This is a genomic window from Amycolatopsis sp. 505 (assembly GCF_031625235.1).
GTDB lineage: Bacteria > Actinomycetota > Actinomycetes > Mycobacteriales > Pseudonocardiaceae > Amycolatopsis.
Window position 1 is genome coordinate 171,557 of record NZ_JACKQP010000006.1, and the last position, 57,671, is coordinate 229,227.

Genomic DNA, 57,671 nt, shown 5'->3' on the forward strand with positions numbered 1-57,671 from the left:
GGAGCTGCGTGACGTGCTGGCGGACGCGGAGGCGTTGGGCCGGGTCGATGTCGTGCAGCCCGCGTTGTTCGCGGTGATGGTTTCGCTGGCCGAGCTCTGGCGCTCGTTCGGCGTGGTCCCGGACGCGGTGGTCGGCCATTCGCAGGGTGAGATCGCGGCCGCGGTGGTGTCGGGTGCGCTCTCCCTGGACGACGGCGCGCGGGTGGTGGCCCTGCGCAGCCGGGCGATCCTGGCGCTGGCCGGCCGCGGCGGGATGGTGTCGGTGGCCGCGCCGCTGTCCGCCGTCGAGGAGCGGCTGACCGAGGGGATCTCGATCGCGGCGGTGAACGGCCCGGCCGCGGTGGTCGTGTCCGGCGAGCCGGCCGCCCTCGACGAGCTGATCGCGGCGTGCACCGCCGACGGCATCCGGGCCAAGCGCGTGCCGGTCGACTACGCCTCGCACTCGGCGCAGGTCGAGCACCTGCACGAGGAACTCCTCGACGTACTTGCCCCGATCACGCCGCGAACGGGGGAGACGGCGTTCTTCTCGACGGTGACCGGCGAGTGGGCCGACGGTGCTCTCGACGCCGAGTACTGGTACCGGAACCTCCGCGGGACAGTGCGGCTGGACATCGCCGTCGAGCGGTTGAAGAACGACGGGTTCGGGACGTTCGTCGAGGCATCCCCGCATCCGGTGCTGACCATGGCCCTCGGGGACGACGTCCTCGCCGTGGGCTCGCTGCGAAGGGACGACGGCGGGCTCACCCGCTTCTACACCGCCTTGGCCGAAGCGCACGTCAACGGCGTCGACGTCGACTGGACCCCGGCGTTCCCCGGCGCCCGGTTCACCGACATCCCCACCTACCCGTTCCAGCAGGAGCGGTACTGGCCGCAGTGGACCGCGGTCACGGCGGGGGACGCCGGCGGGCTCGGCCTCACCGACGCCGGGCATCCGCTGCTCGGCGCGGCCGTGACCGTCGCGGGCACCGGCACCACCCTGCTCACCGGGCGGCTGTCCCTGAGCACCCAGCCGTGGCTCGCCGACCACGCGGTCGGTGACACCGTGCTGCTGCCGGGCACCGCGTTCGTCGAGCTGGCCGTGCAGGCGGGCGACCAGGCCGGCTGCGAGACCGTCGAAGAGCTGACCCTCCAGTCGCCCCTGGTGCTGCCCCGCCGTGGCGGCGTCGCCGTCCAGCTCCGGGTCGAGACCGCTGACGAAACCGGCCGTCGCGCGCTGACCGTCCATTCGCGACCCGGCGACGACCTCGAGTGGACCCAGCACGCCGAAGGCATCCTGGCCACCGGTGTCGAGCCGGGCACGGCGCTCACCGCGTGGCCGCCGCCGGGCGCGGAACCGCTGCCCGTCGACGGTCACTACGACACCCTGGCCGGCCACGGCTACCGCTACGGCCCGGCGTTCCAAGGTCTGCGTGCGGCCTGGCGGCACGGCGACGACCTCTACGCCGAGGTCGTCCTGCCCGACGAGCAGCGCGCCGAAGCGGCTCGGTACGGCCTGCACCCGGCCCTGCTCGACGCGGCCCTGCACCCGATCGGCCTGACCAGCGCCCAGGCCGGCGCCCGGCTGCCGTTCGCGTGGACCGGCGTCCGGCTGTACGCCACCGGCGCGACCACCCTGCGGGTCCGGCTCGGAGCACTCGGCGCGGACGGCGTCTCGGTCGCCGTCGCCGACGAAACCGGGGCACCGGTCGCCGAAGCGGAATCCCTGGTCATGCGGCCGATTTCGGCCGATCAGCTGGCCGCCGCCGCGGACCACGACGGGCTCTTCACGATGACGTGGCAGCGCCTGGACGCCGAGCCGGCCGCCCCGGCGGTGCCGCTGGGCGAGTCCGGGCCGGTCGTCTACACCGAGTGCCGGGGCGACGCGACGGCGGCCACGCTCGAGACCCTGCAGGACTTCCTGAGCGGAGACGGGCGGCTGGTCCTGGTCACCGAGTCGGCCGTCGGGGAGGCGCCCGCCGACCCCGCCGCCGCGGCCGTCTGGGGTCTCGTGCGTTCGGCGCAGTCGGAGCACCCGGACCGGTTCGTCCTCCTCGACGTCGACACGACCGAGAACCTCGCCACCTGGGCCGGGGTGGCCGCCGCGTCCGGCGAGCCGCAGCTGGCGGTGCGCGGCGGCGAACTCCACGTACCGCGCCTGGCTCGGGCGACTCCGCCGCCGCGGGAGCACGCCTGGAACCCGGACGGGACCGTCCTGATCACCGGCGCGAGCGGCGTGCTCGGCGGGCTGCTCGCGCGGCACCTGGTGACCGTCCACGGCGTCCGGCACCTGCTGCTGCTCAGCCGCAGCGCTCCCGACCTCGGCGGGCTGACCGACGCATCCGTCACCGTGGTCGCCTGCGACGTCGCCGACCGGACCGCCCTCGAAGACGCCTTGGCAACGATCCCCGCCGAGCACCCGCTGACCGCGGTGGTGCACGCCGCGGGGGCGCTCGACGACGGCGTCCTCGAAGCACTGACCCCGGAGCGGCTCGACGCGGTGCTGCGGCCCAAGGCGGTCGCCGCGCGGCACCTGCACGAACTGACCGAGCACCTGGACCTCGACGCCTTCGTCCTCTTCTCCTCCTTCGCGGCGACGATGGGCGGCGCGGGCCAGGCGGGCTACTCCGCGGCCAACGCCTACCTCGACGCGCTCGCCCAGCACCGCCACGGCCGCGGCCTGCCCGCGACCTCGCTCGCGTGGGGACTGTGGGAGGCGCGCAGCGGCCTGACCGCGCATCTCGGCGACGACGACGTGTCACGCCTCGGCCGGTCCGGCGTCCGCGCCCTGCCGACCGACCGCGCGCTGCGGCTGTTCGACCTCGCCCTCGGGTCGGGCGAGCCCCTGCTCATGCCGGTCGCCCTGGACCTCGCCGCCTGGCGCGCCCGCGCGGACGTCCCGCCGCTGCTGCGCGGGCTGATCAGGACATCCGGACGGCGGGCCGTGCGCGACGGCGTCCCGGCCGGACCCGGGCTGGCCGAACGGCTGGCCGGGCTGCCGGAAGCCGAGCAGCTCCGGGTCGTCGACGAGGTCGTGCGCGCCCAGGTGGCGGCGGTCCTCGGATATGCCTCGGGCCACGCCGTCGAGGCCGGGCGCGGCTTCCTCGACCTCGGGTTCGACTCGCTGACCGCGCTGGAACTGCGCAACCGCCTCAACGCGGTGACCGGGCTGCGGCTGCCCGCCACGCTGATCTTCGACTACCCGAACCCGGACGCGCTCACCAAGCACCTGTGCGCCGAGCTGCCCGCGGACGGCGCGAAAGCCGTCCTGCCGGTCCACGCCGAGCTGGACCGGCTGGCCGCGGTGCTCGCCGCGACCGAAACCGAGGCCGGCGAACGCGACCTGATCACCGAGCGCCTGCGCGGGCTGCTGGCCCGGTGGACCGCGACCGACGAGCGCCGGGCGGACTCCGGCACGGAACTGGCCGACGCCACCGCCGAGGAGATCTTCGACCTCCTGGACGACGAACTGGGGATGTCCTGAATGTCGAACGAACAGAAGCTCCTGGACTACCTCAAGCGCGCCACGGCCGACCTGCGCGAAGCCCGCCGCCGCCTGCAGGAGAACGAGGACCGCGCGCAGGAGCCGGTCGCGATCGTCGGCATGAGCTGCCGCTTCCCCGGCGGGGTCCGCACCCCCGAACAGCTGTGGGAACTCGTCGAAGCGGGGGAGGACGCGGTCGGGGCGTTCCCGGCCGACCGGGGCTGGGACCTCGACGCGCTGTACGACGCCGACCCCGGCAGCGCGGGCACCAGCTACACCCGGGAGGGCGCGTTCCTGCACGACGCGGCGGACTTCGACGCCGGCTTCTTCGGGATCTCCCCGCGGGAAGCCCTGGCGATGGACCCGCAGCAGCGGCTCCTGCTGGAGACGTCGTGGGAAGCCTTCGAGCGTGCCGGCATCGACCCGACGTCCGTACGCGGCTCGAAGGTGGGCGTCTACGCCGGTGTCATGTATTCCGACTACGCGGCCCGGCTGCTGCTCGCGCCCGAGGTGTTCGCGGAGTTCGAGGCCTTCCTCGGCAACGGCAGCGCGGGCAGTGTGGCCTCCGGCCGGATCGCCTACACCCTCGGCCTGGAAGGCCCCGCCGTCACGATCGACACGGCGTGTTCGTCGTCGCTCGTGGCGTTGCACCTGGCGTGCCAGGCCGTCCGGCTCGGCGACTGCTCGCTCGCGCTGGCCGGCGGGGTCACGGTGATGGCCACGCCGGGCACGTTCACCGCCTTCAGCCGTCAGCGCGGCCTGGCCGCCGACGGCCGCTGCAAGCCCTTCGCCGACGCGGCCGACGGCACCGGCTGGGGCGAGGGCGCCGGGATGCTGCTCGTCGAACGCCTTTCCGACGCGCGTCGCCACGGGCACCCGGTGCTCGCCGTCGTCCGCGGTTCCTCCGTCAACCAGGACGGCGCGAGCAGCGGCCTGACCGCGCCGAACGGGCCGGCGCAGCAGCGGGTCATCCGGGCCGCACTGGCGAACGCCGGTCTGTCCACTTCGGATGTCGACGCGGTGGAGGCTCACGGCACCGGAACGACGCTGGGCGACCCGATCGAGGCGCAGGCGCTGCTGGCCACCTACGGCCGCGGTCGTGCGGCGGACCGGCCGTTGCTGCTCGGTTCGGTCAAGTCGAACCTCGGGCACACGCAGGCCGCCGCCGGGGTGGCCGGGGTGATCAAGTCCGTCCAGGCCCTGCGGCGGGGCGTGCTCCCGCGGTCGCTGCACATCGACGCGCCTTCGTCCCAAGTGGACTGGGACGCCGGGGAAGTGCGGCTGCTGACCGAGGCGACGCCGTGGCCGGAGACCGGGCGGCCGCGGCGGATCGGCGTCTCGTCGTTCGGCGTCAGCGGGACGAACGCGCACGTGATCCTGGAGCAGGTTCCCGCCGGATCCGCTCCGCCGCCGCGCGTGGCTTCGGGGCCGGTGCCGTGGGTGTTGTCGGCGGACTCCCCGGAGGCGCTGCGCGGGCAGGCGGCTGCGCTGCTTGCGCACGACGGTGATCCGGTCGACGTCGGGTACTCGCTGGTGAAGGCGCGGGCGTTGCTGAGCCATCGGGCGGTGGTCGTCGGCTCCGGCGGGCTCGCTGCACTGGCTTCCGGGTCGCCGAGTTCCGATGTGGTCACCGGGGAGGCGTCGGCCTGCGGCAAGGTGGCCCTGGTTTTCCCGGGGCAAGGTTCGCAGTGGGCCGGGATGGCGCTGGAGCTGGCGGCGTCGTCGCCGGTGTTCGCTGCGCGTCTCGACGAATGCGCGGTGGCGCTGTCGTCCTTTGTAGACTGGGAGCTCCGTGAGGTGCTGGCTGACGCGGAGGCGTTGGGCCGGGTCGATGTGGTGCAGCCTGCGTTGTTCGCGGTGATGGTGTCGCTGGCGGAGCTGTGGCGGTCGTTCGGGGTGGTGCCGGACGCCGTCGTGGGGCACTCCCAGGGTGAGATCGCGGCCGCGGTCGTCTCGGGGGCATTGTCGCTTGAGGACGGCGCTCGCGTGGTGGCGTTGCGGAGCAGGGCGATTCTTGCGCTGGCCGGCCGCGGTGGCATGGTCTCGGTGGCGGCGCCCTGGGAGACGGTCGAAGCGCGGCTGACCGATGGGCTTTCGATCGCCGCGGTGAACGGTCCCGCCGCGGTGGTGGTTTCCGGTTCGCCCGCCGGGCTGGACGCTTTTGCCGCGGCCTGCGAGGCCGAGGGGATCCGGGCCAAGCGGGTGCCGGTGGACTACGCGTCCCACTCGGCGCAGGTCGAGCAGGTGCGCGACGAGATCCTTGACGTGCTCGCCCCCATCGCTCCGCGACGGCCCGAGACGGCGTTCATGTCCACCGTGACCGGCGAGTGGGCCGAAGCGCTGGACGCCGCGTACTGGTACACCAACCTGCGCAGCACCGTCCGCTTGGACATCGCCGTCGAGCGGTTGAAGAGCGAGGGCTTCGGGACGTTCATCGAAGCGTCGCCGCATCCGGTGCTGACGATGGCCCTCGGCGAGGACGTCGTCACGCTCGGCTCGCTACGCCGGGACGACGGTGGGCTGAGCCGTTTCCACACGTCGCTCGCCGCGGCGCACGTGGCCGGGGTGGCGGTCGACTGGACGCCGGCTTTCCCGGACGGCCGGATCGCCGACCTCCCGACCTATGCGTTCCAGCGCAAGCGCTACTGGCTCGACGCGCCTCGCCAGGAGGTGTCGGCGGACCCGGCGGACGCCCGCTTCTGGGCGGCGGTCGACGGCGGTGACCTGGGCGCGCTGGCGGAGCTGCTCGACGTCCCCGCGGAGACGTCGTTCGCCGAGCTGCTCCCCGCCATCGCCCGCTGGCGTCGGCTGCGCCAGGAGAGGTCCACTGTGGACTCCTGGCGGTACCGGGTGGAGTGGAAGCCGCTGCCCGAGCCGGAGGCGGGTGTGCTGTCGGGACGCTGGGTGGTGGTCGTCCCGCCCGGAGCGGACGCCGCGGAGGTGGCGAGCTGCCTCACGGCCGCCGGCGCGGAGCCGGTGGTGCTCGAATGGCCGGGTGATGGTTCCGCGAACAACGATTTCTCCGATGCCGCCGGCGTCATTTCGCTTCTCCCCGATGCCCCCGACACCCTCCTCCTCGCCCAGGCCCTCGACGGCACCACCGCGCCCCTCTGGCTCCTGACCCGCAACGCCGTCACCGCCCTCCCCGGCGACCGAGCCCCCGCCGCCGATCCCGCGCAGATCTGGGCCCTCGGCCGCGTCATCGGCCTCGAACACCCCGAACGCTGGGGCGGCCTCATCGACCTTCCCGCCACCCTCGAACCCCGGGCCAAGAGGCGCCTGGCGGCCGTCCTCGCCGGGCTCGACCACGAAGACCAGGTCGCCGTCCGGGCCTCCGGGCTCTTCGCGCGCCGGCTCGCGCACGCACCCTCGGCCGAACCCGTCCACCGCTGGCGGCCCGAAGGCACCGTCCTCGTCACCGGCGGGACCGGCGCGCTCGGTGGCCACGTCGCCCGGTGGCTGGCCCGGTCCGGCGCCGAGCACCTCGTCCTCGTCAGCCGCCGCGGCGCAGAAGCCCCCGGTGCCGCCGAGCTCGAAGCCGAGCTGGCCTGCCGGGTCACCTTCGCCGCTTGCGACCTCGCCGACCGGGACGCCGTCGCCGCGCTCGTCCGCGACCACCACGACATCCGCGCGGTCGTCCACACCGCCGGTCTGCCGCAAGCCGCAACCATCGCCGACACCAGCGTGGCGGACTTCGCCGAAGTCCTCGCGGCCAAGGCCGCCGGCGCCGGCCACCTCGACGAGCTCCTCGACGACGACCTCGACGCCTTCGTCCTCTTCTCCTCCAACGCCGGTGTCTGGGGCAGTGCCGGCCAAGGCGCCTACGCCGCCGCCAACGCGCACCTCGACGCCCTCGCCGCTCGGCGACGCGCCGCCGGGCGGAAAGCCACCTCCGTGGCCTGGGGGTCCTGGGCCGGCGACGGCATGGCGGGCAGCGCCGAAGCGAAGGACCACCTGCGCCGCCGCGGCCTGCGGGAGATGGCCCCGGACCGCGCCATCGCCGCCCTCCAGCACGCCTTGGACGCCGACGAGACCTTCGTGGCCGTCGCCGACATGGACTGGCCGCGGTTCGCCGCCGGGTTCACCGCCGCCCGACGGCGTCCGCTCATCGAGGACCTGCCGGAAGTCCGCGTCGAGGAGGTCGTCACCGAGGTCGGGACCGGCCTCGCCGAAGCCATCCGGACGCTCGGCCCGCGGGAGGCCGCGCACCACGTCCTCGACCTGGTCCGCGGCCAGGCCGCCGCCGTGCTGGGGCACGACTCCGGCGCGGCCGTCCCGGCCGACCGGGCCTTCCGCGAACTCGGCTTCGACTCGCTGACCGCCGTCGAACTCCGCAACCGGCTGACCGCCGCGACCGGCGTCCGCCTCCCCTCGACCGCCGTCTTCGACCACCCGCACCCGCGCGCCCTGGCCGGTCACCTCCTGCGCGAGGTGACCGGAACCGAACCGGCCGCCACGACCGCCACGGCCACCGCGTCCGACGAGCCGATCGCCATCGTCGCCATGGGCTGCCGCTACCCGGGGGACGTGGCCTCGCCCGAGGACCTGTGGCGCCTGCTGGCCGACGGCGCGGACGGCGTCGGCCCGTTCCCCGCCGACCGCGGCTGGGACCTGGCCGCGCTCTACGACCCGGACCCGGCCAACCTCGGCACCAGCTACACCCGCGAGGGCGGGTTCATGACCACGGCGGCGCAGTTCGACGCCGGGTTCTTCGGCATCTCCCCGCGTGAAGCCCTGGCCATGGACCCGCAGCAACGCGTCCTGCTGGAGACGTCGTGGGAGGTCTTCGAGCGCGCGGGCCTCGACCCGGAGTCGTTGCGCGGCAGCGGAACCGGTGTGTTCGTCGGCGCGACGTCCTCCGGCTACGGGGTCGGCGCGCGTGACGAGTCCGGCGGCTCCGAAGGCTACCTGCTGACCGGCAGCGCCCCGGCCGTCGTCTCCGGCAGGCTGTCCTACACGTTCGGCCTGGAGGGCCCGGCCGTCACCGTCGACACGGCGTGCTCGTCGTCGCTGGTCGCGCTGCACCTGGCGTGCCAGTCGCTGCGGCAGGGCGAGTGCTCGATGGCCCTCGCGGGCGGCGTCACCGTGATGGCGCACCCGGCGGCGTTCGTCGAATTCAGCCGCCAGCGCGGCCTCGCCGAGGACGGTCGCTGCAAGTCCTTCGCCGACGCCGCCGACGGCACCGGCTGGAGCGAAGGCGTCGGCCTGGTGCTGCTGGAGAAACTGTCGGACGCCCGGCGCCACGGCCACCCGATCCTCGCGGTGGTCCGCGGCTCGGCGGTGAACCAGGACGGGGCCTCCAACGGGCTCAGCGCCCCGAACGGCCCGTCACAGCAACGGGTGATCCGGGCGGCGCTGGCGAACGCCGGCCTGCGACCGTCCGATGTGGACGTCGTGGAGGCGCACGGCACCGGCACCCGGCTCGGCGACCCGATCGAGGCCCAGGCGCTGCTGGCGACGTACGGCCAGGACCGCGACCGGCCGCTGTGGCTGGGCTCGCTGAAGTCCAACATCGGACACACGCAGTCGGCCTCGGGCGTGGCCGGGGTGATCAAGATGGTGCTCGCCATGCGGCACGGCGTCCTGCCGCGCACACTGCACGTCGACACCCCGTCGTCGCAAGTGGACTGGTCGGCGGGTGCGGTGGAACTGCTCACCGAGGAACGCGAGTGGGCGTCCGACGGCCCGCGCCGCGCCGCGGTCTCGGCGTTCGGCGTGAGCGGGACCAACGCGCACGTGGTCCTCGAACAAGCCGAACCGGTCGCGGTCCCGCCGGCCGGCCCGGACGCGACGCCGCCGCTCGTCCCGCTGTCGGCCCGGAGTGCCCCGGCGTTGCGTGCCCAAGCCGACCGGCTCCGGGGAACCGGGCTGACGCCGCAGGACCTCGCTTACTCCCTGACGTTCACCCGCGCCACGCACGATCACCGCGCGGTCCTCGTCGCGAGCGGCGACGAGCTCGACCGGGCCCTGGAGGTGCTCGCCGACGGTGGCACCGACGCGGCCGTGGTCACCGGCACGGCCGACCGGGACGCCCTGCTGGCGGTGCTGTTCACCGGCCAGGGCGCCCAGCGGGTCGGGATGGGCCGAGGTCTCCATGACCGCTTTCCGGTGTATGCCGAAGCGTTCGACGCGGTGCTCGCGCACTTCGGTCCGGAGCTGCGGGAGGCCTTCGAGGATGCGTCGCTGCTGGATCGCACCGAGTTCACCCAGCCCGCGTTGTTCGCGGTCGAGGTGGCGTTGTTCCGGCTGGCCGAGTCGTTCGGTGTGCGGCCGGATTTCGTGGCCGGGCATTCGATCGGGGAGATTTCGGCCGCGCACGTGGCCGGTGTGCTGTCCCTGGAGGACGCTTGCCGCCTGGTTGCTGCCCGCGCGTCGCTGATGCAGGCGCTCCCGGCGGGCGGCGCGATGGTGTCGATCGCCGCGCCGGAGTCGGCCGTCACCTTGACCGAGGGCGTCTCCATCGCGGCGGTCAACGGCCCCGAGTCGGTGGTGATCTCCGGCGAGGAGGCCGCGGTCTTGGCCATCGCGGCGAAGTTCCCGAAGACCAAGCGGCTGACCGTGAGTCACGCGTTCCACTCGCCGCTGATGGACCCGATGCTCGACGAGTTCCGCGCGGTCGCCGAGACGCTGACGTATCACCCGGCGCGGATACCGGTGCTCTCGAATGTGAGCGGTGCTCTCGCTTCGTCGTTCACGGCGGACTACTGGGTGCGGCACGTGCGCGAGGCGGTCCGGTTCGCCGACGGAGTGTCCACTTTGGCGGCGGCCGGCGTCGGGGTGTTCCTGGAACTGGGGCCCGACGGGGTGCTCAGCTCGATGGTCCCGGGTACCGCGATCCCCGCCCTCCGCCGCGACCGCGACGAGGAACGCACCTTCTTCACCGCGCTCGCCCGGCTGCACGTCCACGGCGTCGACCTGGACTGGGAGAGCCTGTACGCCGGTTCGGCCGGGCGGGCCGTCGCGCTGCCGACGTACCCCTTCGAACACCGGCGGTACTGGCTCGAGCCCGCCCGTCCGGAGCCCGCCACCGACACTGCGGACGCCGAGTTCTGGGCTGCCGTCGAGCGCGGTGACCTGGCCCGCGACCTCGCCGTCGACGAAGACCTCGCCGACGCCATCCAGCCCGCGCTCCAGGCCTGGCGGACCCGCCACCGCGAAGCGAGCACCGTCGAATCGTGGCGCTATCGCGTCGCCTGGCGGCCGCACCCGATCGCGGCCGCACGGCTGTCCGGCACCTGGCTGCTCATCGGTACCGCGCCGGAGGGGATCGCGGAAAGCCTGGCCGAGCGGGGTGCGGAGGTCCGCACCGTGCCCCTCGAACGCCTGGGTGAGGTGCAAGACATCGCCGGAGCGCTCGCCTTCCCGGCCGACCTGGCCGAAGCCCTCACTGTGCTGCAGGCCGACCTGCCCGGGCCGCTCTGGCTCGGCACCACGGGAGCGGTGCGCACCGGCCGGTCCGACGTCGCGCCCGAGCCGGCTCTCGCGCAGGTCTGGGGCCTCGGCCGGGTCGCCGCGCTCGAGCTCACCGGCCGCGAAATCGGGCTCCTGGACCTCCCGGCCACCCTCGACGACCGCGGCCACGACCGGCTCGCCGCCCTCCTGGCCGCGGGCACCGGCGAAGACCAGGTGGCCCTGCGGGCGTCCGGCGCGTTCGTGCCCCGGCTCGTCCGCGCCCCGGCGGACGCCACCCCCGGCACGTGGCGACCCGAGGGCACCGTCCTGATCACCGGCGGCACCGGAGCACTGGGCGGCGCGCTCGCCCGGACCCTGGCCGCCCGCGGCACCCGGGACTTGCTGCTGCTGAGCCGGCGCGGCCCGGACGCCCCCGGCGCGGACGACCTCGCGACCCAGCTGCGTGACCTCGGCGCCGACCCCGAAATCGTCGCCTGCGACGTCACCGACCGGGCGGCACTGGCCGAAGTCCTGGATGGACGGAACGTGACCGCGGTCTTCCACGCCGCCGGGTACGGCCGGTTCACACCGATCGCCGATTCGTCCACAACGGACTTCGCCGAGGTGGTCGGCGCCAAAGTGGACGGTGCCGTCCACCTCGACGAACTCCTCGGTGACCTTGAGGCCTTCGTGCTCTTCTCCTCCATCGCCGGAGTCTGGGGCAGCGGCCACCAAGGCGCCTACGCGGCGGCCAACGCGCACCTCGACGCCCTCGCGGAACGCCGTCGCGCCACCGGACGCGCCGGGACGTCGGTCGCCTGGGGCCCCTGGGCGGGCGCCGGCATGGGCGCCTCCGAAGAGGGCGACGAACTGCTTCGCCGTCGCGGTCTGCTCCCGCTCGACCCGGACCTCGGGATGCGCGCGCTCCTGCAGGCCGTCGAGCTGAACGAGACCACCGTCGTCGTCGCCGACGTCGACTGGGCGAAGTTCGCGCCGTCGTACGCGGCGGCCCGGCCCCGGCCGCTGATGAGCGAGCTGCCCGAGTTCACCGTCGACGAGAACGCCGGTGAGCGCGGCACGGCCGAGCTGACCACCCGCCTGGCCGCGCTGCCCGGCCTCGAACGCCGTCGCGTGCTCCTGGACGTCGTGCGCGTCCGCGCCGCGACGGTCCTCGGCCACGACGGCGCCGAGGCCATCGAGCCCGCGCGGCCCTTCAAGGACCTGGGCTTCGACTCGCTCACCGCCGTCGAGCTGCGCAACGGCCTCGCCGCCGAAACCGGCCTCACCCTGCCTTCGACGCTCGTGTTCGACCACCCGACCCCGGCGGACCTGACCGATCGCCTGCTGGCGGAGATCTTCGGCGCCGGCACCCCGGACCTGCCGACAGCCGTGGCTGCCGTCGACGACGACCCGATCGCGATCATCGCCATGAGCTGCCGCTACCCGGGCGGTGTCCGCTCGCCGGAAGACCTCTGGCGCCTGGTCGGCGAAGGCGGCGACGGCATCGCCCCGTTCCCCGCCGACCGCGGCTGGGACGTCGGCGCGCTGTACGACCCGGACCCGGGCAAGAGCGGCCGCAGCTACGCCCGGGAGGGCGGTTTCCTCGACGGTGTCACGGAGTTCGACGCCGGGTTCTTCGGGATTTCGCCCCGCGAAGCCCTCGCGATGGACCCGCAGCAGCGGCTGCTGCTGGAGACGTCGTGGGAGCTGTTCGAGCGCGCGGGCATCGACCCGCACGCGCTGCGCGGCACGAAGACCGGGGTGTTCGCCGGCACCAACGGCCAGGACTACGTCACCCTGCTCGGGGCGGCCGACGGCGTCGAGGGCCATCTGCTGACCGGGAACACCACCAGTGTCATCGCCGGGCGCGTCTCCTACACCTTCGGGCTGGAAGGGCCGTCGGTCGCGGTCGACACCGCGTGTTCGTCGTCGCTGGTCGCGCTGCACCTCGCCTGCCAGTCGCTCCGGCAGGGCGAGTCCACGATGGCCGTCGCCGGCGGGGTCACGGTCATGTCGACGCCGGGGGCGTTCGTCGAGTTCAGCCGGCAGCGCGGACTGGCCCCCGACGGCCGGTGCAAGCCGTTCGCCGAGGCGGCCGACGGCACCGGCTGGGCCGAGGGTGCGGGCTTGCTCCTGCTGGAACGCTTGTCGGACGCGCAGCGCAACGGCCACGAAGTCCTGGCACTCGTCCGCGGTTCGGCGGTCAACTCCGATGGTGCGTCGAACGGCCTGACCGCGCCGAACGGTCCCTCACAGCAACGCGTGATCCGCGCGGCACTGGCCGACGCCGGACTCACACCGTCCGATGTGGACGTCGTCGAGGCACACGGCACCGGGACCACGCTGGGCGACCCGATCGAGGCGCAGGCCGTGCTGGCCACCTACGGCCAGGACCGCGACACCCCGCTGTGGCTGGGTTCGGTGAAGTCCAACATCGGGCACACGCAGGCCGCGGCCGGAGCCGCCGGGATCATCAAGATGGTCATGGCCATGCGCCACGGCGTGCTGCCGAAGTCTCTCCACGTCGACGCACCGACGTCCCATGTGGACTGGTCGGCGGGTGCGGTCGAGCTGCTCACCGAGGCCCACGAATGGCCCGCCGACCGGCCGCGCCGGGCCGGGATCTCCTCGTTCGGCATCTCCGGCACCAACGCGCACACCATCATCGAGCAGGCCGAACCCGCTCCCGAAACCGTCGCGGCCGAGGTCACGGGGTTGGTGCCGTGGCCGGTCTCGGGCCGGTCGGTCGCCGCACTGCGTGCCCAGGCCGCCCTCCTGTCCGAAGTGGACGCGCGTCCGGCCGACGTCGGATTCTCCTTGACCACCGGCCGGGCGGCCCTGGACCACCGTGCCGTCGTGCTCGGGACGACGGCCGAGGACTTCCGGACCGGCCTGGCCGCGCTCGCCGGCGGCACGCCCGCGCCCGAGGTCGTCCAGGGCGAGGCGGCCACCGGCCCGCTCGCCGTGCTGTTCACCGGGCAGGGCGCCCAGCGCGCCGGGATGGGCCGGGAACTCTACGACCGGTTCGCGGTCTACGCCGACGCGTTCGACGAGGCCTGCGCGCACCTCGACCCGCACCTGGACCACTCGCTGCGCAACGTCGTCTTCGCCGAACCGGGCGACGAGAAGCAGCTGGACCGGACGGCCTGCACCCAGCCGGCGCTGTTCGCCGTCGAGCTGGCCCTGTTCCGGCTGGCCGAGAGCTGGGGCGTGCTGCCGGACCACCTCGCCGGCCACTCGATCGGCGAGCTGGTCGCGGCGCACGTCGCCGGGGTGCTGTCGCTGGCCGACGCCGCCGAGCTGGTCGCCGCCCGCGGCCGCCTGATGGAAGCCCTGCCGGACGGCGGGGCGATGGTTTCGCTGCGCGCCGGCGAGGAAGCCGTGGCCGCCGAGGTGGCCAAGACCGGCGGCCGGGCCGGCATCGCGGCGGTCAACGGGCCCGGCTCGGTCGTCGTCTCCGGCGACGAGGACGTCGTGCTGGAGCTGGCCGCCGGGTTCGCGGCGGCCGGTGTGCGGACCAAGCGGCTCAAGGTGAGCCACGCGTTCCACTCGCCGCGGATGGACGCGATGCTCGACGACTTCGCCGCGGTCGCGCGGCGGCTGACCTACCACCCGGCCGACCGGGCCGTGGTCTCCACGGTGACCGGGCAGCTCGCCGGTCCGGAACTGTCCACCCCGGACTACTGGGTGCGGCAGGTGCGGGCGTCGGTGCGGTTCGCCGACGCCGTCGCCACCCTGGCCGGCCTGGGCGTCCGGACGTTCCTCGAAGCCGGACCGGACGCCGTGCTCAGCGCCATGGCCGCCGACTGCCTCGGCGAGGACGTCGTGGCCGTGCCGCTGCTGCGCCGCGACCGGCCGGAGGAGCGCACGTTCGCCACCGCGCTCGCCGGGCTGTGGGTCCGCGGCGTCCCGGTCGACCTCTCGGCCGCGTTCCCCGGCGCCCGCCGCGTCCCGCTGCCGACGTACGCCTTCCAGCACCGCCGCTACTGGCCCGAGGTTTCGGCGCGCGCCGGGGACGTCGGGGCGGCCGGGCTCACCGACGCGGCACACCCGCTGCTGGCCGCGACCCTGCCGCTGGCCGGGGGCGACGGTGTCGTCCTCACCGGACGGCTGTCCCTGGCGACCCAACCGTGGCTCGCCGACCACGCGGTCCTCGGCACGGTTCTGCTGCCCGGCACCGCGTTCGTCGAGCTGGCGATCCGCGCCGGTGACCAGGCCGGGTGCCCGGTGGTCGAGGAACTGACCCTCGCCGCGCCGCTCGTCCTGCGCGAGCAGGACGCCGTCGCGATCCAGGTGGCGGTCGCCGGCCCGGACGACGACGGCCGTCGCGAACTGACGATCCACTCGCGTCCGGAGGGCCGCGACGACTGGACCGCGCACGCCGCAGGCGTCCTCGCACCGGCAGCCACGGCACAACCGGCCTCCTGGGCCGAATGGCCGCCCGCCGGAGCGGAACCCATTGCGGTCACCGGCTTCTACGACACTCTCGCGGCGTCCGGGTTCGGCTACGGACCCGCCTTCCGCGGCATGCGTGCAGCCTGGCGCCTCGGCGAGGAGATCTACGCCGAGGTCGCGCTGCCGGAGCCGCAGGCGAGCGGGTTCGGCCTGCACCCGGCTCTGCTGGACGCCGCGCTGCACGCCCTGGGCCTGCGCGGCGGCGGCACCGGTCCGCGGCTGCCGTTCGCCTGGACCGGCGTCACCCTGCACGCCACCGGCGCCACCGCGCTGCGGGTGCGGCTGCGGCCGGGTGCCGGGGACGCGGTGGCCGTCGACGTCGCCGACACGACCGGCGCCCCGGTCGCTTCGGTGGCCGCGCTCGTCCTGCGTCCGGTGTCGGCCGAGCAGTTGCACGGGCCGGACAGCGACGCGCTGTTCCAGGTCGAGTGGACGCCGGTTCCGGTGCCGGACACCCCGGGCGGCCGGTACGCGGTCGTCGGCCCGGACCCGCTCGGCCTGGCGGCCGGGCTCGCCTCGGCCGGGGTCGTCGAGTCCTGTGTGGACCTCGCGGAACTCGGTCGCCGCACCGAAGAAAGCGGCGAAGAACCGCAGTACGTGTTTTCCGCGATCCGGCACTCGACGCAGCCGCGCGAGCGGGCCGCCTTCGCGCTCGAGCTGGTCCGGGAGTGGCTGGCCGACGAGCGGTTCACCACCGCCCGGCTGGTCCTGGTGACCCGCGGCGCGGTCGGTGCCGCCGACGGCGACCGCGTCCCCGACCTCACCGCCGCGCCCGTGTGGGGCCTGCTGCGGTCGGCGCAGTTCGAGAACCCCGGCCGGCTCGTCCTGGTCGACCTCGACGACGAAGACCCGCGCTCGGCGGCGCTGCTCGGCGCGGTCGCTTCCGGGGAGCCCCAGCTCGCGCTGCGGGACGGCCGCGCACTGGCCGCACGGCTCGTGCGCGCCGGCACCGGCACCCTGCTCCAGCCGCCCGAAGGCAACTGGCGGCTCGACAGCACCGGCCGCGGCACCCTGCAGAACCTCGCGCTCGTCCCGAACCCGCTGCCGGAAACCCTCGGACCGGGCACGGTCCGGGTGGCCATCCGCGCCGCCGGGATGAACTTCCGCGACGTCCTCATCGGCCTCGGCATGTACCCGGGCGAGCCGCTCATGGGTATCGAAGGCGCCGGCGTCGTCCTCGAATGCGGCGAAGGCGTCACCGGGCTGGCTCCCGGCGACAAGGTGATGGGCTTCTTCCCCGGCTCCTTCGGCCCGCGTTCGGTCGCCGATCAGCGGATGCTCGCGAAGATCCCCGACGGCTGGTCGTTCAGCGAAGCCGCGTCGGTGCCCATCGTCTTCCTCACCGCCTACTACGGCCTGGTCGATCTGGCCGGGCTGCGGGCGGGTGAGTCGGTGCTGGTGCACGCGGGTGCCGGCGGCGTCGGGATGGCCGCCATCCAGCTGGCCCGCCACCTCGGCGCCGAGGTCTACGCCACCGCCAGTCCCGGCAAGTGGGACGTCCTGCGCGCCTCCGGGCTCGACGACGCGCACCTGGCCTCCTCGCGCACGACCGGGTTCGCGGAGCTGTTCCGCGAGGCCAGTGGCGGCCGGGGCGTCGACGTCGTGCTCAACGCCCTGACCCATGAGTTCGTCGACGCCTCCTTCGCGCTGATGCCGCGCGGCGGGCGGTTCCTCGAGATGGGCAAGGCCGACGTGCGCGACGCGGGCGCCGTCGCCGCCACCCACCCGGGTGTCCGGTACCAGGCGTTCGACCTGGTCGAAGCCGGTCCGGACCGCATCCGGGAGCTGTTCACCGAGGTCCTCGCGCTGTTCGAGGCCGGTGCCCTGACGCCGCTGCCGGTGCGGACCTGGGACGTCCGGCGCGCGCCCGAGGCGTTCCGGTTCGTCAGCCAGGCCAAGCACGTCGGCAAGGTCGTGCTCACCATGCCGCCGTCCTTCGGCGACGGCACGGTGCTGATCACCGGCGGCACCGGCGCGCTGGGCGGCCTGGTCGCCCGGCGGCTGGTCACCGGGCACGGCGTCCGCGACCTGGTTCTGCTGAGCCGCCGCGGACCGGACGCTCCCGGCGCGGCCGAACTGGCCGCCGGGCTGCGGGACCTCGGCGCGGACGTCCGGGTCGTGGCCGCCGACGCCGCCGACCGCCGGGAGCTGGCCGCCGTGCTGGCCGGAATCCCGGCGCTGACCGGCGTGGTGCACGCGGCCGGTGTCCTCGACGACGGCGTCGTCGCGTCCTTGACGCCCGAGCGGCTGAACGCGGTGCTGCGGCCGAAGGTCGACGCGGCGCTGAACCTGCACGAACTCACCCGGGACCGGGGCCTTTCGGCGTTCGTCCTGTTCTCCTCGGCGGCGGCCACGCTGGGCAGCCCCGGCCAGGGCAACTACGCCGCGGCGAACGCGTTCCTCGACGCGCTCGCGCAGCACCGCGCGGCCCGGGGGCTCCCGGCCGGGTCGCTGGGGTGGGGGCCGTGGGCCACCGACGGCATGCTCCGCGAAGCCGACCTCGCGAAACTGGCGCGGTCCGCGTTCGTCCCGTTCACCGCCGACCGCGGCCTCGACCTGTTCGACGTCGCGGCGGCCCGGCCGGAACCGGCCCTGCTGCCGCTGCAGCTCGACCCGGCCGCGCTGAGCGCGCAGTCCGGGCTGCCGCCGCTGTTCGCGTCGCTGGTGCGGGCCCCGGCGCGCCGGACCGCGTCGGCGGCTGTGCCGGGCGACGGCCCCGCGTTGGCCGAGCGGCTGGCGGGTGTGCCCGAGACCGAGCGCGGTGACTTCCTCCTCGACGTCGTGCGCGGGCACGTCGCCACGGTGCTGGGCCACGGCTCGGCCGCCGACGTCGAAGGCAGCCGCGGCTTCCTCGACCTGGGCTTCGACTCGCTCACCGCGGTCGAGCTGCGCAACCGGCTCACCGCCGAGAGCGGGCTGCGGCTGCCGGCCACGCTGATCTTCGACCACCCGTCGCCCGCCGACCTCGCGGCGCACCTGCTCGCCGGGCTCGCCCCCGCCGCCGCCGACCCGGAAGCCGCGGTGCTGGCGGAACTGGATCGGCTCCTGGAACGCGCCGGGGACAGCCGCCGGGTCACCGCGCGGCTGGAGACCCTGCTCGCCCGCCGCCGGGGCGCGGCCGGGGACGAGGACACCGAACTGGACTCCGCGAGCGACGACGAGATCTTCGACCTGATCGACAACGAACTCGGACTGTCCTGAATGGACGGCACGCGACGGGATGGGGCCTGATGGACAACGACGCGAAGCTCCGGGAGTACCTGAAGAAGGTGACCGCGGACCTCCGGCGCGCCCGCAAGCGCGTCCAGGAGGTCGAGGACGCCGGGTCGGCCCCGGTCGCGATCGTCGGGATGGCCTGCCGGTTCCCCGGCGGCGTCCGCTCGCCCGAGGACCTGTGGCGGCTGGTCGATTCCGGCGGTGACGGGATGTCCGGGTTCCCCGCCGACCGCGGCTGGCCGGACGCGCACGACGCGGGCTTCGTCGCCGAAGGCGGCTTCGTGCACGATGCAGGTCAGTTCGACGCGGGCTTCTTCGGCATCTCGCCACGCGAAGCGCTGGCCATGGACCCCCAGCAACGGTTGCTGCTGGAGACGTCGTGGGAGGCTCTCGAACGCGCCGGGATCGTGCCGGAGACGTTGCGCGGCAGCCGTTCGGCGGTGTTCGTCGGCGCGGCGTCCCAGGGCTACGGGACCGGCGCGGGGGAGGAGGCCGAGGCGGTCGCCGGGCACCTGATGACCGGGACCGCCACCAGTGTCCTGTCCGGCCGGATCTCCTACACCCTCGGCCTGGAGGGGCCGTCGGTCACCGTCGACACGGCGTGTTCGTCGTCGCTGGTGGCGTTGCACCTGGCGGTGCAGTCGCTGCGGCGCGGGGAGTCCGACCTCGCGCTGGCCGGCGGCGCGGCGGTGATGGTCAACCCGGACATGTTCACCGAGATGAGCCGCCAGGGCGGGCTGTCCGGCAACGGCCGCTGCAAGGCGTTCGCCGACGGCGCCGACGGCACCGGCTGGGGCGAAGGTGCCGGGATGCTGCTGGTCGAGCGGCTGGCCGACGCGCAGCGCCTCGGCCACCCGGTGCTGGCGGTGATCCGCGGCTCGGCGGTGAACCAGGACGGCGCGAGCAGCGGCCTGTCCGCGCCGAACGGCCCGTCCCAGCAGCGCGTGATCCGGGACGCCCTCGCCGACGCCCGATTGTCCACTGTGGACGTGGATCTGGTCGAGGCGCACGGGACCGGCACGGCGTTGGGTGACCCGATCGAGGCGCAGGCGTTGCTGGCCACCTACGGCCAGGACCGTCCGGAGCCGCTGTGGCTGGGCTCGGTGAAGTCGAACATCGGGCACACGCAGGCGGCGGCAGGGGTCAGCGGTGTCATCAAGCTCGTCATGGCGCTGCGGAACCGCCGGATGCCGCCGACGCTGCACGCCGGGACGCCGTCGGCGAAGATCGACTGGACCGCCGGCGCGGTCGAGCTGCTCCAGGAGGGCCGGGAGTGGACCGCCGACCGGCCGCGGCGGGGTGCGGTGTCGTCGTTCGGCATCTCGGGCACCAACGCCCACGTCATCCTGGAGGAGGCCGCGCCCGCGGTTGCTTCCTCGGGGGGTTCTTCCGGCTTGGTGCCGTGGGTGCTGTCGGCCAAGTCGCCGGAGGCGTTGCGGTCGCAGGCCGCTCGCCTGTCTCTTGTGGACTCTTCACCGGGCGACATCGCGTTTTCACTGGCGACAACCCGGTCATCCTTTGCGCACCGGGCCGTCGTCGTCGGAGCGGATCGGGAGCGCCTCCTCGCCGGAGTGCGCGCCCTGGCCGACGGAACGCCCGCGCCGCACGTCGTTTCGGGCGTCGCCGGGAGCGGCAAGGTCGCCATGGTCTTCCCCGGGCAGGGTGCCCAATGGGCTGGGATGGCCGACGAACTCCTGGCCACTTCTCCGGTGTTTGCCGCGCGGTACACCGAGTGTTCCCGGGCACTCGAGCCGTACACCGGCTTTTCGCTGCTCGACTCGGTCGAACCGGACCGCGTCGACGTCGTGCAGCCGGCGCTGTTCGCGATGATGGTGTCCCTGGCCGAACTGTGGGCCGCGCACGGCGTGCGTCCGGACGCGGTGATCGGCCACTCCCAGGGCGAGATCGCCGCGGCGGTGGTGTCCGGCGCCCTGTCCCTCGAGGACGGTGCCCGCGTGGTCGCTCTGCGCAGCAAGGCCATTCTTGCCCTGTCGGGCGCGGGCGGGATGGTCTCCGTGGCCGCGTCGCGTGAGCAGACCGAGTCGCTCGTGGCGCCGTGGGGTGACCGGATCGGCGTCGCCGCGGTGAACGGCCCCTCCGCGACCGTCGTTTCCGGCGAGCCCGGCGCGCTCGACGAGTTCATGGCGGCCTGCGAGGTGCGCACGCGCCGGATCCCGGTGGACTACGCGTCGCACTCCGTCCAGGTGGAGCAGCTGCGCGACGAACTCCTCGAGGTCCTGGCCCCGATCACCCCGCGCGCGGGACACGCCGGGTTCTTCTCGACGGTGACCGGCGAATGGCTCGACGGCACGGCCCTCGACGCCGAGTACTGGTACACCAACCTGCGCAGCACCGTCCGGCTGGACATCGCGGTCGAGCAGCTGAAGAGCGCGGGTTTCGGGACGTTCGTGGAGGTGTCGCCGCACCCCGTGCTGGTCCCGGCGATCGGGGACGACGTGACCACCCTCGGTTCTCTGCGTCGCGGTGACGGCGGCCCGGACCGCTTCGCGCTGTCGGTGGCCGAAGCGCACGTGAACGGCGTCAAGGTCGACTGGACACCGTACTTCGCCGATGCTGCGCGGGTCGATCTGCCCACGTATGCGTTCCAGCACCGGCACTACTGGCTCAAGCCCGGCACCCCCGCCGAGGCCGTCGCGGATCCGGGCTTCTGGGAGGCTGTCGACAGCGGATCCCTCGCGGAAACGCTCGGCGTCGATCCCGATGTCCCGCTCAGTGAGCTGCTGCCCGCCTTGAGCGACTGGCGCCGGACGGCCCGTGATAAGTCCACGGTGGACTCCTGGCGCTACGACGTCCGCTGGCGTCCGGCCGCCGAGCCGGTGGGTGCGCTGTCCGGACGCTGGCTGGCCGTGGCCGCACCCGGTCAGTCCTCGTCCATTGTGGACATGCTCGGGTGTGAGGTCGTGCTCGCGACCGGCGACCGCGAGAGCCTGGCCGCCCGGTTGCGCGAGGCCGGGCCGGTGGCGGGCGTGGTGTCGTTGCTGGGCTTCGACGAGCGGCCGCACCCGGAGTTCCCCGAGCTGCCGTCCGGGGTGGCGGGCACGCTGGTGCTGGCCCAGGCCCTCGGCGACGCGGGAATCGACGCGCCCCTGTGGCTGCTGACCTCGGGCGCCGTGGACACGGACTCGCCTTCGCCCGCGCAGGCGCAGATCTGGGGCCTGGGCCGCGTGATCGGCCTGGAGCACCCGAACCGCTGGGGTGGCTTGGTCGACCTTCCGGCAGATCCCGACGTCCGTGCCGGGGAACGGCTCGCCGCCATCCTCGCCACCTCCGGCGACGAAGACCAGTTCGCCGTCCGCTCCTCCGGCGTCCTCGTCCGCCGCCTCGTCCGCGCGACCCCGCCTCGCACCGCCCCCGGCACCTGGTCCCTGACCGGCACCGTCCTGGTCACCGGCGGTACCGGCGCCCTCGGCCCGCGGATCGCCCGCTGGCTCCGCGGCGTCGGCGCCGAGCACGTCATCCTCGCCAGCCGCCACGGTAGTCAAGCCGACCCCGAGCCGGGCGTCACCTTCGCCACCTGCGACGTCACCGATCGCGCGCAGGTCGAAGCCCTCGCCGAAGCCCACGACATCCGCGCCGTCATCCACGCGGCCGCGCTGATCGAACTCGCCTCGATCGACGCCACCGACGTCGCCGCCTTCGCCGCGGTCGCCAAAGCCAAGGTCCAAGGCGCCGAAGTCCTCGACGCCGTCTTCGACCGGGACCTCGACGCCTTCGTCCTCTTCTCCTCCATCGCCGGCGTCTGGGGCAGTGGCGACCACGCCGCCTACGCCGCGGCCAACGCCCACCTCGACGCCCTCGCGCAGCGCCGGCGCGCCCGCGGCCTGCGCGCGACCTCGCTCGCCTGGGGCGTCTGGAACGCCCCCAGCCCCGCCAAAGCGAACCAGGACTTCGACGCGAGCCGCCTCCTCCGCCAGGGCCTGCCGTTCCTCGACTCCGACCTCGCCTTCGCGGGCCTCCGCCAGGTCCTCGCCGACGACGACACCTTCCTCGCCGTCGCCGACGTCGACTGGGCCCGGTTCGCGCCCGTCTTCACCGCCCTGCGCCCGCGCCAGCTGCTCGACGAACTGCCCGAGGTGCGGCGCGCGCTGGCCGTGGAGAAGCCGCAGGTCAAGACGGGCTGGCTGACCGGCGTCGCCCCGGCTGACCGCGCCCGGGCCGTGCTCGACCTGGTCCGTGCCACCGCGGCCGCCGTGCTCGGGCACGACGGCCCGGACGCCGTCGCCCCCGGCGTCGCCCTGCGGGAACTCGGCTTCGACTCGCTCACCGCCGTCGAACTGCGCAACCGCCTCGTCGCCGAAACCGGCCGGAGCCTGCCCGCCACCCTCGCCTTCGACCACCCGACCGCCGAGCGCATCACCGAATTCCTGCTCGGTGCCACCAGGACCGAGACCGTCGTCGCGGTCGCCGACGACGAGCCGATCGCCATCGTCGCCATGAGCTGCCGCTACCCCGGTGGCGTCAAGAGCCCCGAGGACCTCTGGGACCTCATCACCACCGGCGGCGACGCGATCACCGGGTTCCCGGCCGACCGCGGCTGGGACGTCGACGCGCTCTACGACCCCGACCCGGACCACGACGGCACCAGCTACACCCGCCACGGCGGTTTCCTGCACGACGCCGGCGACTTCGACCCGGGCTTCTTCGGGATCTCACCCCGCGAAGCGCTGGCCATGGACCCGCAGCAACGCCTGCTGCTGGAGACGTCGTGGGAGGCGATGGAACGCGCCGGCCTCGATCCGGAAAGCCTCCGCGGCAGCGCGACCGGCGTGTTCGTCGGCACCAACTACGCCGACTACGGCATCGGCCTCGCCCAGCCCGACGGCTCGGCCGGGCACCTGCTGACCGGCGGCGCGGCCAGCGTCGTCTCCGGCCGGATCTCCTACACCTTCGGGCTGACCGGCCCGGCCGTCACCGTCGACACGGCGTGCTCGTCGTCCCTGGTCGCGCTGCACCTCGCCTGCCAGTCGCTGCGCAACGGCGAGTGCACGATGGCCCTCGCGGGCGGGGTGGCGCTGATGTCGACCCCGGCGTCGTTCGTCGCGTTCAGCCGCCAGCGCGCGCTCGCCGCCGACGGCCGCTGCAAGGCCTTCTCCGACGACGCCGACGGCATGGGCATGGCCGAGGGTGTCGGCGTCCTGCTCGTCGAACGGCTCGCCGACGCGCAGCGGCACGGCCACGAGGTCCTGGCCGTGATCCGCGGCTCGGCGGTCAACCAGGACGGCGCGTCCAACGGCCTGACCGCCCCGAACGGCCCCGCTCAGCAGCAGGTCATCCGCCAGGCCGTGGCCAACGCCCGGCTGACCTTCGACGAGGTCGACGCCGTCGAAGCCCACGGCACCGGCACCACCCTCGGCGACCCGATCGAGGCACAGGCCCTGCTGGCCACGTACGGCCGCGACCGGGCGAACCCCCTGTGGCTCGGGTCGGTGAAGTCCAACATCGGCCACAGCCAGGCCGCCTCCGGCGTCGCCGGCGTCATCAAGATGGTGCTGTCCCTGCGCCACGGCGTCCTCCCGGGCACGCTGCACGCGGGCACACCGTCGTCCCATGTGGACTGGACGGCCGGGAACGTCCGGCTGCTGGACGAAACCCGCGAATGGCCGGAGACCGGCCGGCCGCGCCGGGCCGCCGTGTCGTCGTTCGGGATGAGCGGGACCAACGCCCACGCGGTCCTCGAAGCCGCACCGGAGCCGGTCGCGACGGAGTCGTCCGGGCCCGTCGCGACCGGCCCGGTGCCCTGGGTCCTGTCCGCGAAAACGCCCGCTTCGCTGGCCGCGCAGGCCCGGCGGCTGCGGGCGCGGGTAGGGGCCGCACAGGGGGTCCAGGCCGCAGATGTGGGGTACTCCCTCGCGAAATCCCGGTCTACGTTCGAGCGACGGGCGGTGGTCGTGGCTCCCGACGGTCACGACCCGCTGGGCGCGCTCGCCCACGACCGGGCCGTCCCCGGCCTGGTCCGGGGCAGCGCCCGCCGCGGGGGCAAGGTCGCCTTCGTCTTTCCCGGGCAGGGCTCGCAGTGGGTGGGGATGGCTTTGGACCTGATGGACACGTCGCCGGCGTTCGCGGCCCGCATGCGGGACTGCGAACGCGCGCTGGCGCCGTTCGCCGGCTGGTCGCTGCCCGACGTCCTCGGCGACGAAGCGATGCTCCGGCGCGTCGACGTCGTGCAGCCCGCGCTGTTCGCGGTCATGGTGTCGCTGGCCGAACTCTGGCGCGCCCACGGGGTTTCCCCGGACGCCGTGATCGGCCATTCCCAGGGCGAGATCGCCGCCGCCGTGGTCTCGGGCGCGCTGTCCCTCGAGGACGGTGCCCGCGTGGTCGCGTTGCGCAGCAAGGCGATCCTGGCCCTGGCCGGACACGGTGGCATGGTCTCGGTCGCGGCGCCGCTGACCGCGGTCGAGCCACGGCTCACCGGCGAACTGTCGGTCGCGGCCGTCAACGGCCCGGCCGCGGTGGTGGTGTCCGGCTCGCTTTCCGCCCTCGACGCGCTGATCGAGTCCTGTGCAGCCGACGGCATCCGCGCGAAGCGGGTCCCGGTGGACTACGCGTCGCACTCGGTCCAGGTCGAGGCGATCGAGACCGAGTTGCGCGAACTGCTCGCCCCGGTTTCGCCGCGGTCGTCGGAAATCGCCTTCTACTCCACGGTGACCGCCGAGCCGATCGACACCGCCGGGCTCGACGGCCCTTACTGGTACACCAACCTGCGCAACCCGGTGCTGTTCGACGCGACCACCCGGCAGCTGGCCGCGGACGGCTACGACACGTTCATCGAATGCAGTCCGCACCCGGTGCTCACGATGAGTGTCGAGGACACTGTGGACGAAGCCGTCGTCACCGGCACGCTGCGCCGCGGCGACGGCGGGCTCGACCGGCTGTACACGTCGTTCGCCGAGGCCTGGGTGCTCGGCGTCGACGTCGACTGGACGCCCACGTTCGGCGAAGGCGCCCGGCTGATCCCGCTTCCGACGTACGCCTTCGACCACCAGCGGTACTGGCTGGACCCGGCTCCGGCGACCCCGGCGGAGGACGGGCTGTGGACGGCGCTCGAAGAAACCGACGACCTCGCCGGGCTCCTCGGAGTCGATCAGGGCGCGCTCGACGAGGTGCTGCCCGCCCTGACCCGGTGGCGCTCTCAACGCTCCACAGTGGACTCCTGGTGCCTGAAGATCGGCTGGGTGCCGGTCGCCGAGCCCGCCCTGCCGCTGCTGTCCGGCCGCTGGCTGGCCCTGGTGCCCGCCGGGCCCGACCGGTCGGCGGTGCTCGACGCCCTCGCCTCGCGCGGCGCCGACGTCGTCACCGCCTCGCCGGAGGAGCTGCCGCCGGGGGAGTACGCCGGCGTCGTTTCCCTGCTGGGACTGGACGAAACCTCGCTGCCCGGGCACCCGCTGCTCGCGACCGGGGTCGCCGCGACGGCCGCGCTCGCCCCGGCACTGGCCGCCGCCGGGATCGACGCCCCGCTCTGGCTGCTCACCCGCGGGGCCGTGGCCACCGGGCCCGGCGACGCACCGGCGTCGAGCGTCCCGGCGCAGCTCTGGGGCCTCGGCCGCGTGATCGGCCTCGAGTACCCCGGCCTCTGGGGCGGGCTGATCGACCTGCCCGCCGCGTTCGACGAGCGGGCCGCGGACCGGCTGGCCGGGCTGCTGGCCGAGCCCGGCGGCGAGGACCAGCTCGCGCTCCGCGACCACGGGATCCTGGCCCGGCGGCTGCGTCCGGCGCGTCCCGCACCGGCGGGAGAGCCGTGGCGGCCGCGGGGAACCGTGCTGGTCACCGGCGGCACGGGAGCGCTCGGCGCGCACGTCGCCCGCTGGCTGGGCCGCTCCGGCGCCGACCACCTCGTGCTCACCAGCCGCCGGGGCGAAGCCGCGCCCGGCGCGGCCGAACTGGCCGAGGAGCTGCGCGGGTACGGCTGCGCGGTGACCATCGCCGCCTGCGACGTCGCCGAGCGCAAGGCCGTCGAAGCCCTGCTGGACAGCCTCGGGCACCCGCCGGTGGCCGTCGTGCACGCGGCCGGGCTGCCGCAGTCGAGCACCCTCGCCGAGACCGGCCTGGACGAGTTCGAAGACGTCCTCGCGGCCAAGGTCGCGGGCGCCGCGCACCTGGACGCCCTGCTCGGCGACGACCTCGAAGCGTTCGTGCTGTTCTCCTCCAACTCCGGCGTCTGGGGGAGCGCGGGCCAGGGCGCCTACGCCGCCGCGAACGCCTACCTCGACGCCCTCGCCGAGCAGCGCCGCGCCCGCGGGGCGAAGGCGACGTCGGTGGCCTGGGGGCTGTGGGCCGGCGGCGGCATGGCCTCCGACGACGGCGAGCAGCAGCTGCGCCGCCGTGGTCTCCGGCCGATGGCGCCCGAGCGGGCGGTGGCCGCGCTGCAGGGCGCGCTCGACCGCGACGAGACCTTCCTGGCCGTGGCCGACGTCGACTGGGACCGGTTCGTCCCCGCCTTCACGGCGTCGCGGCGGCGTCCGCTGATCGAGGAGCTGCCCGCGGTCCGCCGGGTACTGGACCAGCTCGAAGCCGAGCAGGAACGGCACGACGAAGGCGCGGCCGGGTGGCGCGAGCGGCTGGCCGGGCTGCCGGAAGCCGAACGCGACCGGGCCGTGCTCGACCTGGTCCGCACCGAGGCCGCGGCGGTGCTCGGCCACCGCGGCGCCGACGCGATCGGCAGCACCCGGCCGTTCCGCGACCTCGGGTTCGACTCGGTGACCGCGGTCGAGGTGCGCAACCGGCTGCGCCAGGCCACCGGCCTGCGGCTGGCCGCCACCGCCGTCTTCGACCACCCGACGCCGATCGCGCTCGCCCGGTTCCTCGCGGCCGGGATCGCCCCCGGCGGCACGCCCGCGGATTCGGCGTTCGGCGCGCTCGACCGGCTGGAGGCGTCGCTGACGGACCTCGGGGAGCCGGACGAGAACGTCCGGATGCGCGTCGAGATGCGGCTGAAGTCCCTGCTGAGCCGGTGGAGCGGCGACCACGCGGCGCCGCGGCAGGCGCAGCTCGCGGACGCCTCGGCGGCCGAGGTGTTCGCGTTCATCGACAACGAGCTCGGGGTCTCCCCGCCGCCGGCGCACTGACGCCCTGACTTGGACGAACGGATGAGGTTGGCGATGGCAGAGCAGGACAAGCTCCTCGAGTACCTCAAGCGCGTGACCGCCGACCTGCACCAGACCAGGCAGCGGCTGCAGGCGGCCGAGGCGGCGGAGCAGGAGCCGATCGCCATCATCTCCCTCGCCTGCCGGTACCCGGGCGGCGTCGCCTCGCCGGAGGACCTGTGGGACCTGGTCGCGGGCGGCACCGACGCGATGTCGGCCTTCCCGGAGGACCGCGGCTGGGACGTCTCGCGGATGTACGGTCCCGAAGGCGCCCACACGCTCGAAGGCGGCTTCGTCCACGACGCGGCTTCATTCGACCCGGGGTTGTTCGGCATCTCGCCGCGCGAAGCGCTGGCCATGGACCCGCAGCAGCGCCTGCTCCTGGAGACGTCCTGGGAGCTCCTCGAACGCGCCCGGCTCGACCCGTTCTCGCTGCGCGGCAGCCGGACCGGCGTGTTCATCGGCGCGAACGCGTCCGGGTACAGCAGCACGCTGCAGGCCGCGGCCGGCTCCGAGGGCTACCTGCTGACCGGCGAGGCACCCAGCGTCATGTCGGGGCGGCTGTCCTACACCTTCGGGCTGGAAGGGCCGTCGGTCACCGTCGACACGGCGTGTTCGTCGTCGCTGGTCGCGCTGCACTGGGCTTGCCAGGCGCTGCGGCAGGACGAATGCGGCCTCGCGCTGGCCGGCGGCGTCACGGTGATGGTGAGCCCGCTGGCGTTCGCGGAGTTCAGCCGCCAGCGCGGCCTCGCCTCGGACGGCCGCTGCAAGTCCTTCGCCGACGCGGCCGACGGCACCGGCTGGGGCGAGGGCGTCGGCATGGTGCTGCTGGAGAAGCTGTCCGACGCCCAGCGCAACGGGCACCGCATCCTCGGTGTGATCCGCGGTTCGGCGGTCAACTCCGACGGCGCGTCGAACGGCCTGACCGCCCCGAACGGCCCTTCTCAGCAACGCGTCATCCGCACTGCTCTGGCGAACGCCGGTCTGTCCACTTCGGACGTCGACGCGGTCGAGGCGCACGGCACCGGGACCGCCCTGGGTGACCCGATCGAAGCCCAGGCGCTGCTGGCGACGTACGGGCAGGACCGGCCCGCCGACCGGCCGTTGTGGCTGGGGGCGCTGAAGTCGAACATCGGGCACACGCAGTCGGCGTCCGGGATCGCGGGTGTCATCAAGATGGTGCTGGCGCTGCGGCACGAGGTGCTGCCGCGCACGCTGCACGTCGACGCCCCGTCGTCCGAAGTGGACTGGTCGGCGGGCGCGGTTTCGCTGCTGACCTCGGCCCGCCCGTGGCCGGCCGGCGACGTGCCGCGCCGGGCCGGGGTGTCGGCGTTCGGGGTGAGCGGGACGAACGTGCACGTGATCGTCGAGGAGGCGCCCCCGGAGGTCGTTGCCCCTCCTGCTCCTCCCACCGGTGAGCTGCTGCCGTGGGTGCTCTCCGGGGCGAGTGACGCGGCGCTGCGCGAGCAGGCCCAGCGGCTCCTGGACGCGGACCCGGACCCGGTCGACGGCGGTTATTCCCTGGCGGTGACCCGGGCCCGCCTGGCCCGGCGTGCGGTGGTACTCGGTGCTGATCGTGCGTCGCTGCGGGAAGGTCTTTCGCGCATCGAGGACGCCGTCGTCGGTACTGCGGATCCGGACGCGTTGCTGGCGGTGTTGTTCACCGGTCAGGGTGCGCAGCGGGTCGGGATGGGCCTGGAGCTTTACGAGCGGTTCCCGGTCTATGCGGCGGCTTTCGATGAGGTGCTTTCGCATTTCGATCCGTCGCTGCGGGCGGCGTTTGATGATCAGTCGCTGCTGGATCGGACCGAGTTCACCCAGCCCGCGTTGTTCGCGCTCGAGGTGGCGTTGTTCCGGTTGGTGTCATCTTTCGGTGTGCGGCCGGACTTCGTGGCGGGCCATTCGATCGGCGAGATCTCGGCCGCGCACATCGCCGGTGTCCTTTCCCTCGAGGACGCTTGCCGTCTGGTCGCCGCCCGCGCGTCGTTGATGCAGGCGCTGCCCGCCGGTGGCGCAATGGTGTCGATCGCCGCCCCCGAGTCCGCCATCCCTCTCAACGATCGCGTCTCCATCGCGGCGGTGAACGGTCCCGAGTCGGTCGTGATCTCCGGCGAGGAGTCCGCGGTCCTCGAGATCGCCGCCCAGTTCCCCAAGACCAAGCGCCTCCCCGTCAGTCACGCGTTCCATTCCCCACTCATGGATTCGATGCTCGACGAGTTCCGTGCGATCGCCGAGCAGCTCCAGTACCACCCGGCCCAGATACCGGTGCTCTCGAATGTGAGCGGTGCTCTCGCTTCGACGTTCACCGCCGAGTACTGGGTCCGCCACGTGCGAGAAGCCGTTCGCTTCGCCGACGGAGTGTCCACTTTGGAGGCTGCCGGGGTCGGCGTGTTCCTGGAGCTGGGCCCGGATGGCGTCCTCAGTGCGATGGTCGGCGGCGCCGCGATCCCGGCGTTGCGGCGCGACCGCTCTGAAACGAGAGCACTGCTCACAGCGTTGAGCACTGCTCACGTCCTCGGCGTGGACGTGGACTGGACACCGTTCTTCCCGGGCGGCCGCCGCGTCGACCTGCCCGCGTATGCCTTCCAGCGGGAGCGGTTCTGGCCACGCGGTGGCGTCGCCCACGGTGACGCCGGTTCGCTCGGCTTGGGAGCGCTGGACCACCCGCTCCTGGGTGCGGCGGTGAGCCTGGCGGGACACGACGGCGTCGTCTTCACCGGACGGCTGTCCGTGGAGACGCAGCCGTGGCTCGCCGGGCACGCGCTGGGCGGGACGGTCCTGGTCCCGGGGACGGCGTTGCTGGAGCTGGCCGTCCGGGCGGGAGACCAGGTCGGCTGCGAGGTCGTCGACGAGCTGACCCTCGAAGCGCCGCTGGTCCTGCCGGCGCGAGGCGGGGTGGCGATCCAGGTCTTCGTCGGACCGCCGGACGGAACGGGCCGCCGCGAGCTGACGCTGTACTCCCGCCCGGACGACGGCGCGGCGCCGGGTCAGGACACGTGGACCCGCCACGCCGGCGGCCTCCTCGCCCCCGGCACCCGACCGGCGGCCGAGCTGACGGAGTGGCCCCCGCCCGGGGCCGCTGACATCTCGACGGAAGGCCTGTACGACCAGCTGGAAAGCCTCGGCTTCACGTACGGCCCGGCGTTCCACGGCCTGGGCCGGGTATGGCGCCGAGGCGACGAGACCTTCGCGGAGGTGGAGCTCCCGGAGGAGTTCCACCCGGAGGCAACCGCCTTCGGCTTGCACCCGGCCCTCCTCGACGCGGCTCTGCACCCCCTGGGGCTCGCCGCCCCGGGCACCACCGGCCCCGGCGAGCCCACCGGCGCGACCCCGGTCGGCGGCGGCCCGGCCAGCTCCGGCGACCCCACCGGCGCTACCTCGGTCGGCGGCAGCTCGGCCAGTCCCGGCGACCCCACCGGCGCTACCCCGATCGGCGGCAGCCCGGCCAGCTCCGGCGGCATGCCGTTCTCCTGGAGCGGCGTCACCCTGCACGCCGCCGGCGCCACCGCCCTCCGCGTCCGGCTCGTGCCGGCCGGGGACAACGCCGTGTCTGTCACGGTCTGCGACCAGACCGGCGGCCCGGTCGCCGAGATCGAGTCCCTGACCCTCCGCCCCATCACGGCCGCCGCCCCCGTGCCGGACGGCTCGCTCTTCCGCCTCGACCGAACGCCCATCCCCGCCGGGCCGCCCGCCAACTCCGTCTTCCTCGGCCACAACGACTTCGGCCTGCCCGAAGTGTCCGATATGGACACCGACGCCGACCTCGTCTTCGCTCCCATCGCCACCGACGACATCCGGCAGGCCACCCACGAAGCCCTCACCCTCGTCCGAACCTGGCTCGCCGGGGAACGGCCGGGCCGCCTCGTCGTCGTCACCCGCCACGCCGGCACCGATCCCGCGGCCGCCGCCGCGCGGGGGCTCGTCCGGTCCGCCCAGACCGAACACCCCGGCCGCTTCCAGCTGCTCGACCTCGACGGCTCCACCCCGCCCGACCTCGCCACCCTGCCCGAAGAGCCGCAGGTCGACGTCCGCGACGGCGTCTTCACCGCCCCGCGGCTCGCCCGCGCCCACCGCGGCACCCTCACCATCCCGAGCGAACCCTGGCGGCTCACCACCACCGGCGGCACCCTCGACGGCCTCGTCCTCCAGCCGGAACCGGCGACGAACCTCGCCGCGGGCGAAGTCCGGGTCGCCGTGCGCGCCGCCGGGATCAACTTCCGGGACGTCCTCATCGCGCTCGGCATGTACCCCGATCCGGCCGCCGTCCTCGGGTCCGAAGCCGCCGGAGTGGTCACCGAAGTCGCGCCCGACGTCACCGGGATCGCCGTCGGGGACCGGGTGTTCGGCCTGTTCACCGGCGCGTTCGGCCCGGAGGCCGTGACCGACGCCCGGCTGCTCGTCCCGGTTCCGGACGGCTGGACCTTCGCCCGGGCCGCGTCCGTGCCCGTCGCCTTCGTCACCGCCTACTACGCCCTCTTCGACCTCGGGCGGCTCGAAGCCGGCCAGTCCGTGCTCGTCCACGCGGCCGCCGGCGGTGTCGGGATGGCCGCCGTCCAGCTCGCCCGAAGCGTGCACGCCGAAGTGTTCGCCACGGCCAGTCCGGCCAAACAGGACGCCGTCCGCGCTCTGGGTGTCACCCACCTCGCGTCGTCGCGGGACCTCGAGTTCGCGACGAAGTTCGCCGAAACCGACGTCGTCCTCAACTCGCTGACCGGCCCGTTCATCGACGCCTCGCTCGACCTCCTCAAACCCGGCGGCCGGTTCCTCGAAATGGGCAAGACCGACCTGCGCGACCCCGCAGGCGTCACCTACCTCCCGTTCGACCTCGGCGACCCCGGCCCGGACCGCATCCAGGAAATCCTCCGCACCCTGCTGACGCTGTTCGCCGAAAACAAGCTGCACCCGCTGCCCACCAAGGCCTGGGACGTCGTCCGTGCGCCCGACGCCTTCCGCTTCATCAGCCAGGCCAAGCACGTCGGCAAGAACGTCCTCACCATCCCCGCCGCGCCGGATCCCGACGGCACCGTCCTCGTCACCGGCGGTACCGGCACCCTCGGCGGCCTGCTGGCGCGCCACCTCGTCACCACCCACGGCGTCAAGAACCTCCTGCTGGTCAGCCGTCGCGGCCCGGACGCTCCGGGCGCGGCCGAACTGGCCGCCGAACTGACGGCCGGCGGCGCCGATGTGCGCATAGAGCGCTGCGACGTCGCCGACCGGGCGCAGCTCGAAGCGCTGCTCGGCCCGGTGAACCTGACCGGGGTCGTCCACACCGCGGGCGTGCTCGACGACGGCGTCGTCGCATCGCTCACCGCCGAACGGATCGACGCCGTCCTCGGCCCGAAGGTCGACGCCGCGCTGAACCTGCACGAGCTGACCCGCGACCGTGACCTCGCCTGGTTCGCGCTGTACTCCTCGCTCGCCGGGGTGGCCGGGGCCGCCGGCCAGGCCAACTACGCCGCCGCCAACGCCGCTCTCGACGCCCTCGCTGCCCGCCGCCGCGCCGAAGGCCTGCCCGGGGTCTCCCTCGCTTGGGGCCAGTGGGCCGAAGCGAGCGGCATGACCGCCGCACTCGACGACGAGGACCTGTCGCGGATCGCGCGATCCGGCATCGGCGCCCTCGGCACCGCGGAGGCCCTGGCGCTGTTCGACGCCGCCCAGGTCGCCGGCGCCGCGTGCGTCGTCCCGGTTCGCGTCGACCTCGCCGCGCTGCGCGCCCAGGCCGAACACCTGCCGGCCCTGTGGCACGGGCTGGTCCGGGTGCGGACCCGCCGCGCGGCCGGGTTGCCGTCCGGCGCCGAGGGGCTCGCCGCGAAACTGGCCGGGCTCAGCGCCGACGACGTCCGCCGGTTCCTGCTCGACCTCGTCCGCACGCACGTCGCGGCGGTCCTCGGCCACGACAGCGCTGACGCCGTCGAGCCCGCCAAAGCGTTCAAGGACCTGGGTTTCGACTCCCTGACCGCCGTCGAGCTGCGCAACCGCCTCACCGCCGTGACCGGCCTGCGCCTGCCGGCCACGGTCATCTTCGACCACCCCAACCCGCAGGCCCTCGCCGCGCTGCTGCAGGCGGAGCTGGCCGGCGACGCCGTACCGGCGACGACAGCGGCGATCACCACCGTCACCGACGGCGACCCGATCGCCATCGTCGCGATGAGCTGCCGCTACCCGGGCGAGGTGACGTCGCCGGAAGACCTGTGGCGCCTGGTCGAAACCGGCCGCGACGCCCTCACCGCGCTGCCCGCCGACCGTGGCTGGGACCTCGCGGCCCTGGGTGCCGCCGAGGGCGGGTTCGTCCACGACGCCGGCGGCTTCGACGCCGAGTTCTTCGGCATCTCCCCGCACGAAGCCCTCGCGATGGACCCGCAGCAGCGGCTGCTCCTGGAGATTTCGTGGGAGGCACTGGAACGCGCCGGGATCGACCCGCGGTCGCTGCGGGGCAGCAGCACCGGCGTCTTCGTCGGCGCCGCGCACCAGGCGTACGGCAGCGGCGTCGCCGAGGTGGCGGCCGGCGTCGAAGGCCACCTGCTGACCGGCAACGCGACCAGCGTCGTCTCCGGCCGCGTCTCCTACACGTTCGGCTTCGAAGGGCCCGCCGTCTCGATCGACACGGCCTGCTCGTCGTCGCTGGTCGCCCTGCACTGGGCGGTCCAGGCCCTGCGGCGCGGCGAGTGCGACCTCGCCCTGGCCGGCGGGGTCGCGGTGATGGCGCAGCCGGGTATGTTCGTGGAGTTCGACCGGCAGGGCGGCCTCGCCTCCGACGGCCGGTGCAAGGCCTTCGCGGAGGCCGCGGACGGCACCGGCTGGGGCGAAGGCGCCGGCCTGGTGCTGCTGGAGCGCCTGTCCGACGCCCGGCGGCACGGGCACGAAGTCCTGGCGCTCGTCCGCGGTTCGGCGGTGAATTCCGACGGCGCGTCGAACGGCCTCACCGCGCCGAACGGCCCCTCCCAGCAGCGGGTCATCCGCGCCGCGCTGGCGGGAGCCGGACTGTCCACTTCGGACGTCGACGCGGTCGAAGCCCACGGCACGGGTACTTCGCTGGGCGACCCGATCGAGGCCCAGGCGCTCCTGGCGACCTACGGGCAGGACCGGTCGACGCCGCTGTGGCTCGGCTCGCTCAAGTCCAACATCGGCCACACCCAGGCCGCGGCAGGCATCGCCGGGGTGATCAAGGTCGTGATGGCGATGCGGCACGGCGTCCTGCCCCGGACACTGCACGTCGACGCGCCTTCGTCCCGCGTCGACTGGGAATCCGGCGCGATCGAGCTGCTCACCGACGCGCGCCGCTGGCCCGAAACCGGCCGTCCGCGCCGGGCCGGCGTGTCGTCGTTCGGCATCTCGGGGACCAACGCGCACACGATCATCGAGCAGGCCCCGGCCGCCGCGCCGGTACCGGAGCGCCCCGAAGTCTGCGGCCTGGTGCCGTGGCTGCTGTCCGCGCGTGACGCCGACGCGCTCGCCGCGCAGGCCGGCCGCCTTCGCGCCCACGTCGAGGCCGACCCGTCGCTGTCTCCGGTCGATGTCGGGTTCTCGCTGGTGAATGCGCGGGCGGTGCTCGAGCACCGTGCTGTCGTGTTCGGCGACGACCGTGAGGAGCTCCTCGCGGCGCTGGAGAACCCGCCGGTGACCGGGGTCGCCCGGCCCGACCGGCGACTGGCGGTGTTGTTCACGGGCCAGGGGGCGCAGCGGGTCGGGATGGGCCTGGAGCTTTACGAGCGGTTCCGGGTCTATGCGGCGGCTTTCGATGAGGTGCTTTCGCATTTCGATCCGTCGTTGCGGGCGGCGTTTGATGATCAGTCGTTGTTGGATCGGACCGAGTTCACCCAGCCCGCGTTGTTCGCGCTCGAGGTGGCGTTGTTCCGGCTGGTGTCATCCTTCGGAGTGCGGCCGGACTTCGTGGCGGGTCATTCGATCGGTGAGATCTCGGCCGCGCACGTGGCTGGTGTCCTTTCTCTCGAGGACGCTTGCCGCCTGGTCGCCGCCCGGGCGTCGTTGATGCAGGCGCTGCCGCCCGGTGGTGCAATGGTTTCGATTGCCGCTCCCGAATCGGCCATCACCTTGACCGAGGGCGTCTCCATCGCGGCGGTCAACGGTCCCGAGTCGGTAGTGATCTCCGGCGAAGAGTCCGCGGTCCTCGCCATTGCCGCCCAGTTCCCCAAGACCAAGCGCCTGTCGGTGAGCCACGCGTTCCACTCGCCGTTGATGGATCCGATGCTCGACGAGTTCCGCGCGGTCGCCGAGACCCTGACGTATCACCCGGCGCAGATATCGGTGCTCTCGAATGTGAGCGGTGCTCTCGCTTCGACGTTCACGGCGGACTACTGGGTGCGGCACGTGCGCGAGACGGTCCGTTTCTCCGACGGCATGGCAACCCTGCAAAGCGCCGGCGCAAACGTGTTCCTCGAGCTGGGCCCCGACGGCGTCCTCAGCGCGATCGTCGGCGGCACGGCGATCCCGGCGTTGCGGCGCGACCGCTCTGAAATGAGAGCACTGCTCACAGCGTTGAGCACTGCTCACGTCCACGGCGTGGACGTCGACTGGGCACCGTTCTTCCCGGACGGCCGCCGAGTCGACCTGCCGACGTACGCCTTCCGGCACCGCAACTACTGGCTCGCCCCGGAGCCCGGCACCGCGGCACCCGGGGACGACTCCGGCTTCTGGGAGGTGGTGCGCAGCGGCAAGCTGGCGGCCGAACTGGAGCTGGACGCGGACGTCGCCGAGGCGGTCGCCCCGGCGCTGTCGGCGTGGTACCGGCGCCGCCACCAGGAGTCCACGGTGGATTCCTGGCGCTACGGCATCGCCTGGCGCCCGGTCACGCCGGACGCCGCCGCGCTGACCGGGCACTGGCTGCTGGTCGTGCCGGAAGAGGGCGAGACCGGTGTCGTGGCCGGCGTCGCCCAGACGATTCTCGAACGCGGCGCCCGGCTCACTCCGGTCCGCATCGACCCGCTGCTTCCGCGCGCGGAGTTCACCGAACGCCTCCGCGAGGCGATCGACGGGTCCGAAGTGGACGGCGTACTTTCCCTGCTGGCCCTGGCCGACGGAGGCCGCGGAGCCGCAGCGGGCACGGCAACCCTCCTCCAGTCGCTGGGCGACCTCGGAACAAGCGGACGCGTGTGGTGCCTGACCCGCGGAGCGGTCGCGGCGACCCGGGCCGACGGCGTCGAGGCGCCGGCCCAGGCCCAGGTCTGGGGCCTGGGCCGAACGGCGGCGATGGAGCACCCCCAGCGCTGGGGCGGCTTGATCGACCTGCCGGCCGACCTCGACGACCGGGCCCGCACCCGCCTGGCCACCGCGCTCACCGGCACCGAAGACGAGGTCGCCCTCCGCCCCTCAGGCATCTTCGCCCGCCGCCTGGAACGCCGCCCCGCAACCACCGGCCCGGCTCGCCACCCCTGGGGGTCCACGCCCGCCACCGGCGCTCAGCAGGAGGGGCACCGCTCCGTCGCCGCCGGTTTGGGCTGGCAACCTCGGGGCACCGTGCTGGTCACCGGTGGCACGGGCGCACTCGGTGGCCGGGTTGCCCGGCGGCTGGCCACCGCAGGTGCCGAGCACCTGATCCTGCTCAGCCGCCGCGGGGCCGCAGCACCCGGGGCCGCGGAGCTCGAACGCGAACTCACCGCCCTCGGCTGCGATGTTTCGGTCGTCGCCTGTGATGCTGCCGATCGGGATGCTCTGGCCGCCGTTCTTCCCGATGATCTCCGGGCCGTCGTGCACGCCGCCGGCGTTCTCGACGACGGCGTCATCGATGCCCTCACGCCCGAGCGCTTCGACGCCGTCCTGCGCGCCAAGGCGACCGCTGCCGAGAACCTGTCCGCGCTCACCGGTGAGCTCGATGCGTTCGTCCTCTTCTCCTCGATGGCCGGCGCGTTCGGCGCCGCGGGTCAGGGCAGCTACGCCGCCGCCAACGCGCACCTCGACGCGCTCGCCCAGCAGCGGCAGGCCGCCGGGCTGCCCGCCGTCTCGATCGCCTGGGGTCCGTGGGCCGGCGAGGGGATGGCCGCCGGCGACGCCGAAGCGCAACGACGGCTGCGTGCCGCCGGTGTCGGCGCCTTGGAACCCGGCCTCGCCCTCGACGCCCTCATGAGAGAGGCCGCAAGCGGCGACCCACTGGCCGTGGTGGCCGACCTCGACTGGGACGTTTATCTCCCGGCGCTGCGGGCTGTCCGGCCGCGGCCGCTGTTCGGCGAATTCGGCGAGCCGGTCGAAAGCCCGGAAGCCGAACCCGCGGGACTCCTCAGTGGACTGTCCGAAATAGACGCCGAACGCAAGCTTCTCGACCTCACCTGCACGCACGTCGCCGCCGTGCTCGGCTATCCCGATGCCGCCGCCGTCGATGGTGACCGTGCCTTCTCCGATAGCGGGTTCACCTCCCTGACCGCGGTCGAACTGCGCAACCGTCTCGACGCCGCCACCGGGCTGAACCTGCCCGCGACGTGCGTGTTCGACCACCCGACACCCGCCGCGCTGGCCCGCCAACTGCACCGCGAACTGGTCGGCCGCCGGCCGGAACCGGCCGGACCGGTGACGGCGCCGGTGCGAGCCGACGAGCCGATCGCGCTCGTCGCCATGGGCTGCCGGTTCCCCGGCTCGGTCGCCACGCCGGAAGACCTCTGGCGCCTCGTCGCCGACGGCGTCGACGCGATGACCGGCCTCCCCGACGACCGCGGCTGGGACCTCGGTGCCCTCTACGACCCCGACCCCGGCAAGAGCGGCCACAGCTACGTCCGCGAGGGCGGATTCCTCGACACCGCAGCGGAGTTCGACGCCGCCTTCTTCGGGATCTCGCCACGCGAAGCTCTCGCCATGGACCCCCAGCAGCGCCTGCTGCTGGAGATCGCCTGGGAGGTCTTCGAACGCGCCGGGATCGACCCGCACACCCTGCGCGGCAGCCGCACCGGCGTGTTCGCCGGCACCAACGGCCAGGACTACGCGGGCCTGCTCGGCGCGGCGGGCGAGGAGGTCAGCGGCTTCATCGGCACCGGCAACGCCGCCGCCGTCGTGTCCGGCCGGCTGGCCTACGCGTTCGGCCTCGAAGGCCCGGCGCTGACCGTCGACACGGCGTGCTCGTCGTCGCTGGTCGCGATCCACCTCGCCGCGCAGGCGCTGCGCCGGGGCGAGTGCGATCTCGCGCTGGCCGGCGGGGCGACCGTGATGTCCACCCCGGCGACCTTCGTCGAGTTCAGCCGGCAGCGCGGCCTGGCCTCCGACGGCCGGTGCAAGGCGTTCGCCGACGCGGCCGACGGCACCGGCTGGGGCGAGGGCGCCGGGCTCGTGCTCCTGGAACGGCTGTCGGACGCCCGCCGCAACGGTCATCGGGTCCTCGCGCTCGTCCGCGGCTCGGCGGTGAACTCCGACGGCGCCTCCAACGGCCTGACCGCGCCGAACGGCCCGTCTCAGCAGCGGGTCATCCGCGCCGCCCTGGCCGACGCCGGTCTGTCCCCTTCGGACGTCGACGCGGTCGAAGCGCACGGCACCGGAACGATGCTGGGCGACCCGATCGAGGCCCAGGCCCTGCTCGCCACCTACGGCCAGGACCGCGAAACGCCGCTGTGGCTGGGCTCGGTGAAGTCCAACATCGGCCACACCCAGGCCGCCGCGGGCATCGCCGGGGTCATCAAGATGGTCCTGGCCATGCAGCACGGCGTCCTCCCGCCGACGCTGCACGTCGATACGCCTTCGTCCCAGGTGGACTGGTCGGCAGGCGCGGTGGAACTGCTCACCGAGCCGCGCGAGTGGACGGCCGACCGGCCGCGCCGGGCGGGCGTGTCGGCGTTCGGCGTCAGCGGCACCAACGCCCACGTGGTCCTCGAAGCGGGCGAGCCCGAGCCGGCGCCCTCGGCGTCGCAGGAACTCACCGTCTGGCCGCTGTCGGCGAAGGACGAGCAAGCCCTGCACGAGCAGGCCCGACGCCTCCGCGCCGCGGTCGCCGACGACGCTCCCGTGGCCGAGGTCGGCCGCACCCTGGCGACCGGCCGGGCGGCCCTGGGGCACCGGGCCGTCGTCGTCGGGGACCGCGACCAGCTCCTGGCCGGTTTAGCGGACCTGGACAACGCCGTGCGCGGCACCGCCGCCCCCGGCGGCCGGCTGGCCGTGCTGTTCACCGGCCAGGGCGCCCAGCGCGCCGGGATGGGCCGCGAGCTCTACGACCGCTTCCCGGCGTTCGCCGACGCCTTCGACGCCGTGTGCGCCGAGTTCGACGGCCTGCTCGACGCCTCCCTGCGCGAGATCGTCTTCGGCGGCGGCGACCGCCTCGACCGGACCGGCTACACGCAGCCCGCGTTGTTCGCCGTCGAGGTCGCGCTGTACCGGCTCGTGACGGCGTGGGGCGTCCGCCCGGACTTCGTCGCGGGGCACTCGATCGGCGAACTCGTCGCCGCCCACGTGGCCGGTGTCCTGACCCTGCCCGACGCCTGCACGCTGGTCGCCGCCCGGGCGACGCTGATGCAGGCGCTGCCCGCCGGTGGGGCGATGGTCTCGATCGCCGCGCCCGAGGCCGACATCCCCTCCGACGATCGCGTCGCCATCGCGGCGGTCAACGGTCCCGAGTCGGTCGTGATCTCCGGCGACGAGACCGCGGTCCTGAAGATCGCGGCCCGATTCCCGAAGACCAAGCGGCTCACCGTGAGCCACGCGTTCCACTCGCCGCTGATGGACCCGATGCTCGACGAGTTCCGCGCGGTGGCGGAAACCCTCACGTACCACCCCGCGCAGATACCGGTGCTCTCGAATGTGAGCGGTGCTCTCGCTTCGCCGTTCACCGCCGAATACTGGGTGCGGCACGTGCGCGAAACCGTCCGGTTCGCCGACGGCGTCGCGACCCTCGAAGCCGCGGGCGCGACGGTGTTCCTCGAGCTGGGACCCGACGCGGTGCTGAGCGCCATGGTCGGTGGTACCGCGATCCCGGCGTTGCGACGCGACCGCTCTGAAACGAGAGCACTGCTCACAGCGGTGAGCACTGCTCACGCCCACGGGGTGGACGTCGACTGGGCCGCGTTCTTCCCGCCGGCCCGCTCGATCGATCTCCCCACGTACCCCTTCCAGCGGCAGCGGTTCTGGCCGGAACCCGTGCCCGCCGCCGCGCCGGTGTCCGAAGTGGACGCCGAGTTCTGGAAGGCCGTCGAAGGCGAGGACCTGGAGTCCCTGGGGGCGCTGCTCGGCCTCGACGGCGACCAGCGCGCCGCCATCGCTCCCGCTCTCCCGGCCCTGTCCGGCTGGCGGCGGGAGACTGGGACGGCCGCGGACTCGTGGCGCTACCGAGTCGTCTGGCGCAAGCTGCGCGAAGAAAGCGCGGCGGTCTCCGGCGACTGGCTGTTCGTCCTGCCGGAAACCCTCGACGACCCGGGCGCGGTGACGGCGGTCGCGGGTGCCTTCGCGACGTCCGGGGCGCGGCCCCTGGTCGTCCGCGTCCCCGAGGACGCCGACCGCATCACGGTCGCGAAGCTGGTCGAGGCCAAGCTCGCGGAAGAAGCCTCGACGCCGGTGGGCGCACTGTCCCTGCTGGCCTTCGCGACCGGCGCGCCGGCGTCGGCCGTGGCGGCCGGGCTCCCGCAGACCCTCGCCCTCGTGCAAGGGCTCGGCGACGCCGGCGTCGCCGCGCCGCTGTGGTGCGCCACCCGCGGCGCGGTCGCGACGGCGGACAGCGAGCCCGTCGCGGACCCGGCGCAGGCCCAGTTCTGGGGCTTCGGCCGGACGGTCGCGGTGGAACACCCCAACCGCTGGGGCGGCCTGGTCGACCTGCCGGAAACCCTGACCGCCGAGGACGGCGAGCGGCTGTGCGCGGTCCTCGCCACCGGCGGTGAAGACGAAGTCGCCGTAAGGGCCGGAAAAGTCCTCGCCCGCCGCCTCGTCCGCGACACCGGCACGAATCCACAGTGGACACCGACCGGCACGGTCCTGGTCACCGGCGGCACCGGAGCCCTCGGCGGGCACGTCACCCGGTGGCTCCTGGACCACGGCGCCGAGCACGTCGTCCTGGCCGGCCGCCGCGGCGGCGAAGCGCCGGACGACCGCGTGACGGTGGTCGCCTGCGACGTCGCCGACCGGGACGCGGTCGCGGCCCTGCTGGCCGGACACCCGGTGACGGCGGTGGTGCACGCGGCGGGCGTCCTCGACGACGGCGTCGTCGACACCCTGACCGGCGACCGGTTCGCCGGGGTCCTGCGGGCCAAGGTGACCGGCGCCCGGATCCTCGACGAGCTGACCGGCGACCTCGACGCCTTCGTCCTGTTCTCCTCGCTCGCCGGCACGGTCGGCGCCGCGGGACAGGCGAACTACGCCGCCGCCAACGCCGAACTGGACGCACTCGCCCAACGCCGCCAGGCGACCGGCCGCGCGGGCATCTCGATCGCCTGGGGCCCCTGGGCGGGCGAGGGCATGGCCGCCGAAAACGCGGACCGGATGCGGCGCGCCGGGGTCACCCCGCTGCCCGCGGCCGGCGCCGCGGCGGTGCTCGGCCGGATCACGCGCTCGCAGGTCGTCGCCGACATCGACTGGGACACCTATCCCGCGACCCGGCCGTTCTTCGCCGAACTGGCCCCGGCGGCTCCGGTCCTGGCCGCGCCGCCCGGAAACCTCGGCGACCGCCTGGCCGGGATGTCGACGGCCGACGCCGGTGACCTGGTCCTCGAGATCGTCCGCGAGCACGTCGCCGCGGTGCTCGGCCACGGCCGGGCCGCCGACGTCGCCCCGGACCGGGCGTTCAGCGAAACCGGCTTCACGTCGCTGACCGCCGTCGAACTGCGCAACCGCCTGGACCGCCTCACCGGGCTGAACCTGCCCGCGACGCTCGTCTTCGACCACCCGTCGCCGTCCGCGCTGGCCCGGCACTTGACCGCCGAGCTGCGGGAAGACGAGCGCGGCGTCGACGGCCTGCTCGACGAGCTGAGCCGCGTCGGCGCCGCCCTCGGCGAGGCCGATCGGGCGCGCGTCGCGGAACGGCTGCGGCTGCTCACCGCGGGCTGGACGGGCGAGTCGGCGGCCCCGAGCCTCGAATCCGCCAGCGACGAGGAGATGTTCGACCTCCTCGGCAAAGAGTTCGGCATCTCCTGACCCGGCGCCCGCGACCTACGGAGTGAGAAGACGATGGACAACGAGGAGAAGCTCCGCTACTTCCTCAAGCGGGTCACGGCCGATCTGCAGGACACCCGCCGCCGGCTCGAGGAGGCGCGGGCCACCGAGCCGGTCGCGATCGTCGGCCTCGGCTGCCGGTTCCCGGGCGGCGTCCGCACCCCGGCGCAGCTGTGGGACCTGGTCGAAGGCGGGCACGACGCGATCTCCGGCTTCCCTGAGGACCGCGGCTGGGACCTCGGGTCGCTGTACGACCCGGACCCGGAGGCGCCGGGGACGTCGTACGTGCGCGAAGGCGGCTTCGTCGACGGCGTCGCGGACTTCGACGCCGGCTTCTTCGGCATCTCCCCGCGCGAAGCGCTGGCCATGGACCCCCAGCAGCGGCTGCTGCTGGAGACGTCCTGGGAGGCCCTGGAACACGCGGGCATCCGGCCGCCGTCGCTGAAAGGCAGCCGGACGGGGGTCTTCGTCGGCTCCAACGGCCAGGACTACGGCACCCTCATGCTCGGCTCGGCCGAGGCCCTCGAAGGCCACCTCGCGACGAGCAGCGCCGCGAGTGTCCTTTCCGGACGCGTCGCCTACGCGTTGGGGCTGGAGGGGCCGACGCTCACCGTCGACACGGCGTGCTCGTCGTCGCTGGTCGCGCTGCACCTGGCCGTGCAGGCGCTGCGGCAGGGGGAGTGCGACCTCGCGCTCGCCGGCGGCGTGACCGTGCTGCCGACGCCGGGGTCGTTCATCGCGTTCAGCCGGCTGCGCGGCTTGGCCACGGACGGCCGCTGCAAGGCGTTCGCCGAATCCGCCGACGGCACTTCGTGGGGCGAGGGCAGCGGCATGGTCGTCGTGGAACGGCTGTCGGACGCGCGCCGCCACGGCCACCCGGTCCTGGCCGTAGTGCGCGGTTCGGCGGTGAATTCCGATGGCGCGTCGAACGGGTTGACCGCGCCCAATGGTCCCTCGCAGCAACGGGTGATCCGGGCGGCACTGGCCGACGCGGGTCTGTCCACTTCGGACGTCGACGTCGTCGAGGCACACGGCACCGGCACGACGCTGGGCGACCCGATCGAAGCCCAGGCGCTGCTGGCGACCTACGGCCAGGACCGCGAAACGCCGTTGTGGCTGGGCTCGGTGAAGTCGAACATCGGCCACACCCAGGCGGCAGCGGGCGTCGCCGGGGTGATCAAGATGGTCATGGCGATGCGCCACGGAGTCCTGCCGCCGACCCTGCACGTCGGCGAACCGTCGTCGCGGGTGAACTGGTCGGCGGGGTCGGTCGAGCTGCTCACCGAGCGCCGTGCCTGGCCGTCGGACCGGCCGCGCCGGGCCGCGGTTTCCGCGTTCGGCATGAGCGGCACCAACGTGCACACCATCCTGGAACAGGCCGAGGACCTCCCGGCCGCCGGACTCGACGAGCCCGGCCGGATCGTGCCCTGGGTGCTGTCGGCCCGGTCGCCGGAAGCCCTGCGCGCGCAGGCCGCCGCGCTGGCCGACCTCAAGGCGCCGATCGGCGACGCCGGGCTGTCCCTGGCGACGACGCGGTCCGCGTTCGACCACCGCGCGGTGGTCGTCGGCGACCGCGACGGCTTGTCCGCCGGGCTCGCGGCGCTGGCCGAAGACGTCCCGGCTCCCGCCGTCGTCAAGGGGACGGCCGCGGCGGGCAAGGTGGCGATGGTGTTCCCCGGCCAAGGCTCCCAGTGGGCCGGGATGGCCGTCGACCTCCTCGCCGAGGCTCCGGTGTTCGCCGCGCGGATGGCCGAATGCGCGGACGCCCTCAAGTCCTTCGTGGACTGGAGCCTGACCGAGGCCATCCGTGACGCCGCGTTGCTGGAGCGCGTCGACGTCGTGCAGCCCGCCTTGTTCGCGGTGATGGTTTCGCTCGCCGAACTCTGGCGCTCGTACGGGGTCGAGCCCGCCGCGGTCGTCGGGCACTCGCAGGGCGAGATCGCCGCCGCCGTCGTCTCGGGAGCGCTGTCCCTCGAGGATGGTGCTCGCGTGGTTGCTCTGCGCAGCCAGGCGATTCTCGAGCTGGCCGGCGAAGGTGGCATGGTGTCGATCGCCGAATCCGCCGACGCCGTGGCCGCCCGGATCGCGCCCTGGGGCGAGCGGTTGTCGATCGCGGCGATCAACGGCCCGTCCGCGGTCGTCGTCTCCGGGACGCCGGACGCGCTCGACGAGCTGATCGTGTCGTGCACCGACGTCCGCGCGAAGCGGGTTCCGGTCGACTACGCATCCCATTCGCCGCAGGTGGAACGGATTCGCGAGCGACTCCTCGACGTCTTGGCCCCGGTCTGGCCGCGGTCAGCCACGACGGGGTTTTTCTCCACGGTCACCGGCGCGTGGCTCGACGGCACCGAGCTGGACGCCGGATACTGGTACACCAACCTCCGCCGTCCGGTCCGGCTCGACACCGCCGTGGCCGCGCTGACGGACCAGGGCTTCCGCACCTTCGTCGAGGCCTCCCCGCATCCGGTGCTGACCATGGCGATCGGCGGCGACGAGGTGACCGCGCTCGGCTCGCTGCGTCGCGACGAAGGCGGCCTCGCCCGGTTCCACACCTCGCTGGCCGAGGCCTGGGTGCACGGCGTCGACGTCCGCTGGGACGACGCGTTCCCCGGCGCCTGCCGCACCGAACTGCCGACCTACGCCTTCCAGCGCGAACGCTACTGGCCGCGGCTGGTCCCCGGCGGCGACGCGAGCGGTCTCGGCCTGGCCCCGGCCGGGCACCCGCTGCTCGGCGCGGTCGTGTCCCTCGCCGGCTCGGGCGGCACGGTCCTCACCGGCAAGCTCTCGCTGTCGAGCCTGCCGTGGCTGGCCGACCACCGCGTGGGCGGGGAAGTCCTCTTCCCGGGCACGGCGTTCGTCGAGCTCGCGCTCCGCGCCGGCGACCAGGCCGGCCGCCGCACCCTCGACGAGCTGACCCTGGAAACGCCGCTGGTCCTGCCCGCGCAGGGCGGCGTGCACGTCCAGGTCACGGTGGGGGAGGACGGTGACCTCGCGATCCACTCCCGCCCGGACGAGTTCACCCCGTGGACCCGGCACGCGACCGGCCTCCTGACCGACGCCGCTCCCGCCGTCGAGCCACTCGACGCCTGGCCACCCGCCGAAGCCTCTCCGGCCGACCTCGCCGGCTTCTACCCGGCCATGGCCGCCACCGGCGTCGGCTACGGCCCGGCCTTCCGCGGCCTGCGCGCGGTGTGGACCCGTGGCTCCGACGTCTTCGCCGAGGTCGAGCTGCCGGAGGCCCTGCGCGCCGAGGCGAGCCGGTTCGGGCTGCACCCGGCGCTGCTCGACGCGGCCCTGCACGCGGCCGGGTTCGGCGCCCTGGCCGCGGCGGACGGGCCGCGGTTGCCGTTCGCGTGGAGCGGCGTTTCCCTGACCGCGACCGGCGCGACCGTCCTGCGGGTGGCGCTGACTTCGGTCGCCGGCGACGCCGTCGCGCTCACCCTGGCCGACGAAAGCGGTGCCCCGGTCGGCATGGTTCGTTCGCTGTCCCTTCGGACCCCGGCCCGCACCGGCGCCACCCCGGACGCGCTCTTCGAGGTCACCTGGCCCGAGCTGCCGGCCACCGAGCCGACCGGCGAGTTCACCGTGTTCCGGGTCCCGGACGGCCCGGTGCGGGAGGTGACCGCGACGGTCCTCGAACGGCTCCAGGAGTGGCTCGACGCCGAAGGACTCCTGGTCCTGCACACCACGGGCGCGGTCTCGGTCGACGGCGAAGACGTCACCGGCCTCGCCGCCGCGGCCGTGACCGGCCTGGTGCGCTCGGCCCAGGCCGAGAACCCCGGCCGGTTCGTGCTCGTCGACGCCGACGACGTCCCGGCCGAGCTGCCGGCCGGCGAACCCCAGCTGGCCCTGCGCGCGGGGACGTGGCACGTGCCCCGGCTGGCCCGAGTGTCCACTTCGGACGGATCGCCGGACTGGGGCGACGGCGCGGTGCTGATCACCGGCGCGTCCGGCCTGCTCGGCGGCCTCGTCGCCCGGCACCTGGTCACCCACCACGGCGTCCGGCGGCTCCTGTTGCTGTCCCGCCGCGAACCCACGCAGCTCGCCGGCGAACTCACCGCGCTCGGGGCTGCGGCCACGGCCGTCGCCTGCGACGTCGCCGATCGCGCGCACCTGGCTGCGGTCCTGGCCGGACGCCCCGTGTCGGCGGTCGTGCACGCGGCCGGGGTGCTGGACGACGGCGTCGTCGAATCCCTCACCCCCGAGCGCCTCGAAGCGGTCCTGCGGCCCAAGGCCGAGGCGGCGCTCAACCTCCACGAGCTCACCTCGGGCCTCTCCGCGTTCGTCCTGTTCTCCTCGTTCGCCGCCACCATGGGCGGCGCGGGCCAGGCCAACTACGCCGCCGCGAACGCCTTCCTCGACGCGCTCGCCCAGCACCGCCGCGCCCACGGCCTGCCCGCCGTCTCGCTGGCCTGGGGACTCTGGGCCGAAGCCAGCTCGATGACCGGCCACCTCGCCGACGGCGACCGCCACCGGATGGCCGGCGCGGGCATGACCCCTCTGGACACCGACCTCGGCCTGGCGTTGTTCGACCGGGCCGTCGCCGCGGACCGTGCCGTGCTCGCGCCGGTCCGGCTCGACCTCGCGGCGCTGCGCCGCCGGCCGGTGACACCCCCGCTGCTCCACGGCCTGCTGCCCCCGGCCCGGCGGCAGGCCACGGCGGCGGCCGCGAAGTCGTCGTTCGCCGAGCGGCTGGCCGGGCTCGGCGCGGACGACCGCGTCCGGCAGGTTCTCGACCTCGTCCGCGGGCTCGTCGCGGGCGTGCTCGGGTATGCCTCGGGCGGCGCCGTCGAACCGGCGCGCGCGTTCAAGGAACTCGGCTTCGACTCGCTGACCGCCCTGGAACTGCGCAACCGCCTCGCCGCCGAAACCGGGCTGAGGCTGCCGGCGACGCTCGTGTTCGACCACCCGACCCCGCAGGCGCTCGCCCGGTACGTCGTCGAGCGGGTGTCCGGCGAGGCCGCGCCGGTGGTGGTGCGGGAGCGGCGGGTGGACGGCGACCCGATCGTCGTCGTCGGCATCGGCTGCCGCTACCCCGGCGGGGTCCGGAGCCCGGAGGACCTGTGGGACCTCGTCGCCGCGGGCCGTGATGCGGTCGGCGGTCTCCCGGACGACCGCGGCTGGGACGCCGACGCGCTCTACGACCCCGACCCGGACCACCCCGGCACCAGCTACGCCAAGGAAGGCGCGTTCCTCTACGACGCCGCCGACTTCGACGCGGGTTTCTTCGGCATCTCGCCCCGCGAGGCGCTCGCCATGGACCCGCAGCAACGGCTGCTGCTGGAGACGTCCTGGGAGGCCCTGGAGCGCGCGGGCATCGACCCGGAGTCGTTGCGCGGCAGCCGGACCGGGGTGTTCACCGGCGTGATGTACTCCGACTACGCGTCCCGGCCGCTCGCCGTGCCCGAGGGCGTCGAGGGGTTCCTCGGCACCGGCAGCTCGGCGAGCGTGGTGTCCGGCCGCATCGCGTACGCCTTCGGCCTGGAAGGCCCGGCGATCACCGTGGACACGGCGTGTTCGTCGTCGCTGGTGGCGCTGCACCTGGCGGGCCAGGCGCTGCGGCAGGGTGAGTGCGACCTCGCGCTGGCGGGCGGCGTGACGGTGCTCTCGACGCCGGGCGTGTTCATCGACTTCAGCCGGCAGCGCGGCCTGGCCGCCGACGGCCGGTGCAAGTCGTTCGCCGACGCGGCCGACGGCACCGGCTGGAGCGAGGGCGCCGGGATCCTGGCGGTGGAACGGCTTTCCGACGCGCGGCGGCTCGGGCACCCGGTGCTCGCGGTGGTCCGCGGCACGGCGGTGAACTCCGACGGCGCGTCGAACGGCCTGACCGCGCCCAACGGCCCGTCGCAGCAGCGGGTGATCCGCGCCGCGCTGGCCGGAGCCGGGCTGCAACCGTCCGAAGTGGACGTCGTCGAGGGCCACGGCACCGGCACGACGCTGGGTGACCCGATCGAGGCGCAGGCGATCCTGGCGACGTACGGCCAGGACCGTTCGACGCCGCTGTGGCTCGGTTCGCTGAAGTCGAACATCGGGCACACGCAGGCGGCCGCCGGGGTGGCGGGCGTGATCAAGATGATCATGGCGATGCGGCACGGCGTGCTGCCGCCGACGTTGCACGTCGATGCCCCTTCGTCCCATGTGGACTGGACGGCCGGTGCGGTGGAGCTGCTGACCGAGGCGCGCACCTGGGTTTCCGACCGGCCGCGGCGGGCGGGGGTGTCGTCGTTCGGCGTCAGCGGGACGAACGCGCACGCGATCCTCGAACAGGCGCCTGCCTTGCCGCCGGTGGTGCCCGGGCGCGGGGTTACCGGTGTCCTGCCGTGGGTGGTGTCCGGTCGTGGGGACGCTGCCCTGCGAGCGCAGGCCGCTCGGTTGTCGGACGTCACCGGGCATCCCGCCGATATCGGGCTGTCGTTGTTGTCTCGCGGCCGGTTTTCGCACCGGGCCGTGGTCCACGGCAGCAGTGCCGACGAGCTTTCGAGCGGGCTGGCCGCGCTGGCCGACGGCCGGTCGGCGCCGAACGTGGTCGTGGGCCGCGAACGGCCCGGCCGGCTGGCGGTGCTGTTCACCGGCCAGGGTGCCCAGCGGGCCGGAATGGGTCGTTCGCTGTACGAGCGGTTCCCGGTGTACGCGTCGGCTTTCGACGAGGTCTGCGCGAACTTCCCGAACCTGCCCTTCGACGATGCCGAGCTGCTGGACCGCACGGAGTTCACCCAGCCCGCGCTGTTCGCGATCGAGGTCGCTCTCTACCGGCTGGTCGAGTCGTTCGGCGTCCGCCCGGATTTCGTGGCCGGGCACTCGATCGGCGAGATCGCCGCGGCGCACGTGGCCGGCGTGCTGTCGCTGTCCGACGCCTGCACGCTGGTCGCCGCCCGGGCGACGCTGATGCAGGCCCTGCCCGCCGGTGGGGCGATGGTCTCGATCGCCGCCCCCGAGTCCGAGATCGAGTTGGCCGAGGGCGTCTCCATCGCGGCCGTGAACGGCCCGGCGTCGGTGGTCGTCTCGGGCGAGGAAGCCGCGGTGCTGGCGGTCGCGGCCCAGTTCCCGAAGACCAAGCGGCTTGCGGTGAGCCACGCGTTCCACTCCCCGCTGATGGACCCGATGCTGGCGGAGTTCCGCGCGGTCGCGGAGTCCTTGACGTACCACCCGGCGGAAATACCGGTGCTCTCGAATGTGAGCGGTGCTCTCGCTTCGCCGTTCACCGCCGACTACTGGGTGCGGCACGTGCGTGAGGCTGTCCGGTTCGCCGACACCGTTCGCGCCCTCGACGCCGAAGGCGTGACGACGTTCCTGGAGCTGGGTCCCGACGGCGTGCTCAGCCCGATGGTCAAGGACATCCTCGGCGAGGGCTGCGTCGCTGTCCCGGCGGTGCGGCGCGACCGCTCTGAAGAGAGAGCACTGCTCTCGGCGTTGAGCACTGCTCACGTCCACGGGGTCGACGTCGACTGGGCGCCGTTCTTCCCGGGGGCCGCCCGGGTCGACCTGCCCACCTACGCGTTCCAGCGGCGGCGCTACTGGCTGGACCTGGTGCTGCCGGAGACGGTGGTCCCCGAAGCGAGCGACGCGCCGGAAGCCGAGCCGATCACCGGACGGCTCGCCGACCTCCCGGCCGCCGACCGTCCGGCGTGGCTCCTCGACTGGGTCCGGGCGGAGGTCGCGGCGACGCTCGGGCACCCGTCCGTCGACGCGGTCGAGCCGGAGTCCGCGTTCGCCGAACTGGGGTTCACCTCCCTCGGCGTCGTCGAGCTGCGCAACCGGATCAGTGCGGCGACCGGACTCGAACTGCCCGCCGCGCTGGTCTGGGACTACCCGACGGTCGGTGAGCTGGCCGGGCACCTGCTGGCCAACGTCCCGCTGCCGACGGCGGAGCCGGGTGGTGCGTTGGGGACGTTGCTCCGGACGGCCCGGGAAACCGGCCGCACGGCCGAGTTCCGGACGTTCCTCGGCGCGGCCGCGCAGTTCCTGCCCGCGTCGCCGTGGACGCCCCGGCTCCGGCGGGCGACGACGGGCGTGTCCCGGCCGCTGCTGTTCGCGTTCGGCACGCTCACCGGCTCGACCCGCTGGGGCGAGGACGTCACCGCGCGCTTCGACGGCGTCCGGGAGACGTGGCTGCTGCCCGCGCCGGGTTTCGACGGCGAGACGCCCGCCCCCGTCGACCTGGACACGCTGGTCACGACGGCCGCCGAGGCCATTCGCGCCCAGGCGGACGGCGAACCGTTCGTCGTGCTCGGGTCCGGTTCGGGTGCGCTTCTCGCCGCCGTCGTGGCGGACGCCGCCGGCGCGACCGGCGTCGTGCTCGCCGACCCGGCGGACGTCGAATTCGACGAACTGCCCGAGACGGCGACGGATGCCGAACTGACGGCTGTCGGTGCCTACCTGCGGCTGTTCGGGACCGCCGTCGCCGAGCCGCGGGTCCCGGTCCTCATCCTCGAACCGGGGGAGGACGTGGCGGACGCGGCCCGGCAGATCCACACCTGGCTGGTGGAGGAGCTGCCCGCCGCTTGCCGCTGACCGGGATGATCCGGCGTCATATCTGATGTTTCGTGCACCAGACCTTGACTCCCTGATTGGAAGGAACTTTTACTAATCGGAGGTCCTCCACCTCACCTCCGGGAGCACGCATGTCTTCACTCCGGCGCATCGCGAGCGCGGCCGCCGCCTTCGCGATCGCGGTCAGCGGCCTCGTCCTGGGCTCGCCCACGGCGTCGGCTCTGGAAAACGGCCTGCTGCGCACGCCGCCGATGGGCTTCAACAACTGGAATTCGACGCAGTGCCGCGCCGAGTTCAACGAAACGATGATCAAGGGCATCGCGGACATCTTCGTCAGCAAAGGCCTGAAGGACGCCGGCTACACCTACGTCAACATCGACGACTGCTGGGCGCTGCCGTCGCGCAACTCGGCCGGGAACCTGGTGCCCGATCCGGCGCGGTTCCCCAGCGGCATCAAGGCGCTCGCCGACTACGTGCACGCGAAGGGCCTGAAGTTCGGCATTTACACCAGTGCCGGCACGAAGACCTGCAACACCGCGGGCTTCCCGGGCGCGCTGGGCCACGAGCAGCAGGACGCGAACCTGTTCGCCTCCTGGGGTGTCGACTACCTGAAGTACGACAATTGCAACAACCAGGGTGTCGACGCGCAGCAGCGCTATAAGGCGATGCGGGACGCGCTCGCGAAGTCCGGCCGCCCGATCGCGTACTCGATCTGCGAGTGGGGCCAGAACAAGCCGTGGACCTGGGCCGCGCCGGTCGGGAACCTGTGGCGCACCACCGGTGACATCTCCGACAAGTGGTCGAGCATGATCGGCAAGGCGCAGACCAACCGCGGCCTCGCCCAGTACGCCGGCCCCGGCCACTGGAACGACCCCGACATGCTCGAGGTCGGCAACGGCGGGATGACCGCGACGGAGTACCGCACGCACTTCAGCCTGTGGGCGATGATGGCGGCCCCGCTGCTGATCGGCAGCGACCTGCGCAAGGTGTCGGACGACAACTTCTCGATCCTGAAGAACACCGACGTCATCGCGCTCGACCAGGACCCGCTGGGCAAGCAGGCGACCGTGCTGAGCGCGAACGCCGGCCTCGTCGTCTACAGCAAGGTCCTCTCGAACGGCGACCGCGCGGTGGCGCTGTCCAACGAAACGGGCGCGACGGCGACGATCAGCACGACGGCGTCCGCGACCGGGATCGGCAGCGCGTCCTCGTACACGCTGAAGGACCTGTGGAGCAAGGCGGTGCGGAGCACTTCGGGGACGATCAGCGCTTCGGTACCTTCGCACGCGACGGTGTTGTACCGGGTGTCGCGCGCCGGCGGTTCCTCGACGCGCTACGAAGCCGAGTCCGCCACGCTTTCGACCGGCGGCACGGTGGATTCGAACCACGCGGGCTTCTCCGGGACCGGCTTCGCCAACGGCGCCAACGCGGTCGGCAGCTACGTCGAATGGCAGGTCACGGGCCCGGCATCGACGCTGACGTTCGGCTACGCGAACGGCACGGCGGCGGCGCGCCCGGTGGACGTCTCGGTCGACGGCACAGTGGTGGCCGCGGGCGTGTCGTTCCCGGCGACGGGCGCGTGGACGACGTGGAGCACGGTGGCCAGGTCGTTGCCGCTGCCGGCGGGTGCGCACACGGTCCGCCTGACCGCGACGACCGCCGACGGCCCGGCCAACCTCGACTACGTGGACGTTTCGCCGTAGCAGGCCTACCTGGCGGCGTTGCGTTCGTCGTAGGACTGCCGGGCCGCTTCGACCTTGCCGAGGTTGCCCGACCACTCGGAGAGCGACGCGAACAGCGGGCCGAGGCTGCGGCCGAGCTCGCTGATCTCGTACTCGACGCGCGGCGGGACCTCGGCGTGGTAGGTGCGGACGACGAGGCCGTCGCGCTCCAGCTGCCGCAGCCGCTGGGTGAGGACCTTCGGGGTGATCGTGGCGATGCGGCGTTCGAGTTCGACGAACCGCTGGCGCCCGTACTCGTTGAGCGCCCACAGGATCGGCGTCGTCCAGCGGCTGAAGACGATGTCGACGACCGGGGCGATCGGGCAGGCCTGTTCGGGTGTGGTCTCGGTCACTTTGGCGCCTCCGGCCAATACTTTCCTCTAGGTACCTACTATCACTCCGAATGTACCGTCGATCCCATGATCATGGTTGTGGGAGCGACGGGAAATGTCGGAGCGCCGCTGGTGCGGATGCTGGCGGAGGCGGGTGAAGAGGTGACGGCGGTGTCCCGCCGGATCACCTCCGCGCCGCCGGGAGTGGTGGTACAGCGGGGAGAGCTGGCTTCGGTGTCGTTCGCCGGGGTGTCGGCGGTGTTCGTGCTGGTGCCGGGTGCGTTCGTGCCGTTGGACGACGTCCTGGCCCGCGCGAAGGCGGCGGGCGTCCGGCGGGTGGTGGCGTTGTCGTCCCAGGGCGTGGCGACCGGCCGCCACCCGGCGGTGCTGGAGGACTCCGTGCGCCGCTCGGGTCTGGAGTGGACATTGCTCCGGCCGGGAGCGTTCGCGTCGAATGCGTTGCAGTGGGCGGAGAGCATCCGTTCATCGCGGGAGGTGGCGGCCCCGTTCGCGGACGTGGCCCTACCGGTGGTCGACCCGTCGGACATCGCTGCGGTAGCGGCGGCGGCGTTGCGAGAGGACGGCCACGCGGGCAAGGCGTACGTGCTGACGGGGCCGGCCCCGATCACCCCGCGCGAACAGGCGGCGGCGCTCGGCGAAGCGGTCGGCGAGCCGGTGCGGTTCATCGAGCGGACGCGCGAGGAGGCGCGTTCCCTCATGCTGGGCTTCCTGCCGCCGGAGGTCGCTGACTCCACTTTGGACGTCCTCGGATCGCCGACGTCCGAAGAACAAGCGGTGAGCCCGGACGTCGAGCGGGTGCTGGGCCGCCCGGCGCGTCCGTTCGCCGACTGGGCGTCGCGCTTCGCGGGGGCGTTCAAGTGACGGAGCTGGTCCACCGTTCGTCGGGCACCGGTGCGCCGGTGGTGCTCCTGCACGGCAACCCGACGTCGTCGCACCTGTGGCGCAACGTCATGCCGTCCCTGCCGGGCCGTCTGCTGGCGCCGGACCTGATCGGCATGGGGTCGTCCCCGCGGCCGGACATCGAGTACACCTTCGACGACCACGCCCGCTACCTGGACGCGTGGTTCGACGCCCTGGCGCTGGACGACGTGGTCCTGATCGGTCACGACTGGGGTGGCGCGCTGGCGGCGGACTGGGCGTCCCGGCACCCGTCGCGCGTCCGGGCGCTGGCGTTCACCGAAGCGGTCTTGAAGCCGATGACGTGGGAGGAGTTCCCGCCCGCGGGCGCCGAGTTGTTCCGGGCGCTCAAGACGCCGGGCGTGGGCGAGTCGCTCGTCGAGGACTTCCTGCCCCCGGAGTACGCGTTCCAGGACCGCCGCCCGGTCCTGCAGTGGACCCGCTCGATGCCCCTGGGCGGCGAGCCGGCCGCGGTGGTGGCCCGGATCGAGGCGTTCGGCCGCTGGCTGGCGTCGTCACCTGCGGTGCCCAAGCTGCTGGTGACGTTCGAGCCGGGCCACGGCACGATGCTGACGCCGTCGATGGTGGAGTGGTGCGCGTCGACGTTCGCATCGCTGGAGGTGGTGCGGCGCCCGGAGAAGGCGGGGCACCACACGCCGGAAGACCAGCCCGAGGCGCTGGTGTCGACGCTGGCGGAGTGGCTGGCCGGTCTCCCGTCGTAGGTCCGCGGTCGCGGCCGCGCACGCGGGGCCCGGCGGGCAGGTTCCCCGCCTCGACGGCGACGGTCTCATCGTCGGCTACTCGACCGTCAGCGGGTCCCTGTCGCCGCGGCGTGCCGTGCGCTGGGACACCGCGGGGACGCCTACCGAGCTGCCCGGCGGAACCACGAGTTGCGGAGGCGATATCGGACCGGACGGCACGGTGGTCGGGGCGGCCGAGCCGACGGCACGGACGGCGCTCGAGACGGTGGCGCCGAGAAGATCATCTGAAGCGGCACACCGTCAGCGTGCGTCGGTCTCCTTGTCGCACGGGCTGACCCGGTAGAGCCGGAACGCGCCGCCTCGGTCGAGCTCGCGGAACCCGGCCGACGGGGCCGGGTAGCCGGTGCCTTCCCACATGCTGCCCTTGACCGTGACGTTGGCCAGCAGGTACCGGACCTGGAGGCGGTCGACGATTTCGCACACCTTCGGGTCGCTCGCCGCCTGGTTGAGGTGCTGGGCCAGGTACACCTGGTCCGGGGTCAGCCGGCCCAGGTTGAGCTGGGGGAACAGCACCTGGCGGCCGGTCAGGGCCAGCACCGCCGGGCTGCCGTTGTACGGCCTCTGGGCCACGATGGTGCCCGGTTCGGTCTGCCGGCCGATCCGCGTGAACAGGGCGTATTCGTCCGGGCTCACGAGCGGGGTGGCCTTGGGGTACGCGGCGAGGACGCGGTTGCGGTGGTCGGAGAAGTGCAGGCCGCCGGTCACCAGCAGCAGGGCGCAGGCAGCCAGGATCGGGGCGGCGGCGGGTCCGAGCCGGCGAGCCACGCCGTCCGGCGCGAGCCTGCCGCGCAGCGCCGTCACCACCGCGAGGACACCGATCACCGCGAGGGGGACGCCGGTGATCGGCAGCATGGCGGCGAGCCGGTGGGAGTCGGTGTACCAGAAGCCGGTGAAGATGCGGCGGGTCGCGCCCGGCACGCCCGCGGCGAGCACGTACAGCCCGCCGGAGACGACGTGCCCGGCCACCAGCCAGCGGCGGGACCGCTGCCGGAAGCACGACACGGCACCCAGGATCACCAGCAGGGCGAGGACCCAGCCGGCGCCGTTGTGGTTGGTCGCCCCGGTCAGCACTTCGCCGAGCGCCTGGGAAGGCGACTCGAAGGGTGCCGAATCCGCGCTCATGGGTCCCGCGAACACGCCCCACCGGACGACGACCAGCCAGTACAGCGGTGCGGCGAGCACGATCGGCGCGGCGAACAAGGCCGCCGACGCTCGCCGCCCGGCCCGGTACCGCCGCGCCGCGGCTCGCGCCAGGCCGACGACGACCACGGGGGTGGTGATCGCGGCCAGGCTGATCACCGCGTTCGGGTGCGCGATGGCCACCGCCGTCAGCAGCACGGGCGCCAGCAGCCAGGCCCGGCCGCGGCCGATCACGTCGTCCTCGGCGAGCCCGGCCATCGAGACCACGACGGCCACCCCGGCCGGCACCAGGGAGAGCCCGAGCAGGTTGGGCCACAGGATGCCCCAGCCGAGCAGTTCCCACGGGAACGCGCCGAACGCGACGCTGAGCAGGCCGGCGAGTCCCAGTGCCGCCCGTGAGGGTCCCGCGAGCTGCCGCATGAGCAGCACGCAGCCCAGTGGCCAGACGACGAGCGCGATGGTGACGGAGAGGATGTTCGCGGCGGCCGGCACCGAGATGCCGGTGAGCATGACGAAGAGGGATCCCAGGTCGTGCCAGCCCGCGGGGTAGAAGCCCCGGACGCGATCGGGCACGCCGAGGGTGTCGATCATCAAGGTGGACGCGTCACCGCTGTTGAGGATGGTGGCGACGGCGTTGTAGTGGAAGGACGAATCGTCGGTCTTCGCCAGTTCTTCCGGGCTGCCGATGGCCGCGCGCACGGTGAGGACACCGAGCACGAGGGCGGCGCCGAGCCCGGCCACGGCCGTCCCCACCACGGCGAGCCGGTCACCGCGAGCAGGCGGTGGCAGCCGTTTGCGCAGCGCCAGCACCACAACGCCGAAAACGCCGGCAGTTCCCGCGAAGACGAACAGCAGCAACAGCGGCGACCACCGAAGCCCGAGTTTCGAAGCCACCACGGCGGTCACCGAAACAACGGCCACCACGACGATCGGGGCCAGGGCAACCATGGCCAGCCGCCGCAGCCCGAGCAGGTAAGTGAAAGGAATGCCGGGCAGCACGAGAAGCGCGCCGCACAGCAAGACCAGCGGCACGGCACCAAGCCAGGACACAGTCGAACTCCCCCCGTAAGACCCTCCGCTACCAGGTCATATCAACCTGGCCCCGCTGTCCTCATCGCCCACAAGGGACAGAAGGTTACGTCCCCCGAAACGAGTACCGAATCCGCATCAGCAGGCCCGAAAAGCCCCCGGATTGATCGCGCAGGATGACAATAAAAACCCGATCCACATCGACGGAAACAGGCCGCGGCAGACCTGCCAAGGCGAGCCAACCTTAATCCGGCAGGTCTCCCAAGGCACCGGAAGGCACCGTGGGGGTCCGGGGGCTCGGCCCCCCGGGCAACGGGAAGGAGATGAAGGGGGAGGGGCGAGCGCGCCAGCGCGAGCCCACCCCCGAATCGGGTCGGGATGACAGGATTTGAACCTGCGACCCTCCGCTCCCAAAGCGGATGCGCTACCAAGCTGCGCCACATCCCGGGTCCACCCCCAGGGGGGTGTGTGATCAGCCTAGCGGGTCACGCTAAGCTATCCGCGCACCCGGGTACCTCCGGGGGCACGCGGGTGTAGCTCAATGGTAGAGCCCTAGTCTTCCAAACTAGCTACGCGGGTTCGATTCCCGTCAC

Annotated in this window: 11 protein-coding genes and 2 tRNA genes (3 of these 13 only partly in view); 9 read left to right on the forward strand and 4 right to left on the reverse strand. The window is 73.7% G+C overall.

Annotation, left to right across the window (positions count from 1 at the left end; translation table 11 throughout):
- From H5965_RS22935 to H5965_RS22960, 6 genes are all read left to right on the forward strand, one after another.
- Nucleotides 1–3,460, forward strand: partial view of an SDR family NAD(P)-dependent oxidoreductase gene (locus tag H5965_RS22935; RefSeq protein ID WP_310972181.1) — the final stretch only. The gene continues 10,910 nt to the left of window position 1, outside the view; only the last 3,460 of its 14,370 coding nucleotides appear in the window; the start codon falls outside the window, past its left edge; it ends in the stop codon at nt 3,458–3,460.
- 21 nt (nt 3,461–3,481) lie between these two features.
- Nucleotides 3,482–18,508 (forward strand): type I polyketide synthase, encoded by a 15,027-nt coding sequence (locus H5965_RS22940; RefSeq protein WP_396136940.1) that lies wholly within the window; start codon nt 3,482–3,484, stop codon nt 18,506–18,508.
- Nucleotides 18,509–18,534: 26 nt separating this feature from the next.
- Entirely contained in the window at nt 18,535–27,606 is a 9,072-nt protein-coding gene (locus H5965_RS22945; protein WP_396136941.1) for a type I polyketide synthase, read from the forward strand.
- A gap of 33 nt (nt 27,607–27,639) precedes the next feature.
- Complete coding sequence (locus H5965_RS22950; RefSeq protein WP_310972185.1) at nt 27,640–42,669, forward strand: type I polyketide synthase; 15,030 nt, start codon at nt 27,640–27,642, stop codon at nt 42,667–42,669.
- A gap of 33 nt (nt 42,670–42,702) precedes the next feature.
- The gene (locus H5965_RS22955) at nt 42,703–51,198 is read left to right on the forward strand and encodes an SDR family NAD(P)-dependent oxidoreductase (protein WP_310972186.1); all 8,496 of its coding nucleotides are present in this window, start codon (nt 42,703–42,705) and stop codon (nt 51,196–51,198) included.
- 110 nt (nt 51,199–51,308) lie between these two features.
- Nucleotides 51,309–52,880 (forward strand): carbohydrate-binding protein, encoded by a 1,572-nt coding sequence (locus H5965_RS22960; RefSeq protein WP_310972188.1) that lies wholly within the window; start codon nt 51,309–51,311, stop codon nt 52,878–52,880.
- A gap of 5 nt (nt 52,881–52,885) precedes the next feature.
- Here the strand turns inward: H5965_RS22960 and H5965_RS22965 are convergent, their stop codons facing one another.
- Entirely contained in the window at nt 52,886–53,251 is a 366-nt protein-coding gene (locus H5965_RS22965; protein WP_310972189.1) for a helix-turn-helix domain-containing protein, read from the reverse strand.
- A 66-nt stretch (nt 53,252–53,317) separates the two neighbouring features.
- Here H5965_RS22965 and H5965_RS22970 point away from each other — a divergent pair, with 66 nt between their 5' ends.
- Nucleotides 53,318–54,112 (forward strand): NAD(P)H-binding protein, encoded by a 795-nt coding sequence (locus H5965_RS22970; RefSeq protein ID WP_310972190.1) that lies wholly within the window; start codon nt 53,318–53,320, stop codon nt 54,110–54,112.
- Entirely contained in the window at nt 54,109–54,870 is a 762-nt protein-coding gene (locus H5965_RS22975; RefSeq protein WP_310972191.1) for an alpha/beta fold hydrolase, read from the forward strand. The genes H5965_RS22970 and H5965_RS22975 overlap by 4 nt, the downstream gene beginning before the upstream one ends.
- Before the next feature lie 279 nt (nt 54,871–55,149).
- Here the strand turns inward: H5965_RS22975 and H5965_RS22980 are convergent, their stop codons facing one another.
- Together H5965_RS22980 and H5965_RS22985 are read right to left on the reverse strand one after the other, a co-directional pair.
- Entirely contained in the window at nt 55,150–57,099 is a 1,950-nt protein-coding gene (locus tag H5965_RS22980) for a DUF6541 family protein (protein WP_310972193.1), read from the reverse strand.
- A gap of 352 nt (nt 57,100–57,451) precedes the next feature.
- Nucleotides 57,452–57,525, reverse strand: a tRNA-Pro gene (locus tag H5965_RS22985).
- A gap of 80 nt (nt 57,526–57,605) precedes the next feature.
- Here H5965_RS22985 and H5965_RS22990 point away from each other — a divergent pair.
- Nucleotides 57,606–57,671: transfer RNA gene (locus tag H5965_RS22990), tRNA-Gly, on the forward strand; it runs 8 nt beyond the window's last position.
- On the reverse strand, nt 57,631–57,671 hold the 3' end of the coding sequence (locus H5965_RS22995; RefSeq protein WP_310972668.1) for a HAMP domain-containing protein. It continues 4,645 nt past the right edge of the window; 41 of the gene's 4,686 nt are visible here — the last part of the coding sequence; the start codon falls outside the window, past its right edge — the gene reads right to left on this strand; its stop codon occupies nt 57,631–57,633. The genes H5965_RS22990 and H5965_RS22995 overlap by 49 nt on opposite strands.

Bases quoted from the DNA above. Each gene is read 5' to 3' on its own strand.
- H5965_RS22950 (WP_310972185.1), top strand. From the start codon at position 27,640: ATGGCAGAGCAGGACAAGCTCCTCGAGTACCTCAAGCGCGTGACCGCC.
- H5965_RS22955 (WP_310972186.1), top strand. From the start codon at position 42,703: ATGGACAACGAGGAGAAGCTCCGCTACTTCCTCAAGCGGGTCACGGCC.
- H5965_RS22960 (WP_310972188.1), top strand. From the start codon at position 51,309: ATGTCTTCACTCCGGCGCATCGCGAGCGCGGCCGCCGCCTTCGCGATC.
- H5965_RS22970 (WP_310972190.1), top strand. From the start codon at position 53,318: ATGATCATGGTTGTGGGAGCGACGGGAAATGTCGGAGCGCCGCTGGTG.